Origin of the sequence: Bordetella sputigena (genome assembly GCF_965137885.1) — a bacterium.
In the GTDB taxonomy this organism is placed as follows: Bacteria; Pseudomonadota; Gammaproteobacteria; order Burkholderiales; family Burkholderiaceae_B; genus Bordetella_C; species Bordetella_C sputigena.
In genome coordinates this window covers 111,702-167,293 of record NZ_CBCSCA010000012.1, presented here as the reverse complement: position 1 = coordinate 167,293, position 55,592 = coordinate 111,702, and the positions used below count along the sequence as shown (strand labels likewise).

The 55,592-nt window shown below is 64.2% G+C and carries 57 protein-coding genes and 1 tRNA gene (2 of these 58 cut by a window edge); 43 read left to right on the top strand and 15 right to left on the bottom strand.

The genetic code is table 11. The features are described 5' to 3' along the window. The 15 genes from hflK to ACNA0R_RS21525 form a co-directional block, all read left to right on the top strand. Positions 1-610, top strand: the 3' portion of a protein-coding gene (gene hflK, locus ACNA0R_RS21595; protein WP_415828121.1) for an FtsH protease activity modulator HflK. It extends 689 nt beyond the left edge of the window; 610 of the gene's 1,299 nt are visible here — the last part of the coding sequence; its start codon lies off the left edge, out of view; it ends in the stop codon at positions 608-610. Between the two features lie 17 nt (positions 611-627). Beyond that, complete coding sequence (gene hflC, locus ACNA0R_RS21590; RefSeq protein WP_415828120.1) at positions 628-1,587, top strand: protease modulator HflC; 960 nt, start codon at positions 628-630, stop codon at positions 1,585-1,587. A gap of 197 nt (positions 1,588-1,784) precedes the next feature. Next, positions 1,785-2,942 (top strand): ATP phosphoribosyltransferase regulatory subunit, encoded by a 1,158-nt coding sequence (locus ACNA0R_RS21585; protein WP_415828119.1) that lies wholly within the window; start codon positions 1,785-1,787, stop codon positions 2,940-2,942. 67 nt (positions 2,943-3,009) lie between these two features. Beyond that, entirely contained in the window at positions 3,010-4,305 is a 1,296-nt protein-coding gene (locus ACNA0R_RS21580; RefSeq protein WP_415828118.1) for an adenylosuccinate synthase, read from the top strand. A gap of 12 nt (positions 4,306-4,317) precedes the next feature. Further along, on the top strand, positions 4,318-4,857 hold the full coding sequence (locus ACNA0R_RS21575) for a phosphoribosyltransferase (protein ID WP_415828117.1): 540 nt from the start codon (positions 4,318-4,320) through the stop codon (positions 4,855-4,857). A gap of 141 nt (positions 4,858-4,998) precedes the next feature. Further along, positions 4,999-5,211: a 30S ribosomal protein S21 gene (gene rpsU / locus ACNA0R_RS21570; RefSeq protein WP_006218592.1), complete on the top strand. Its 213-nt coding sequence runs from the start codon at positions 4,999-5,001 to the stop codon at positions 5,209-5,211. A 33-nt stretch (positions 5,212-5,244) separates the two neighbouring features. Continuing rightward, the gene (gene dnaG, locus ACNA0R_RS21565) at positions 5,245-7,266 is read left to right on the top strand and encodes a DNA primase (RefSeq protein ID WP_415828116.1); all 2,022 of its coding nucleotides are present in this window, start codon (positions 5,245-5,247) and stop codon (positions 7,264-7,266) included. Positions 7,267-7,864: 598 nt separating this feature from the next. Continuing rightward, positions 7,865-10,120 carry an RNA polymerase sigma factor RpoD gene (rpoD, locus tag ACNA0R_RS21560; protein ID WP_415828115.1) on the top strand — a complete coding sequence of 752 codons (2,256 nt, stop codon included), beginning with the start codon at positions 7,865-7,867 and terminating at the stop codon, positions 10,118-10,120. 40 nt (positions 10,121-10,160) lie between these two features. After that, positions 10,161-10,239: transfer RNA gene (locus ACNA0R_RS21555), tRNA-Ile, on the top strand. A 108-nt stretch (positions 10,240-10,347) separates the two neighbouring features. Continuing rightward, positions 10,348-11,202 (top strand): helix-turn-helix domain-containing protein, encoded by an 855-nt coding sequence (locus ACNA0R_RS21550; RefSeq protein WP_415828114.1) that lies wholly within the window; start codon positions 10,348-10,350, stop codon positions 11,200-11,202. A gap of 335 nt (positions 11,203-11,537) precedes the next feature. After that, positions 11,538-13,409: an amidohydrolase gene (locus ACNA0R_RS21545; protein WP_415828113.1), complete on the top strand. Its 1,872-nt coding sequence runs from the start codon at positions 11,538-11,540 to the stop codon at positions 13,407-13,409. 22 nt (positions 13,410-13,431) lie between these two features. Then, positions 13,432-13,863 carry a DoxX family membrane protein gene (locus tag ACNA0R_RS21540; protein ID WP_415828112.1) on the top strand — a complete coding sequence of 144 codons (432 nt, stop codon included), beginning with the start codon at positions 13,432-13,434 and terminating at the stop codon, positions 13,861-13,863. Beyond that, entirely contained in the window at positions 13,860-14,141 is a 282-nt protein-coding gene (locus ACNA0R_RS21535; protein WP_415828111.1) for a XapX domain-containing protein, read from the top strand. Before ACNA0R_RS21540 ends, ACNA0R_RS21535 begins: the two co-directional genes overlap by 4 nt. A 17-nt stretch (positions 14,142-14,158) precedes the next feature. Continuing rightward, on the top strand, positions 14,159-14,851 hold the full coding sequence (locus ACNA0R_RS21530) for a YoaK family protein (protein ID WP_415828110.1): 693 nt from the start codon (positions 14,159-14,161) through the stop codon (positions 14,849-14,851). A gap of 448 nt (positions 14,852-15,299) precedes the next feature. Further along, a complete protein-coding gene (locus tag ACNA0R_RS21525) occupies positions 15,300-17,426 on the top strand; it encodes an OPT family oligopeptide transporter (RefSeq protein WP_415828109.1) in 2,127 nt (708 codons plus the stop codon). Positions 17,427-17,512: 86 nt separating this feature from the next. Here ACNA0R_RS21525 and ACNA0R_RS21520 read toward each other — a convergent pair whose 3' ends face one another. Then, a complete protein-coding gene (locus ACNA0R_RS21520; protein WP_415828108.1) occupies positions 17,513-17,725 on the bottom strand; it encodes a hypothetical protein in 213 nt (70 codons plus the stop codon). A 294-nt stretch (positions 17,726-18,019) separates the two neighbouring features. Here ACNA0R_RS21520 and ACNA0R_RS21515 point away from each other — a divergent pair, with 294 nt between their 5' ends. Then, positions 18,020-19,273, top strand: coding sequence for a D-alanyl-D-alanine carboxypeptidase family protein (locus tag ACNA0R_RS21515; RefSeq protein ID WP_415828107.1), 1,254 nt, complete (start codon positions 18,020-18,022; stop codon positions 19,271-19,273). 146 nt (positions 19,274-19,419) lie between these two features. Then, the gene (locus ACNA0R_RS21510; protein ID WP_415828106.1) at positions 19,420-20,469 is read left to right on the top strand and encodes an ornithine cyclodeaminase; all 1,050 of its coding nucleotides are present in this window, start codon (positions 19,420-19,422) and stop codon (positions 20,467-20,469) included. Between the two features lie 3 nt (positions 20,470-20,472). Here the strand turns inward: ACNA0R_RS21510 and ACNA0R_RS21505 are convergent, their stop codons facing one another. Then, complete coding sequence (locus ACNA0R_RS21505) at positions 20,473-20,904, bottom strand: Lrp/AsnC family transcriptional regulator (RefSeq protein ID WP_415828105.1); 432 nt, start codon at positions 20,902-20,904, stop codon at positions 20,473-20,475. Between the two features lie 152 nt (positions 20,905-21,056). Here ACNA0R_RS21505 and ACNA0R_RS21500 point away from each other — a divergent pair, with 152 nt between their 5' ends. Beyond that, complete coding sequence (locus ACNA0R_RS21500) at positions 21,057-22,658, top strand: MDR family MFS transporter (RefSeq protein ID WP_415828104.1); 1,602 nt, start codon at positions 21,057-21,059, stop codon at positions 22,656-22,658. Positions 22,659-22,660: 2 nt separating this feature from the next. Next, a complete protein-coding gene (locus ACNA0R_RS21495) occupies positions 22,661-23,104 on the top strand; it encodes a MarR family winged helix-turn-helix transcriptional regulator (protein ID WP_415828103.1) in 444 nt (147 codons plus the stop codon). A gap of 144 nt (positions 23,105-23,248) precedes the next feature. On the opposite strand, the gene ACNA0R_RS21490 is transcribed toward ACNA0R_RS21495, so the two are convergent. Further along, positions 23,249-23,407 carry a DUF3309 family protein gene (locus ACNA0R_RS21490; RefSeq protein WP_086064239.1) on the bottom strand — a complete coding sequence of 53 codons (159 nt, stop codon included), beginning with the start codon at positions 23,405-23,407 and terminating at the stop codon, positions 23,249-23,251. A gap of 235 nt (positions 23,408-23,642) precedes the next feature. Between ACNA0R_RS21490 and ACNA0R_RS21485 the strand changes: the two genes are divergently transcribed. Further along, positions 23,643-23,918 (top strand): DUF1488 family protein, encoded by a 276-nt coding sequence (locus ACNA0R_RS21485; protein WP_415828102.1) that lies wholly within the window; start codon positions 23,643-23,645, stop codon positions 23,916-23,918. A gap of 22 nt (positions 23,919-23,940) precedes the next feature. Here the strand turns inward: ACNA0R_RS21485 and ACNA0R_RS21480 are convergent, their stop codons facing one another. Further along, a complete protein-coding gene (locus tag ACNA0R_RS21480) occupies positions 23,941-25,374 on the bottom strand; it encodes an aminotransferase-like domain-containing protein (RefSeq protein ID WP_415828101.1) in 1,434 nt (477 codons plus the stop codon). A gap of 177 nt (positions 25,375-25,551) precedes the next feature. Here ACNA0R_RS21480 and ACNA0R_RS21475 point away from each other — a divergent pair, with 177 nt between their 5' ends. After that, positions 25,552-25,902: a hypothetical protein gene (locus ACNA0R_RS21475; RefSeq protein WP_415828100.1), complete on the top strand. Its 351-nt coding sequence runs from the start codon at positions 25,552-25,554 to the stop codon at positions 25,900-25,902. Positions 25,903-25,908: 6 nt separating this feature from the next. Here ACNA0R_RS21475 and ACNA0R_RS21470 read toward each other — a convergent pair whose 3' ends face one another. Both ACNA0R_RS21470 and ACNA0R_RS21465 read right to left on the bottom strand, forming a co-directional pair. Next, a complete protein-coding gene (locus ACNA0R_RS21470) occupies positions 25,909-27,534 on the bottom strand; it encodes an NAD(P)/FAD-dependent oxidoreductase (RefSeq protein WP_415828099.1) in 1,626 nt (541 codons plus the stop codon). A gap of 108 nt (positions 27,535-27,642) precedes the next feature. Then, the gene (locus ACNA0R_RS21465; protein ID WP_415828098.1) at positions 27,643-27,831 is read right to left on the bottom strand and encodes a hypothetical protein; all 189 of its coding nucleotides are present in this window, start codon (positions 27,829-27,831) and stop codon (positions 27,643-27,645) included. Positions 27,832-28,019: 188 nt separating this feature from the next. Between ACNA0R_RS21465 and ACNA0R_RS21460 the strand changes: the two genes are divergently transcribed. From ACNA0R_RS21460 to ACNA0R_RS21450, 3 genes are all read left to right on the top strand, one after another. Continuing rightward, a complete protein-coding gene (locus ACNA0R_RS21460; protein WP_415828097.1) occupies positions 28,020-28,157 on the top strand; it encodes an entericidin A/B family lipoprotein in 138 nt (45 codons plus the stop codon). 84 nt (positions 28,158-28,241) lie between these two features. After that, positions 28,242-28,454, top strand: a complete 213-nt coding sequence (locus tag ACNA0R_RS21455) for a hypothetical protein (protein WP_415828096.1) — start codon at positions 28,242-28,244, stop codon at positions 28,452-28,454. A 40-nt stretch (positions 28,455-28,494) separates the two neighbouring features. Beyond that, positions 28,495-28,917: a BPTD_2524 family lipoprotein gene (locus ACNA0R_RS21450; RefSeq protein WP_415828095.1), complete on the top strand. Its 423-nt coding sequence runs from the start codon at positions 28,495-28,497 to the stop codon at positions 28,915-28,917. A gap of 76 nt (positions 28,918-28,993) precedes the next feature. Here ACNA0R_RS21450 and ACNA0R_RS21445 read toward each other — a convergent pair whose 3' ends face one another. Next, the gene (locus ACNA0R_RS21445; RefSeq protein WP_415828094.1) at positions 28,994-29,239 is read right to left on the bottom strand and encodes a hypothetical protein; all 246 of its coding nucleotides are present in this window, start codon (positions 29,237-29,239) and stop codon (positions 28,994-28,996) included. A 95-nt stretch (positions 29,240-29,334) separates the two neighbouring features. Beyond that, a complete protein-coding gene (locus tag ACNA0R_RS21440) occupies positions 29,335-29,592 on the bottom strand; it encodes a hypothetical protein (protein WP_415828093.1) in 258 nt (85 codons plus the stop codon). Between the two features lie 99 nt (positions 29,593-29,691). On the opposite strand from ACNA0R_RS21440, the gene ACNA0R_RS21435 reads away from it, so the two are divergent. Further along, positions 29,692-30,162, top strand: a complete 471-nt coding sequence (locus ACNA0R_RS21435; RefSeq protein WP_415828092.1) for a YidH family protein — start codon at positions 29,692-29,694, stop codon at positions 30,160-30,162. On the opposite strand, the gene ACNA0R_RS21430 is transcribed toward ACNA0R_RS21435, so the two are convergent. After that, positions 30,147-30,779 (bottom strand): TetR/AcrR family transcriptional regulator, encoded by a 633-nt coding sequence (locus ACNA0R_RS21430; RefSeq protein ID WP_415828091.1) that lies wholly within the window; start codon positions 30,777-30,779, stop codon positions 30,147-30,149. The two genes, ACNA0R_RS21435 and ACNA0R_RS21430, sit on opposite strands and share 16 nt — an antisense overlap. A gap of 69 nt (positions 30,780-30,848) precedes the next feature. Between ACNA0R_RS21430 and ACNA0R_RS21425 the strand changes: the two genes are divergently transcribed. Continuing rightward, positions 30,849-32,123, top strand: a complete 1,275-nt coding sequence (locus ACNA0R_RS21425) for an MFS transporter (RefSeq protein WP_415828090.1) — start codon at positions 30,849-30,851, stop codon at positions 32,121-32,123. A gap of 72 nt (positions 32,124-32,195) precedes the next feature. Continuing rightward, the gene (locus tag ACNA0R_RS21420; protein WP_415828089.1) at positions 32,196-33,485 is read left to right on the top strand and encodes an aspartate carbamoyltransferase; all 1,290 of its coding nucleotides are present in this window, start codon (positions 32,196-32,198) and stop codon (positions 33,483-33,485) included. Positions 33,486-33,584: 99 nt separating this feature from the next. On the opposite strand, the gene ACNA0R_RS21415 is transcribed toward ACNA0R_RS21420, so the two are convergent. Further along, entirely contained in the window at positions 33,585-34,484 is a 900-nt protein-coding gene (locus tag ACNA0R_RS21415) for a recombination-associated protein RdgC (RefSeq protein WP_415828088.1), read from the bottom strand. A 188-nt stretch (positions 34,485-34,672) separates the two neighbouring features. Between ACNA0R_RS21415 and ACNA0R_RS21410 the strand changes: the two genes are divergently transcribed. Both ACNA0R_RS21410 and ligD read left to right on the top strand, forming a co-directional pair. Beyond that, a complete protein-coding gene (locus ACNA0R_RS21410; RefSeq protein ID WP_415828087.1) occupies positions 34,673-34,891 on the top strand; it encodes a hypothetical protein in 219 nt (72 codons plus the stop codon). A 134-nt stretch (positions 34,892-35,025) separates the two neighbouring features. Next, complete coding sequence (ligD, locus tag ACNA0R_RS21405; RefSeq protein WP_415828086.1) at positions 35,026-36,036, top strand: non-homologous end-joining DNA ligase; 1,011 nt, start codon at positions 35,026-35,028, stop codon at positions 36,034-36,036. 247 nt (positions 36,037-36,283) lie between these two features. Here the strand turns inward: ligD and ACNA0R_RS21400 are convergent, their stop codons facing one another. Beyond that, the gene (locus ACNA0R_RS21400; protein WP_415828085.1) at positions 36,284-37,033 is read right to left on the bottom strand and encodes an SDR family oxidoreductase; all 750 of its coding nucleotides are present in this window, start codon (positions 37,031-37,033) and stop codon (positions 36,284-36,286) included. A 95-nt stretch (positions 37,034-37,128) separates the two neighbouring features. Between ACNA0R_RS21400 and ACNA0R_RS21395 the strand changes: the two genes are divergently transcribed. Continuing rightward, on the top strand, positions 37,129-38,046 hold the full coding sequence (locus tag ACNA0R_RS21395) for an AraC family transcriptional regulator (RefSeq protein ID WP_415828084.1): 918 nt from the start codon (positions 37,129-37,131) through the stop codon (positions 38,044-38,046). A 155-nt stretch (positions 38,047-38,201) separates the two neighbouring features. Here the strand turns inward: ACNA0R_RS21395 and ACNA0R_RS21390 are convergent, their stop codons facing one another. The 3 genes from ACNA0R_RS21390 to ACNA0R_RS21380 all read right to left on the bottom strand — a co-directional run bounded on the left by ACNA0R_RS21390 (position 38,202) and on the right by ACNA0R_RS21380 (position 42,197). After that, a complete protein-coding gene (locus ACNA0R_RS21390; RefSeq protein WP_415828083.1) occupies positions 38,202-39,890 on the bottom strand; it encodes an MFS transporter in 1,689 nt (562 codons plus the stop codon). Positions 39,891-40,027: 137 nt separating this feature from the next. Next, positions 40,028-41,392, bottom strand: a complete 1,365-nt coding sequence (locus ACNA0R_RS21385; RefSeq protein WP_415828163.1) for a sensor histidine kinase — start codon at positions 41,390-41,392, stop codon at positions 40,028-40,030. A 115-nt stretch (positions 41,393-41,507) separates the two neighbouring features. Beyond that, on the bottom strand, positions 41,508-42,197 hold the full coding sequence (locus ACNA0R_RS21380) for a response regulator (RefSeq protein ID WP_415828082.1): 690 nt from the start codon (positions 42,195-42,197) through the stop codon (positions 41,508-41,510). Between the two features lie 357 nt (positions 42,198-42,554). Between ACNA0R_RS21380 and recA the strand changes: the two genes are divergently transcribed. Both recA and recX read left to right on the top strand, forming a co-directional pair. Continuing rightward, positions 42,555-43,613, top strand: a complete 1,059-nt coding sequence (recA, locus tag ACNA0R_RS21375; protein WP_415828081.1) for a recombinase RecA — start codon at positions 42,555-42,557, stop codon at positions 43,611-43,613. Positions 43,614-43,619: 6 nt separating this feature from the next. Beyond that, complete coding sequence (gene recX, locus ACNA0R_RS21370) at positions 43,620-44,168, top strand: recombination regulator RecX (protein ID WP_415828080.1); 549 nt, start codon at positions 43,620-43,622, stop codon at positions 44,166-44,168. A gap of 5 nt (positions 44,169-44,173) precedes the next feature. On the opposite strand, the gene ACNA0R_RS21365 is transcribed toward recX, so the two are convergent. Next, positions 44,174-45,109, bottom strand: a complete 936-nt coding sequence (locus tag ACNA0R_RS21365; RefSeq protein WP_415828079.1) for a LysR family transcriptional regulator — start codon at positions 45,107-45,109, stop codon at positions 44,174-44,176. Between the two features lie 206 nt (positions 45,110-45,315). Between ACNA0R_RS21365 and metE the strand changes: the two genes are divergently transcribed. The 11 genes from metE to ACNA0R_RS21310 all read left to right on the top strand — a co-directional run. Beyond that, positions 45,316-47,607 (top strand): 5-methyltetrahydropteroyltriglutamate--homocysteine S-methyltransferase, encoded by a 2,292-nt coding sequence (metE, locus tag ACNA0R_RS21360; protein ID WP_415828078.1) that lies wholly within the window; start codon positions 45,316-45,318, stop codon positions 47,605-47,607. A gap of 137 nt (positions 47,608-47,744) precedes the next feature. Then, a complete protein-coding gene (locus tag ACNA0R_RS21355; protein ID WP_415828077.1) occupies positions 47,745-48,341 on the top strand; it encodes a DUF2889 domain-containing protein in 597 nt (198 codons plus the stop codon). 10 nt (positions 48,342-48,351) lie between these two features. After that, on the top strand, positions 48,352-49,512 hold the full coding sequence (gene sucC / locus ACNA0R_RS21350) for an ADP-forming succinate--CoA ligase subunit beta (protein ID WP_415828076.1): 1,161 nt from the start codon (positions 48,352-48,354) through the stop codon (positions 49,510-49,512). Between the two features lie 23 nt (positions 49,513-49,535). After that, a complete protein-coding gene (sucD, locus tag ACNA0R_RS21345; RefSeq protein ID WP_415828075.1) occupies positions 49,536-50,417 on the top strand; it encodes a succinate--CoA ligase subunit alpha in 882 nt (293 codons plus the stop codon). A 477-nt stretch (positions 50,418-50,894) separates the two neighbouring features. Continuing rightward, entirely contained in the window at positions 50,895-51,620 is a 726-nt protein-coding gene (locus tag ACNA0R_RS21340; protein ID WP_415828074.1) for a TerC family protein, read from the top strand. Between the two features lie 122 nt (positions 51,621-51,742). Beyond that, the gene (locus ACNA0R_RS21335; protein ID WP_415828073.1) at positions 51,743-52,462 is read left to right on the top strand and encodes a TerC family protein; all 720 of its coding nucleotides are present in this window, start codon (positions 51,743-51,745) and stop codon (positions 52,460-52,462) included. Next, complete coding sequence (locus tag ACNA0R_RS21330) at positions 52,449-52,571, top strand: hypothetical protein (RefSeq protein WP_415828072.1); 123 nt, start codon at positions 52,449-52,451, stop codon at positions 52,569-52,571. The genes ACNA0R_RS21335 and ACNA0R_RS21330 overlap by 14 nt, the downstream gene beginning before the upstream one ends. A 10-nt stretch (positions 52,572-52,581) precedes the next feature. Next, positions 52,582-53,517, top strand: coding sequence for a hydroxymethylbilane synthase (gene hemC, locus ACNA0R_RS21325; protein WP_415828071.1), 936 nt, complete (start codon positions 52,582-52,584; stop codon positions 53,515-53,517). A gap of 16 nt (positions 53,518-53,533) precedes the next feature. Continuing rightward, positions 53,534-54,328 (top strand): uroporphyrinogen-III synthase, encoded by a 795-nt coding sequence (locus ACNA0R_RS21320; RefSeq protein ID WP_415828070.1) that lies wholly within the window; start codon positions 53,534-53,536, stop codon positions 54,326-54,328. A gap of 37 nt (positions 54,329-54,365) precedes the next feature. After that, positions 54,366-55,586: a uroporphyrinogen-III C-methyltransferase gene (locus ACNA0R_RS21315; RefSeq protein ID WP_415828069.1), complete on the top strand. Its 1,221-nt coding sequence runs from the start codon at positions 54,366-54,368 to the stop codon at positions 55,584-55,586. A gap of 3 nt (positions 55,587-55,589) precedes the next feature. After that, positions 55,590-55,592, top strand: partial view of a heme biosynthesis HemY N-terminal domain-containing protein gene (locus ACNA0R_RS21310; RefSeq protein WP_415828068.1) — the beginning only. Its footprint extends 1,626 nt past the window's final position; only the first 3 of its 1,629 coding nucleotides appear in the window; the start codon lies at positions 55,590-55,592; the stop codon falls past the right edge of the window.

Below are 55,592 nucleotides of genomic sequence, written 5' to 3'. Positions count from 1 at the left end.
GACGCAGGTGCAGGCGTTGATGCAGCAGATCCTGGACCGCTACGACACCGGCATCCAGGTCAGCACCGTGGCCATCCAGAACGTTCAGCCGCCCGAACAGGTGCAGGCCGCTTTCGACGACGCCGTCAAGGCCGGCCAGGATCGCGAACGCCAGATCAACGAAGGCGAAGCCTATGCCAACCAGGTCGTGCCGCTGGCCGCCGGCCAGGCATCGCGCATGATCCAGGAGGCCGAAGGCTACAAGGCCAAGGTCGTGGGTGACGCCACGGGTAATACCGCGCGCTTCAACAGCGTGGTCAGCGAATACCGCAAGTCGCCCGCCGTCATGCGCGAGCGCATGTACCTGGAAACGATGGAGGAAATCTTCTCGCGCGCCAGCAAGGTCATGATCGACACCCGCGGCGGCAACAATGTCGTCTACCTGCCGATCGACAAGATCATCCAGCAGGCCGCGCAGGAGGCCGGCAAGCAGTCGCCTCCGTCCGGGTCCCTGAGCCTGCCCGGCGCCAGCCAGCCGACCATTCCGCCATCGCCCCGCCCCATACCTGGGACATCATCCGGCAACCCCGGCAGCGGCAACACGCTGACCCGCGATCGCTTGTCGCGCTAACCGGAGGAGCCCCGAACATGCAACGTCTACTGCCCATATTGGTCGGCCTGCTCATTATCCTGGCCGCGCTTTCCTCCTGCGTCTTCATTGTCCGCGAACGCGACTACGCCCTGGTGTTCTCCCTGGGCGAGGTGCGCAAGGTCATCAGCGAGCCCGGTCTTTACTTCAAGGCTCCGCCGCCGTTCCAGAACGTCGTTACGCTGGACAAGCGCATCCTCACCATCGAGTCCACCGATGCCGAACGCATCCAGACGGCCGAAAAGAAGAACCTGCTGATCGACTCCTACGTCAAGTGGCGCATTGCCGATCCGCGCCTGTACTACGTTACCTTCGGCGGCAACGAGCGCGCCGCCCAGGAGCGGCTGCAGGCCCAGATTCGCGATGCGTTGAACGCCGCGGTCAACATCCGCACCGTCAAGGACGTGGTGTCGGCCGAGCGCGAAAAGGTCATGGCGGAAATCCTGTCCAACGTCGCCAAGCGCGCCGCTCCGCTGGGCGTGCAGATCGTCGACGTCCGCCTGCGCCGCATCGAATTCGCGCCGGAAATCTCCGAGTCGGTCTATCGCCGCATGGAAGCCGAACGCAAGCGCGTGGCCAATGAGCTGCGTTCCATCGGTGCCGCGGAAGGCGAAAAAATCCGCGCCGAAGCCGATCGCAAGCGCGAGGAAATCCTGGCCGATGCCTACGCCAAGTCGCAGGCCATCATGGGCGAGGGCGATGCCCGCGCCAGCAGCATCTATGCCGAATCCTATGGCAAGGATCCGGTCTTCTACACCTTCTACAAGAGCCTGGAAGCCTATCGTTCGTCCTTCTCCAAGCTGGGCGACCTGCTGGTCGTGGACCCGACGTCCGAATTCTTCCAGTTCTTCAAGTCATCCGTGGGCGTGCCGGGCGCGCCCAGCGGCACCCTGGGCGGCATTCCGGGCAGCACGACGCCCGCCACGCCGCCGGCTGCCTCGCCGGACAGCAGGAAATAGCGGGAGCCGGGGCAGGGTACACGGGCTGGCGCGAGCCTCCGAACCATGTACAATACCCCGTAAGCTTTAAAACATTCCGCAGCGGCTGAGCGGGCTTACGCCCCTCAGCCGCTTTTTCGTTTGGGCGTTGCCTACGCGATGCCGGCTATCGGTGCCGCGGCCGCGTCCTCATCTTCAGGCAGGATCAGGTAATTAACATGGGTAACTGGTTGCTCCCGGAGCGTCTGGCGGACATTCTGCCCGCTGAGGCCCGGCGCATCGAGGAACTGCGTCGCGAACTGCTGGATCTGTACCGCACCTACGGTTTCGAGCTGGTCGCCCCGCCCCTGGTGGAATACATCGATTCCCTACTGTCCGGCACCGGCACCGACCTGGACTTGCGCACCAGCAAGCTGGTCGACCAGCTTTCCGGCCGGACGCTGGGCGTGCGGGCGGACATGACGCCGCAGGTGTCGCGCATCGATGCGCACCTGCTGAATCGCGCCGGCGTGACGCGCTTGTGCTATTGCGGCACGGTCCTGCATGCGCGGCCGGCGGATCTGCTGTCCAATCGCGAATTGCTGCAGATCGGCGCGGAAATCTACGGCCACGCGGGCGTGGAGGCGGATATCGAAATCCTGCGGCTGGTGCTCGATACGGTGACGATCGCCGGGGTGCGCCAGCCGCGGCTGGATCTCTGCCATCCCGGCGTGGTGCGGGCCATCATCGACGCCGATCCCGCGGCGCGGCCCCATGGCGCGCAAATCCATGCCTTGCTGCGCGACAAGGACGTGCCGGGCCTGCTGGACCTGGGCCTTCGTCCCGACGGTCCGGGCGCGCAGACGATCCAGGCCCTGCGCGCGCTGACCGGGCTCTACGGCGATATCGGCACCTTGGCGCGCGCGCGCGCTGAATTGCCGCCCTTGCCGGGCATCGCCCAGGCGCTGGACGCGCTGGAAGCGCTGCTGCGCGCCTTGCCGGAACTGCACGCCAGCATAGACCTGGCCGACGTGCGCGGCTATGGCTACCACTCCGGCGTGACCTTCGCCCTGTATGCCGAAGGCTGGCACGACGCGCTGGTCAGCGGCGGGCGCTATGACGACGTCAGCCGCGTATTCGGCCGCGCCCGGCCCGCTACCGGTTTCAGCCTGGATCTGCGCAAGCTGGCCGCCGGCTTGCCACCGGCGGAACGCTCGCGCGCGGTGCGGGCGCCCTGGGGCCAGGATGCCGCGCTGGTGGCGGCGGTGCGCGCCTTGCGCCAGGCCGGTGAAATCGTGGTGCAGGTCCTGCCGGGCCATGAGCACGACCAGGACGAATTCATCTGCGACCGCGAACTGGCGCTGCAGGACGGCGCCTGGAAGATTCGCAACCTTTGACTCATCCCTCTTCAGAGGGCCCGACGGATCCGCGGTTTGCCGCGAAACTCGATATTCATTTTCGATCATGAGCAAGAACGTAGTCATCATCGGCACCCAGTGGGGTGACGAAGGCAAAGGAAAAATCGTCGACTGGCTGGCGGAGTCCGTCCACGGCGTCGTGCGTTTCCAGGGCGGCCACAATGCCGGCCATACGTTGTGGATCAACGGCAAGAAGACCATCCTGCGCCTGATTCCCTCCGGCATCATGCATGCCGGCGTAACGTGCTACATCGGCAATGGCGTGGTGCTGTCCCCGGAAGCCCTGCTCAAGGAAATCGAAGAGCTGGAGGCCGCCGGCCTGGACGTCCGTTCGCGCCTGCAGATTTCCGAAATCTGCCCGCTGATCCTGCCGTATCACGTCGCTATCGACCAGGCCCGCGAAAAGCGCAAGGGCGAGGGCAAGATCGGCACGACCGGACGCGGCATCGGCCCGGCGTACGAGGACAAGATCGCCCGGCGCGCGCTGCGGGTGCAGGACCTGTTCGAGCCCGCGCTTTTCGACCAGAAGCTGGAAGAGCTGCTGGACTACCATAACTTCGTGCTGACCCAATATCTGGGCGGGGAAGCCGTGTCCGCCAGCCAGGTTCGCGACCAGGCCATGGCCCTGGCGCCGGCTATCGCGCCCATGGTGCGCGACGTGTCCAGCAATCTGTTCGCCGCGCAAAAGGCCGGCCAGCGCCTGTTGTTCGAAGGCGCCCAGGGTGCGCTGCTGGACGTCGATCACGGCACCTATCCCTACGTCACCAGCAGCAACTGCATCGCCGGCGCGGCCGCGGCCGGCGCCGGCGTCGGTCCGCAATCGCTGGACTACGTATTGGGCATCACCAAGGCATACACCACGCGTGTCGGCTCGGGACCGTTTCCGACCGAACTGCTGGACGAAGTCGGTGCCCGGCTGGCCAACATCGGCAAGGAATTCGGTTCGGTGACCGGCCGTCCGCGCCGTTGCGGCTGGTTCGACGGCGCCGCCCTGAAACGCTCGGTGCGCCTGAATGGCATCAGCGGTCTTTGCATCACCAAGCTGGATGTGCTGGACGGGCTGGAAACGATACGCCTGGGCGTGGGCTATCGGGTCAACGGCGAGTTCCGCGATGTGCTGCCTTACGGCGCCGTGCAGGTGGCCCAGGCGGAACCGGTATTCGAAGAGCTGCCGGGCTGGTCCGAGTCGACCGTCGGTATCACCGAATACGAAAAACTGCCCGCCGCCGCGCGCGCCTATCTGGAGCGCGTCGCGCAGGTATGCGAAGTGCCGATCGACCTGGTATCCACCGGTCCCGACCGCACCGAGACCATCGTCCTGCGTCACCCGCTGAAAGGCTAGGAGCGTACCGCCATGGCTCTACCCAGTACCGACAAAGATCTCTGGGTCAGTTGGGACGAGTATCACCGCCTGATCGAACAACTGGCCCTGAAGGTCTATCAGTCCGGCTGGAAGTTCGACCAGATCCTGTGCCTGGCGCGGGGCGGCGTACGGGTGGGGGACGTGCTGTCGCGCATTTTCGACGTGCCGCTGGGCATCCTGGCCACCAGCAGCTACCGCGAAGCCGCCGGCACCAAGCAGGGGGCCCTGGATATCGCCCAGTTCATCACGATCACCCGCGGCACCTTGGCCGGCCGGGTTCTGCTGGTGGACGATATGGTCGATACCGGGCTGACCTTCAATCGGGTGCTGGATCATCTGCGCCAGCAGTTTCCCGCCATCACGGAGCTGCGCAGCGCCGTCCTGTGGTGGAAAGGCCACTCCCAGGCTGTCCCCGATTACTACATGGAAAAGCTGATGACCAACCCCTGGATACATCAGCCTTTCGAGGAATACGACAGCCTGCGCCCGCACCAATTGGAAGCCTGGAGCAGGAAGGGCTCGACGTCCTGATCCCTGGCGTGCTAGAATCTCCTGTTACCGAGTGGACTTTTAGTTCGCTACAGGCGTGTACTGCCGACTCGTCTGCGGATCAGTACTACGGACTGTAGTCCGGACTGGGTCGCTCCTTTTGTCCAACTCTCGTTCAAACCTATGCCTATTGTCCGTCTGAAGGAAAACGAACCGTTCGAAGCTGCCCTGCGCCGCTTCAAGCGCACCATCGAAAAAACGGGTCTTCTGACCGAACTGCGTTCGCGCGAGTTCTACGAGAAGCCCACGGCGGAACGCAAGCGCAAGCACGCCGCCGCGGTGAAGCGCCACTACAAGCGGATTCGTAGCCAACAGCTGCCCCCGCGCCTGTATTGATTTTCCGGATCGATCTGAATCGATCCTAATCGGTTGATTCCGGACTCATTCATACAGGAACTTCTCGCCCGAGTCGACGTTGTCGATGTGGTCGGGCGTTATGTGCAGTTGCGTAAGGGCGGGGCCAACCTGCTGGGCCTGTGCCCCTTTCACAACGAGAAAAGTCCTTCCTTCACGGTAAGCCCTGCCAAGCAGTTCTATCACTGCTTTGGTTGCGGCGCGCATGGCAGCGCCATCACTTTCCTGATGGAGCACACCGGCGCCAGCTTTCCGGAAGCCGTGCGCACGCTGGCGGGCTCCGCCGGCATGGCCGTACCGGAAGAAGATCGCAGCCCGCGGCAGCGCGCTGAATCGGCGCGGCGCAAAGAAGAAGTCTCGCGTCATACCCAGGTGCTGGAAGCCGCCCAGGCTTTCTACCTGAAGCAGTTGCGCACGTCCGCGCCGGCGATCCGGTATCTGAAACAACGGGGCCTGACGGGGGAAATCGCCCGTCACTTCGGCCTGGGCTGGTCCGGCACCGATCGCCAGGGGCTGGCGCAGGTGTTCAGCCGCTACGACGATCCCGTGCTGGTCGAGTCCGGCCTGGTCATCGAGTCCGAGGACGGTCGGCGTTACGATCGCTTCCGCGAACGGGTCATGTTCCCTATCCGGAATGCGCGCGGCGTATTGATTGGTTTCGGCGGGCGCATTATCGGCAAGGGCGAGCCCAAGTATCTGAATTCGCCGGAAACTCCCATTTTTTCCAAAGGCCAGGAGCTGTACGGCCTGTGGGAGGCGCGGCAAGCCATACGCACGGAAGGCCAGGTCATCGTGGTCGAAGGCTATATGGACGTGGTCGGCCTGGCGCAACTGGGCCTGGGTAATGCGGTAGCCACGCTGGGCACCTCCACTACGCCGGACCACGTCAAAAAGCTGTTACGGGCCAGTGATCGAGTGGTCTTCAGCTTCGACGGCGACAAGGCCGGGCGCCGTGCCGCATGGCGCGCGCTACAGGCCTGCCTGCCGGTGCTGCGCGACGATATTAATCTGCGCTTCCTGTTTCTGCCGGCCGAGCATGACCCGGACTCCTATGTCAGGGAATTCGGCGCCGAAGCCTTCCGCGCCAGTTTGGGCGAAGCGACAGCCTTGTCGCGTTTCCTGCTGGATGAGCTGGCATCGCGTCACAATCTGGCGGAAGCGGAAGGGCGCGCCGCCTGCATGCACGAAGCCAAGCCGCTGCTGGCCGCGATTCCGGCTTGTGGGCTGAAAACCCAGATCGAGCGCGAACTGGGCAAGCTGGTGCAATTGACGCCGGAAGAGGTCGCGCAGGCGCTGGCCCAGCCCGTCGGGCCGCCAGCGGCGCAGCCGGCGGCCGGGCATGGCGCTGGCGGGGCGCCGTCCAGGACTGAAGCCGATGCGCCGTTTGACGTCGGCATGGACGGCCATGCGCCGCCCGATTTTGCCTATGAACCCATCGTCGACGGCATGGAAGAGCCGGCATGGGAACCAGGCGGTGGCGAAGGTAAACGCCGTTTCGGCGGTCGAGGGTTCAATGCCGGCGGCCGAGGCGGCGGGCAGGGCGGTAAATGGTCCCGTCGTGACGACAAGGACCGGGTAGGCGGCGTGATCGAGCCGCGCCGACCTGTCCCGACGATGGCGAAGCGCCTGCTGCGGCTGTTGTTATCGCATCCCGAACTGGTCGATTCCATGGGCGACCAGCAGCTTGAAGTATTGGATCACGGGCCCCATCTGGGTATGGTGCGCGATCTGGTTGTCCTGGCGCAGCGCAGTGGCGCGCGCCACCTGGGCGCGTTACTGGAGGCGGCGGAACCGGAATCGGATATTCAGCTGGTGCTGCGCAGCATGAGCGCGGACCTCGTGGGGGAGGAGGAACTTCCGAACCCGCAGGCCGAATGGGACGACGCCTTGCACCGCATCGAATTCGGCGCCATTCGGGCTGAAATCGACGAATTGGCGCGGTCAGGACTGCAAACTGAAGAGGATAGGCAGCGTTATCAGGAGCTTTCGAGGCGTTTGGCGGCAATTAAGCATGCCGGCAGCAGCTCAATAGGGTAAAATCAAGGGTTTTCCTGACGTGCCAGAGCTTCGCCACGGCGAGCAGCCAGAACCAGACGGTTCCGGCCTTGTCTAATAGTGGTGCCTGCGAGGCGGTGTTGTCGGGTGGTGTTGCCGGCCGGTGTGTCGGGTGATGTTGCCCGGTGCTGCCCGTATACGCCAGCCGTTATAGGCCATATTGGATGCGTTGTCTCGCCAGGGTGATGTCGTAGACGACTGCGTCCATTCTACCGAAGGCAACGTAACAAAGCATTGACACGACATTACCCAAGGTACCAGAAATCAGGAAAGGCAGGGCCCAATTGATCGGGTGGCGCGGGACGGAAATTCTTGCGTGCCCGATCGGGGATGGGGCGGAAGCCGCGGCACATGTGCCGGAAGACTGCAAGACAAGGTGCCGCACCATGCCAATATTCGGCTCGCAGCCTCGCCCCTAGAGGGCTTTCTGCAATCTTCGCGCATGGGTCGTGACGTACGGCCGATTCCCAAGCACTGTTGTTAGTTTTAAAAGTACGCGTCTTGACCCGGCCAGGGCTTAGCCCGGGCCGTCGATAGCGGTGCGGTAGGCTTTTCGCCTGCAACGACCACGGAAGCGACTATGACCAAATCCATCGGCAAAACCTCCTCTGCAGTTGAAATGGCCGAAGAAGCCAAAACGGCCAGGCGCGCTGCCAGCAAGGCGGCGGAAAAGACATCGGCCAAAGCGGCCGTCAAGGTTGCGCCCAAGTCCGCTGCCGTGAAGACTCCCGCCGCGAAGAAGGCCGCCAAGGCGGACTCGCCGGACAAGGCCGCCAAGGCGAAAAAAGCCGAAGACAAGCTGGCCGAGCTGGTCGGCCGTCCTGCGTCCGTGCCCAGCGGCCGCCGTCCCGGCCGGCCCGCCAAGAACCAGAACAACGACGACGCCGATTTCGGTGACGCCGGCGACGGCGAAGGCGAAGTGCTGCCCGAACTCAAGCCCGTCAAGCGTGGCGGCAAGCGGGGCAAGGGCGATCCCAAGGATCTGATCGCTCGCGGTCCCGTCAGCGCCGAAGAATACGAAGCGCGCCGCAACCGCCTCAAGCAGCTCATCAAGCTGGGCAAGGACCGCGGCTATCTGACGTATGGCGAAATCAACGACCATCTGCCTGACGATCTGGTCGACGCCGAAGCCATTGACGGCATCATCAGCACCTTCAGCGACATGGGGATCGCGGTCTACGACCAGGCGCCCGATGCCGAGACCCTGCTGATGAGCGAAAACGCGCCGGTGGCGTCCAACGACGACGACGTCGAGGACGAAGCCGAAGCCGCGCTGACCACGGTGGATTCCGACTTCGGCCGCACCACCGATCCTGTCCGCATGTATATGCGTGAAATGGGTTCGGTCGAGCTGCTGACGCGTGAAGGCGAAATCGAAATCGCCAAGCGGATCGAAGATGGCCTGAAGCACATGGTCATGGCGATCTCCGCCTGCCCGACCACGATCAACGAAATCCTGGCCCATGTCACCCGTGTGCGTGAAGGCCAGGCGCAGATCGACGAAGTGGTCGACGGCCTGGTCGATCCGGAAGACGGCGAGGAATACGCCGGCGCCGGCGTCACGGCCGAAGAGGACGAAAACGACGACGGCCCGGCCGGCGGCATGAGCAGCAAGCAGCTGGAAGACCTGCGCGTCAAGGCGCTGGCCAAGTTCGATGAAGTGGCCAAGCAGTTCGAAAAAATGCGCGGCGCCTACGAACAGGACGGCTATCGTTCCGACGCCTACCTGAAGGCGCAGGAAGCGATCCAGAACGAGCTCATGGGCATCCGCTTCACCGCCAAGATGGTGGAGCGCCTGGCCGACACCCTGCGCAACCAGGTCGAGGAAGTGCGCCAGCTGGAACGCGCCGTCCTGCACACCTGCGTGGACCGCGCCGGCATGCCGCGCTCGCATTTCATCAAGGTGTTCCCCGGCAACGAGACCAACCTGCAGTGGGTGGTGGACGAAGTCGCCGCGGGCCATCCATACGCCGAAACCCTGGAACGCCAGGTGCCGGCCGTGCAGGAACTGCAGCAGAAGTTGATCGACCTGCAGGCGCGCGTCGTCCTGCCGTTGAAGGACCTGAAGGAAGTCAACAAGCGCATGGCCACTGGCGAAGCCAAGGCCCGCAAGGCCAAGCGCGAGATGACCGAGGCCAACCTGCGTCTGGTGATTTCCATCGCCAAGAAGTACACCAACCGTGGCTTGCAATTCCTGGATCTGATCCAGGAAGGCAACATCGGCTTGATGAAGGCGGTGGACAAGTTCGAATACCGGCGCGGCTACAAGTTCTCCACGTACGCCACGTGGTGGATCCGCCAGGCCATCACGCGTTCGATCGCCGACCAGGCCAGGACCATCCGTATTCCGGTTCACATGATCGAAACGATCAACAAGATGAACCGGATCAGCCGCCAGATCCTGCAGGAAACGGGCGCCGAGCCCGATCCCGCGACGCTGGCGCAGAAGATGGACATGCCGGAAGACAAGATCCGCAAGATCCTGAAGATCGCCAAGGAACCGATCTCCATGGAGACGCCCATCGGCGACGACGATGATTCGCACCTGGGCGATTTCATTGAAGATACGGCGACGCTGGCGCCTTCGGATGCCGCTTTGCACGGTTCCATGCGCGATGTGGTCAAGGAAGTGCTAGACTCTCTGACTCCGCGCGAGGCCAAGGTCTTGCGCATGCGCTTCGGCATCGAAATGAGCACCGATCAGACGCTGGAAGAAGTCGGCAAGCAGTTCGACGTCACCCGCGAACGGATCCGCCAAATAGAAGCCAAGGCCTTGCGCAAGCTGCGTCATCCCAGCCGTGCCGACAAGCTCAAGAGCTTCCTGGAAGGCCAGTAAGGATAAGGGCGCGCCCGCGAGCAGGATAAAAGATCAATAAGGGCCTCTAGCTCATGCCTGGTTAGAGCAGCGGACTCATAATCCGTTGGTGCCGAGTTCGACTCTCGGGGGGCCTACCAGCAAATCCGGGGCTTGCAACGTTCGCGTTGCAAGCCCTTTTTCTTTTTCCGATGCCGCCAGACCTGCTTAAATAAGCACTTCTTGTCTTACCCAGGCATTGAACACGCATGGCATCAGCGGATACCCCCGGATCGGTGGCGCGCAGGTTATGGAAACTGGAAGCGGGCCTCTTCCAGGTCGAGCGAGCACAGTCGCTCGGACCACTGTCCCAGCCTATCGAAGTGCCGGTCGCCCGGCGCACGTCCATCATCGTGCAGGCCCGGCCTTTTCGTTCGCATAAGCTTTGGCGGTCGGGCAAGCTGGTGTACCAGGGCGCGCATCACGCCGGCGGCCTGGCCATCACCAACCTGGAAGAAGAGTGGAAATGCCACCACTTGTCCGCCTTCGACAACTTCCGCATCCAGATCAGCCATGATGACCTGCGCGAGTTCGCCGCGCGGCACGGGGCCGGCCGCGGCTTTGTGCTGCGCAATCCCGCCGGCGTGATCGATCGCACCATGCAGGCGCTGGTCAGCGCTATTGCGCCGGCGCTGCACTCTGAGGAAAAATTCAGCCGTCTTTTCGTCGCCCATATCACCAGCGGCATGATGGCCCACCTCATCGCCACGTACGGTCGCGATGTGGGGCGCGGCGCGAAGGCGCCGGCGCTGACGCCGTCGCAGCAGCGACAAGTTCTCGACTATATGCGGCATCACGTCGCGAGCAATATTTCCGTTGAAGAGGTCGCCGCGCAGTGCGGGATTTCGGCAGGACATTTCACCAAGGCTTTCCATAACTCCGTGGGGCTGACGCCGCATCAATGGATCCTGCAGGCTCGCGTGGATATGGCCAAGGCGCTATTGCGCAAGGATGTCCATATCGCCGCGGTCGCGAGCAGCTGCGGCTTCACGGATCAGAGTCATTTCAGCCGCGTGTTCAAGAAGTTCACGGGCTATTCGCCAGCCAGATGGCGAGTGAAATAGCGGCGCGCGGCCAGCGGCGCGCGGCTAGCGGCGCGCGGCCAGCGGCACGTGGGACAGCAGCAGCGGCGCCAGGCGCGCCGCCCGCGTTGCCAGCGCCTGATCGGGCGTGTCCGTTTCGTACATATTCGCGCGTTTTCGTCCAATACCGCCCTCGATGCCCACGGTATCTTGCGCGGCAGTATTCGTTCGTAAGCAGCGCGACAGCTCCCGTACTTCCGTAAGGGGCATGCCGCCGCAATTTTCAGGGGCCCAGTACCATGTCTCCCGTCAATCGCCGCCAGTTTCTCGCCGGCGCGGCCGCCGCGCCGGCCGCCATCAGCTCCAGGAGTTTCGCCATGACCGCGCCATCCGTGCCGGATCTGATTCTCGTCAACGGAAAGTTCAGCACGCTCGATCGCGCCAATCCACAGGCCGACGCTGTCGCGATGCAGGACGGCCGCTTCACCAGCGTGGGTGCCCGCGACGATGTGATGAAGCTTGCCGGCCCCAAGACCCAGGTAATCGACCTGAACGGCCGGCGTGTTATTCCGGGCCTGATCGACAGCCATATGCACATCATCCGTGGCGGGCTGAACTACAACATGGAGCTGCGCTGGGACGGTGTGCGTTCGCTGGCGGACGCCATGCGCATGTTGAAGGAGCAGGTGGCGCGTACACCGGCGCCGCAGTGGGTGCGCGTGGTCGGCGGATTCACCGAGCATCAGTTCGCCGAGAAGCGCCTGCCGACGCTGGACGAGTTGAACGCCGCCGCGCCGGATACGCCGGTCTTCATCCTGCATCTTTATGACCGCGCGATTCTGAACGGCGCGGCCTTGCGCGCGGTCGGCTACGGCAAGGACACGCCCAACCCTCCGGGGGGCGAGATCGTGCGCGATGCGCAGGGCAATCCCACCGGCTTGCTGCTGGCCAAGCCCAACGCCACGATCCTGTACGCGACGCTGGCCAAGGGGCCCAAGCTGCCGCTGGAGTATCAGCTGAATTCCACCCGCCATTTCATGCGGGAAGTGAATCGCCTGGGCGTGACGGGCGTCATCGATGCGGGCGGCGGCTATCAGAATTATCCGGACGACTATGCCGTCATCGAACAGCTCCACGCCGCCAATCAGCTGACGGTGCGCCTGGCCTATAACCTGTTTACGCAGAAGCCGCGCGAAGAACTCAACGATTTCCGCACCTGGACCGCCGCGGTGAAGCCGGGCCAGGGCGACGATCTCTACCGCCATAACGGCGCGGGCGAGATGCTGGTCTACACGGCCGCGGACTTCGAGGATTTCCGCGTGGAACGGCCCGACATGCCGCCATCCATGGAGGCCGATCTCGAGCCCGTGATCCGCCTGCTGGCCGAGAAGCGCTGGCCTTGGCGCTTGCATGCCACCTACGACGAAACGATTTCGCGTGCGCTGGACGTCTATGAGAAGGTCGCGCGCGATGTGCCCTTCGATGGCTTGAACTGGTTTTTCGATCATGCCGAGACGATTTCCGACCGCAACATCGATCGCATCGCCGCGCTGGGCGGCGGCATTGCCGTGCAGCACCGTATGGCCTATCAGGGCGAATACTTCGTCGAGCGCTACGGCGCCAGGGCGGCCGAAGCCACGCCGCCCGTCAAGAAAATGCTGGAGAAGGGCGTGAAGGTAGGCGCCGGCACCGACGCGACGCGCGTGGCTTCGTACAACCCGTGGGTGTCGCTGTACTGGCTGACCACTGGCAAGACGGTGGGCGGCCTGGCGATGTATCCGCAGGCCAATGTGCTGGATCGCGAAACCGCGCTGCGCCTATGGACGGAGTCCAATACCTGGTTCTCGTCCGAAGTGGGCAAGAAAGGCCAGATCAAGGTGGGGCAGTTGGCCGACCTGGCGGTGCTGTCGGCCGACTACTTTGCCGTCCCGGGCGATGAGATCCAGGACATTACGTCGGTGATGACCGTGCTGGGTGGCAAAGTCGTCTACGGCGACAAGGAGTTCGGCAAGCATTCGCCGGACATCCCGCCCGCCATGCCGGATTGGTCGCCCGTCCGCCACCAGGGCGGCTACCAGCCCAGGCCGCCGCGGGCGCGCGCCCAGGCGGCACTGAAAACCATGTGCGGTTGCGCGAACAGCTGCGGGGTGCATGGCCATGCGCACGCGCGGTCGTGGTTGACGAGTACGCCGACGTCCGAGGCGTCGACGTTCTGGGGGGCGCTGGGCTGCTCCTGCTGGGCCTTCTGACGGCATCGTGGAGACATCGGCGATGGAACGATCACAGGCGTCCGCGGCACGGCGAGGCGAGGGCGGCCGCGCGCTGCCACGATCCCTGCGGTGGCTGGCCTTGCTGCTGCTCTGCTCCGCCTATCTGCAGGGCGGCCTGGTGAAGCTGTTCGACTTCGCCGGCGCGGTGGCGGAGATGCAGCACTTCGGGATGGCGCCCGCCGGACCGATGGCCGCGGCGGTCATTGCGCTGGAGTTGGGCGCATCGGCGATGATACTGTCGGGTTGGCGGCGCTGGCTGGGCGCGCTGGCGCTGGCGGCGTTCACGCTTGCGGCCACCTTCCTGGCGTTGCGATTCTGGAGCGCGCCGCCCGAGGCCAGGTTCATGATGGCGAACGCGTTCTTCGAGCACCTGGGACTGGTGGGCGCGTTCCTGCTGGTGGCCTGGCACGATATCACTGGAGCAAATCCATGAAGGTTTATCTGATCTCGCTGGCCGTAGGCATACTCGTGGGCATTATTTACTCGCTCTTGGGCGTGCGCTCTCCCGCGCCTCCGGCCATCGCGCTGATCGGCCTGCTGGGCATGCTGATAGGGGAGCAGGTGCTGCCGCCCGTCAAGCGCATGATGGCCGGCGAAGCGGTGACGACGGCGTGGTTCCGCCAGGAATGCATGCCCAAGATCACCGGCGCCGCGCCGAAGGAGCCTGCCCGTGTCGAGGCGGGCTGCGATACCGGGAACGGGAGCCACTGATGGCGGCGGCTACCGGAATGCCTGCCGCCGGAACGGCCACCGCTGGAGACACGCCGGCGTGGCTGCTTTCGTTCACCGCGGGCTATGTGGACGTCGTGGGCTTCGCGGCGCTGTTCGGGCTGTTCACCGCCCATGTAACGGGCAACTTCGTCATGATCGGCGTGCAACTCATCGGCGCGTCGGATGGCTTGCTGGCCAAGCTGCTGGCACTGCCCGTCTTCATCGTCGCGGTGGGCGGCACGCGGCTGCTGGAAGCAGCCTTGCGCCGCCGCGCAATGCCGGTCGTGCCGATATTGTTTGCCGTCGAATGCGTACTGCTGGCGCTGTTCATGGCGGCCGGCCTTGCGGCTGAACCGGTGACCGATCCCGGGGCGCCAAGTATCGTGATTTGCGGCATGCTGGGCGTCGCGGCCATGGGCATACAGAACGCGATGTCCCGTACGGTGCTTTCCGAAGCCGGTCCCACCACCATCATGACCGGCAACACGACGCAGATCGTTATCGATGCCGTCGACCTGCGGAGCGCCTCGCCGGAGGCGCGTGCCGCCATACGGCGCCGGCTCGGCAAGATGCTGCCGGCCGTGGCGGGCTTCGCCGCCGGCGCCATCATCGGCGCCCTGGCATTCAAGCAATTTTCCTTCTGGTGCGGGCTGGTTCCCACGGCCATTCTGCTGGGCCTCGCGATACGGCGTCCACGCAGCGCTGCCTAAAAAGGGAAACCCCCACGCCGCGCCGATAAACCGACTTGCCGCCCCAAGGCAAAAAAAACGCCACGGCCGAAGCCGTGGCGGAATTGCGCTACGTTCGCTCATACGGATGCTGCGTTACCGTCATTAAAGCGACGCGCAACAGTACCAAAGCACTCTTCCGTACAAAGGGCGCCGACCCTCTGCCGCTGTAACCTAATGCACCTTGTATTTTTGTATGCAGCGAGATGCAAACCGTTGATATGTCTGGCTTGACGCCAATACTGACGAAAAGTTGACAGCTGGCTTTTATACGGGTCGATACAACCTTGCAACTGGTTGGACCTCTTAAGGGGCGCCGGTGCAGCGATAAATAATCATGATATGGGCCATCCCGGCCCGGGGGCGCGCGGTCTGCTCGCTGCCGGCGCGCGGATAAAATCGCCCGTTTCCTATACAGCCCCTGACAGACATGACAGATAACTCCCGCGTTCCCGACCAGGTGTCGTTACCCGAACTGACCCTGCGCGGCGTCATCCTCGGCGCCTTGATCACGGTGGTGTTCACGGCGTCGAACGTCTATCTGGGTCTGAAAGTGGGCCTGACGTTCTCCTCGGCCATTCCGGCGGCGGTGATTTCCATGTCGGTATTGCGGCTGTTCCGCGATGCCAACATCCTGGAAAACAATATGGTCCAGACCCAGGCGTCGGCGGCCGGCACTTTATCGTCGGTGATCTTCATCCTGCCCGCGCTGGTGATGATGGGGCACTGGCAAGGCTTTCCCTTCGGGCTGACGTTGGCCGTATGCGCCGCCGGCGGCATGCTGGGCGTAATGTTCACGATCCCCCTGCGCCGCGTGATGGTGGTGCAGAGCGATCTGCCTTATCCGGAGGGCGTCGCGGCGGCGGAGATCCTGCGCGTGGGGGCGGCGTCGGCCGTCGGCGACGCGGCCGGCCAGGCGCCCGGAGCCGCGGCCGCGGGCGGCACGGTTTCTTCCAACCCGGCGGCCGGCGGCACCAGCCGCGGCAGGGCGGCGCGTGGCGCGCAAGGGACCGGCCTGGCGGATATCGCCACCGGCGGCGTGGTCGCGGCGGCGGTCAGCTTCGCCAGCAGCGGGCTGCGGGTGCTGGGCGACGGCGTCAGCATCTGGTTTTCCGCCGGGGCTGCGATCTTCCGCATTCCCATGGGTTTCTCCCTGGCCTTGTTGGGAGCGGGCTACCTGATCGGCATCGTGGCCGGCCTGGCGATGTTGACCGGGCTGGTAATCGCATGGGGCGTATCCGTACCCGTGCTGACGGCGCTCCATCCCATGCCGGCGGGGACCTCGGTGGCGAGCTATGCCACGGGCCTTTGGTCTTCGCAGGTACGCTTCATCGGCGCCGGGGTGATCGGCGTCGGGGCCATCTGGACGCTTGCCACATTGGCCGCGCCCATGGCCCGCGGGCTGAAGACCACGTTTTCCGCCATGGGCTCGCAGGCCGCGCGCGGCGGCCACGGCGTGCCGCGTACGGATCGCGACCTGCCGGGCTTCTGGATCGCGGTGATCAGCCTGGTCATGGTGGTCGTGCTGGTATTGACCTTCCACGCCTTCCTGTCCGGCGCCCCGCTGGCCGCGGCCTTGACGTGGCGGCTGGTGGCGGCGGCGGTGGTCTTCGCCTTCGTGTTCGGCCTGCTGGTGGCGGCGGCCTGCGGTTACATGGCTGGCCTGGTGGGTTCGTCGACCAGTCCGATCTCCGGCGTCGGCATCGTCGCCATCGTGCTTGTATCGTTGCTGATATTGGCGATTACCAGTCACGATGGTTTGCTGGCCACCGACTCGGGGCGGCAGCTCGCCATCGCGGTGGCGATCTTCACGACGTCCGCGGTGATCGCCGTGGCGTCGATCTCGAACGACAATCTGCAGGACCTGAAAACCGGCTGGCTGGTGGGCGCCACGCCGTGGCGCCAGCAGGTCGCGCTGTTGATAGGCTGCGTGGCGGGCGCCGTGGTCATCTCGCCTATCCTGGAACTGCTGTACAACGCCTATGGTTTCGCGGATGCCTTGCCACGCCCCGGCATGGACCCCTCGCAGGTCCTGTCGGCCCCACAGGCCACGTTGATGCTCGCCATCGTGCGCGGCATCTTCAAGCATCAATTGAATTGGGCCATGATCCTGATCGGCATGGCCGTCGGCGTCGCCTTGATCGTGGTCGACCAGATCCTCAAGCGCACCTGCAGGATCGCCCGCATGCCGGTGCTGGCGGTCGGTATCGGCATCTATCTGCCGCCCACCGTAAGCGCGCCCCTGGTGCTGGGCGCGGTGCTGGCGTGGCTGGTGTCCCGCGCGTTGCGCCGCCGTATCGCCGCGGGGCAGGCGGATGCCGCGGTGGCCGATGCCGCTGATCGCCGCGGTACCTTGATCGCCTCCGGCCTGATCGTGGGCGAGAGCCTGGTCGGCGTGGTCATGGCCGCGGTGATCGGCGCCAGCGGCAAGGAAGCACCCCTGGCGATCGCGGGTCCGGGATTCGCAACCATCGCTTCATGGCTGGGCCTGGCCGTTTTCCTGATGGTTGCCTGGCTGTTTGCCCGGCGTGTGCTGGCGGTCGTCGCCGGACGCTGAGTACACGTTGGCAAGGGACTGGGCGCCATGGCGATCCGCGTCGTTGCGTCGCGCGGCGTCATGATGCGTGCGCACGGCCTGACACATCAATCGTGATACGCCAGGCGCAGCGGCAGGTCTTCGCGATCGGCGAGCCTGCGGCTGGCTTCTTCGACGAGTTCATCCTCGGCCGCGCGCAGCGCGGCGACTCCGCTCAGGCCGGTGTTGCGCTCGACCCGGCGCAGTACGTCCGTGGTGCAACGGCAGGCCACGTATCGATGCCCCGTTTCCAGCCAGAACACGGCTCCGTCCTCGACCATCGCTATTTCCCAGATCCCCGCCATCGCATCCTCCCTAAGTCCAGGGGTTAACATTGCGCCCGCGCAGCGTGGCCCGGGCAAATGGGTCATTCGTTAGTCAGTCTCAAGTCTAGGCAGCCTCATCCCTGTCGGGTATCAGATTGACGTACTACGGCACCCGCACGACCGGCCCATGCCGTACGTCGGACGATGCATGCCACGCCGGCCCGCGTGCGCGCGACTGAACCTTATCCCCGGCGTTTGGACTAAGGCTCACGGTTCTTACGCCCCCAATCCGTGGAATTTTTGTAAAGCATGTCTAAGAAGCTACTTGTCGTTTTGTGGTCCGCCGCGGCCCTATGCACGACGGATGCCGTCCTGGCCGCCGCTCCCGCCACTACGCCGTCCTCGACACAAGCTGCCGCGCCCGCGCAAGCTCCGTCCGCTACGCCGCCGGCGCCCGATGCGCCCACGCCGGACGCGAAAGCGTGGCTGCTGCTGGATGCGACCAGTGGTCAGGTCATCGCGTCCAATAATGCCGACGAGCGGGTCGAGCCGGCCTCGCTGACGAAGATCATGACTTCTTATCTGATCTTCCAGGCCCTGCGTGACAAGACGCTGGAGCTAGACCAGAAGGTGACGATATCGGCCAATGCATGGAAGGTGGCGCCCGGCAGCTCCAAGATGTTCCTGGAGCCGGGCATGCGCGTCAGCATCGACGATCTGCTGTCAGGCTTGCTCATTCAATCCGGCAATGACGCCGCGGTCGCGCTCGCCGAAGCCGCCGCCGGTTCCGAGGCGGCCTTTGTGCAACGCATGAACGAGACCGCCGAACGTCTCGGGCTGAAGTCCACGCATTTCAATAGCCCGCACGGGCTGCCGGACCCGCAGACTTATTCCACCGCGCGCGATCTGGCGACGCTGACCTCGCGCGTGATTCGCGACTTTCCCGACCTTTACGTGCGCTACGACCACGTCAAGTCATTCCGCTTCAACAACATCACGCAGCCCAACCGCAACCGGCTGTTGTGGAGCGACCCTTCGGTCGACGGCGGCAAAACGGGCCATACCGAGGCGGCGGGATATTGCATGGTGGCTTCCGCGTTGCGTCCCGGCGCGGCGGGCCCGCGTCGCCTTATCGCGGTGGTAATGGGCACCCCGTCGGACAAGGTGCGAACCGCCGCCACCGGCATGCTGTTGAACTGGGGCTTCCAGAACTACGAAACCGTGAAGCTCTACGCCAAGGGCCAGTCCTTGGGCAACTCCACCGTGTGGAAGGGCCAGCAGGCGCAGGTGCAGGTCGGTTTCGATCGTGACATTTATGCCACCGTCCCGCGCGCATGGGTGCCCAAGCTGCAGAAAGTCATCAATCGCCAGAGCCCCTTGATCGCCCCATTGGCATTGGACAGCCAGGTGGGGACAGCGGATCTGCAGATCGATGGCCGCACGATCCAGAGCTATCCTATCGTCGCCTTGCAGCCCGTGGAGCAGGGCGGGATGTTGTCGCGCGGCTGGGACGGCATGCGGCTGTGGGTCTACGGCCTGATGAACGAAAAGCCGCCGGCGTGATCGCATAGACTTCGCGGGAGCTTGACGTTATGTCAAAAAGAACTGACAGAACGTCAGCTTCTTGCACACTTGTAGGCATCTTGCTGACTTTTCGTTAGTCCACGTCCCGATCATGATTCTCTTCTGTCCAGACAACAGAGCGAATCATGACGAGATTGATCGATGTACCGGCAATGGCGGCGTTGGTCCGACAGGTGGGCCTCGCCTCTTTCATGCGCCAGCTCGCGCAGCGGATACGCGCCGATTATCAACGCTGGCCCGAATTCGAAAAGTCCGCGCGGCTGGCCTCCCACTCCGCGGTCGGCGTCATTGAGTTGATGCCGGTGTCCGACGCGGCGCGCTACGCCTTCAAGTATGTCAACGGCCATCCGGGCAACACGACCTTGGGCTTGCCGACCGTCATGGCCTTTGGCGTGCTGGCCGACGTCGCCACGGGCTATCCGCGCCTGCTGTCCGAGCTGACCCTGACGACCGCGATGCGCACCGCGGCCACGTCGGTCGTCGTCGCCGCGGCCCTGGCGCGGCCCGGTTCGCGCACCATGGCCTTGATCGGCAATGGCGCCCAGAGCGAATTCCAGGCCACCGCCTTCCATGACATGCTGGGTATCGATGAAATCCGCTTATTCGATATCGACGAGCAGGCCACGATCAAGTTGCGGCGCAATCTGGCGGCGGCCGCGCCCGCGCTGCGCGTCGTCGTGGCCGCCGATACCGCCGCGGCGGTGCGCGGCGCCGATATCGTCACCACGGTGACGGCGGACAAAGCCTACGCCACCATCCTGACACCGGACATGATGGAGCCTGGCATGCATATCAATGCGGTAGGCGGGGACTGTCCGGGGAAGACCGAAATCCATCCGGACATCTTGCGCCAGGCGCGCGTCATCGTCGAATACGAGCCGCAGTCGCGCATTGAAGGTGACATCCAGCAATTGCCACCGGAGTTTCCCGTGGTGGAGTTGTGGCAGGTGCTGAGCGGGCGGCGGCCAGGGCGCGAGTCGCCGCTGCAAGTCACGGTGTTCGATTCGGTGGGGTTTGCGCTGGAAGATTATTCGGCGCTGTGCCTGATCGCCGATCTGGCGGAAAAGCACGGCATCGGCATGGAACTGCCCTTGATCGCGGCCGGCGACGATCCCAAGGATTTATATGGGTTTGCCCTGGCGGGGGACGGAAGCGTGTTGCGCGTTGCGGCGTAGCTGCTATTTGTACACGGCCAACAGCAGATTGGTTTCCGAATTCGCGATTCCCTTGATGCGGCGCAGGTCGCGCAGCACGCGGTCGAATGTCGCCAGATCCTGGACCCGGATCTCCGCCACCAAATCCCAGCGCCCGCTGGTCGAATGAACCTGCACGATCTCCGGCAAACGACGTAGCGCAGACAGCACCGCATCGGTTTCGTTGCCTCGCACCTCGATCAAGGTCATCGCTCGTACGCCTTCATCCTCGGTTTCGCTGCGCAGGCGTATCGTGAATCCAAGGATCGTACCCGCGCGCAACAGGCGGTCTATGCGGTTATGGACGGTGCCGCGCGACACCGACAATTTCTTCGCCAGCGTCGCGGTGCTCAGGCGGCCGTTGTCGCGCAACAGGGCGATAAGACGGCGATCCAGATCGTCTAGGGCTTCTTGCATGGGAGCTGCGGTGTTGCCTGGGAGTGCCGGGTGGGCGCCATAGGGCGCTGCGCTACTGTAGCACCGGGCAAACGCCGGCATCCCGGGTATTCGACGTTTGGGCAGCCTTGCGCTAGAATCTTTGATAGATCAATTATTGATGCATCCATAAAATGGCTCCCCGCGCTCCCGCCACGCCGCACTCCGCCGGCCAGGTACTGCCGTTCCGCCAGTCGCTGATGGCGATGCTGGGCATGTGCTTCGTGGTCATGATGGTGGCCATCGATCAGACGGTGGTCGGCACCGCGCTGCCCACCGTCGTCGCCGAATTGAAAGGCTTCGACCTGTATGCCTGGGTGGCGACCTCTTATCTGCTCACCTCGGTCATCACCGTGCCCATCTTCGGGCGCCTGGGTGATTACTATGGCCGCAAGCCCTTCGTGGTATTGGCCATCGTGGTCTTCACCGCGGCCTCGGCCCTGTGCGGCGCGGCGGACAGCATGCTATTCCTGGTCATTGCCCGCGCGCTGCAGGGCATAGGCGGCGGCATGCTGGTCGGTACCGCGTTCGCTTGCATACCGGACCTGTTCCCGGATTCCTATGTGCGCCTGCGCTGGCAGGTCATGTTCAGTTCCGCCTTCGGCATCGCCAATGCCATCGGACCCTCGCTCGGCGGTTTCCTTACGGAGTACTACGGCTGGCGTTCGGTGTTCTACGTCAACATCCCGGTCGGCCTGCTGGGTTTGTGGTTCGTTTCCCGTCACCTGCCGCATCTGCGTCACAGCGATCCCAGCAAGAAAATCCGTTTGGACTGGCCGGGCGCCTTGCTGATCGCGCTGGCGCTGGGCGGGCTGCAACTGGTGGTGGAACTGCTGCCCGCCAAAGGCTTCGACAGCCTGACGCTGTCGCTGGCCGCGGCCAGCGTGGTGGCCTTCGGGCTCCTGTACTGGTGGGAGCGGCGGTGCGAGCAGCCGCTGCTGCCTTTCGACATGTTCCGCAACGCCAGCCTGGCGCCCTTGTTCATGCTGGCCTTGCTGGTCGGCGTGTCAATGTTCTCTTTGCTTTTCTATGCGCCTTTGCTGCTGCAGGGCGGCTTCGGCTTGTCGCCCAAGGATGCCGGCTTGTTGATCACCCCCATGGTGGTGTGCATCACCATCGGCAGTATTGCCAACGGCCGCATCGTGACCCGCATCAAGAACCCGAACAACATGCTTTACGTCGGCTTCCTTTTGATGTGCCTGGCGACGGCGGGGATCATTTCCACCCATAACTACACGCCAAGCTGGCTGATCGCTACCTATATGCTGGCCGCCGGGCTCGGCCTGGGTTTCATCATGCCCAATCTGACCGTTTTCGCGCAGGAAACGGCAGGCCGCGCGCACCTGGGCATCGCCACCGCCTTGCTGCAGTCGCTGCGCATGGTGGGCGGCATGGTCGGTACCGCCGTCGTGGGGACCATGGTCAACCACAGCTATGTCAGCGGCGTGCGCGCGTCGCTGGACAGCAGCCAGGCGATGCGGTGGCTCGATACGCTGGACGATCCGCAGATACTGGTGAATCCCGCCGCGCAGACGGAGTTCCTGCAGCGGGTGGCGGCCTTGGGCCATGACGGCGCCACTTACCTGGAAGCGGCGCGCGTGTCGCTGGTCGGTGCCATTCACGATGGGCAGATCATCGTGCTGGCGATCGGCATTTTGTCGCTGTGGTTCGTGCGCCGGGTCCCGCCCGTGCGTCTTACCCGCCGCAGCAAAGTCGCCAGCGCCCCCGCGGAGTGATCATGCCGAAGGAGCAACAAGGTCTGCATACGGTGCAGATGCTGGGCCAGGCCTATCGCGCCATGATGGCGGCTTTCGAAGCCAACGTCGGCCATGCCTTGCCGCGCTGGCGCATTCTGCTTGCCTTGCACGAGGCGGGCGCGCTGTCGCAGAAGATCTTGGCCGAGCGCTGCCGCCTGGATCCCGCATCGTTGACGCGGCAGCTGCAGGCGATGGAAGGCATGGGCTGGATCAGCCGCGCCATCGATGAACATGACAATCGCGTCATCAATGCCGTGCTGACTTCGCAGGGCGAGCGTGTCGTTGCCGAGGCGCTGCCGCGCCGCGCGGCGTTTTTCGACCATGCCATGCAGGGATTGTCCGCCGAGCAGATCCGGATCTGCCACGAAGTCCTGGCAACGCTGGAAGACAACTTCAAGGCCGCCCAGCAACGCCTGGCTGGCTGACCGCCGGCCATCGTCGGCTGGCGCGGCGCAACGCCGCACGGTGGTACGCAGTGCACCGCGGTTGCGCGGTTCGCAATGAATACTCCAAAAAAACGCCGGCTCCCGCGTGGGGAGCCGGCGTTCATTCCCCGTGCGGACGGGACGCTATATGGCGCCCACCAGCAACAGCACAATGACGATGACCAATACCAGCCCCAGACCGCCGCTGGGGTAGTAGCCCCAGCTGCGGCTGTGCGGCCATGTGGGCAGCGCGCCGACCAAGAGCAGAATCAGAATAATCAACAAGATGGTTCCGAGAGTCATGTCATTCTCCTTATGCCGGTTGAAGAGCCGTGCAACCGATAGGCGATGCGCGTTTCGCATCACACCTGACGATGAGCAAAAATCGGACCCGACTTAATCGTGCAGCACCATCCCGCCAAAAAAGCAAATCGTCCTTAGGAAGGATGTTGCCCAAATACGTCGTTACGCCTTAAGCGTTACACACTGACATATGCCGCTTCGATACGATAAGTCGACCATCGCACGGAGATCGGACATGACCTACGATAACAATGCTATTAACGATCGCGCCGCGCATGTGATCTGGTTCGAGACCTCGGCCGGCGCCAGGACGATCAAGGCAGGCGTGTCCTGGGAAGTCCTGCGGGACCGCTTCGGCGCCCGCATGGAGGAAGAAGACCTGCTGACGGCGTATCGCGGCAACAGCCGCATGCTGCATGCGCTGGCGCAGCGCAAATTCCTCGAAAGCCATCCCGTGCCGGTGATGCTGGGCCAGGCGGATTTCGCCGGTGAAGGCCGGCACGGATGGTAGTGTCTGCGGTGAGCGGCGAGGCTCAGTGCCTGCCGCCCACAATACGTCCCAGCGCCTTGATCGCCGCCTGCAGGTCGCTACTCATCGGATGCGCGCAGCTGATACGCAGGAAGTGCTCGTAGCGATCCGAATTGGAAAACATGCGGCCGGGCGCGACGCGTATGCCGTCTTCCAGCGCCAGTTCGAAAACATCCTTGGACGACCGTCCGTCAGGCATCTCCACCCATAGCAGCATGCCGCCGCTGGGCACGCTCAGGCGCGTTCCGCGCGGGAAGTGTTCCGCAATGGCGCGAGCCATGCCCTCGCGCTGCATCTTCAGGCGCCGCCGCAGGCGCATCAGGTGGCGATCATAGCCTTTGGATTGCAGGACCTCCGCAATCGCGATCTGGGGCGTCGCGCCGTTCGGACGGCTTTGCACGAACTTCAGCATGGCCAGCCGGGCCTTCCAGCGCCCGCCTATCATCCATCCCAGGCGCGACCCGGGCGCCAGCGTCTTTTGCATGGAGGCGCAGTAGATGACATTGCCGTCGCGATCCCATGCCTTGGCCGCGCGCAGCGGCTCATCGCCGTCGGCCAGCGCGCCATAGGTATCGTCCTCTATCAGAGGGATGGCCTGCCGCTCGCAAAGCGCCACCAGCCGTGCCTTGTCTTCATCGGGCATGATGCTGCCCAGCGGATTGTGCAGGTTCGGCACCACCACCACCGCCTTGATATCCGCGTGCGTCTGGAACGCCAGGTCCAGGGCTTCGATGGACAGCCCGCGCTGCGGGCTGGTGGGAATTTCCAGCGCGCGCATGCCCAGGCTGCCGATGACCTGCAACAGGCCGAAGTAGGCGGGCGATTCAACGGCAATCGTATCGCCCGGGCCGGCGACCGCGCGCAGCGCGATGTTCAGCGCTTCTATGCACCCATGGGTAACGATGATGTCGTCAGGGCTGGCGCTGATGCCCGCGTCCAGCGCGCGTCTTGCCAGCGTTGCCCGCAACTGCGGATGGCCTTGATGCGGTGCCGGCCGCGCCAGTGTTTCGGGATAGCGGCGCACGGCCCGCAACATGGCCTGCTTCAAGGCATCGACCGGATAGGCGTCGGGTGGCGCGACGGAATTGGCCAGGTCAACGCGCGGCGGATGCATCGCGCTTTTGGCGATGAAGTCGGATACGCGGTCGTGGATACCCACATAGGACGCCGCGTCCAGGACCTGGCGCGTGTCCGGCTCGTCCACGGGCAATAGCTTGGCGCGCTGCGTCTTCAGGACAAAGTAGCCGGAGCGCGGCCGCGCTTCGATCAAGCCGTCGTCTTCCAGGCTACGACATGCTTGCAGCGCGGTGCTTATGCTGACTTGATGGAGCCGGACCAGGGTGCGCACCGACGGCATGCGCGAAGCTGGGGCGAGGACTCCAGAATAAATTGCTTGCCGGTAATGTTCGGCCAAACGCTGATACAGAGGCTGTTCCATTGCGCAATCATGCGTATGCCAGCAGAGACGGAATAGGCACAGTTAATGAGGAATCCGACGGTAACAGAAATCCTAAGTATCAATTGCTCCTGTGCACAAATCCGGACGCTGTGCCTGGGACGCCGCGTTGCGGGCGCATAAGCTGCACAACGTCTCGCAACAACCTTGGAGGTGACCGTGAAAAGGGACCGCTCGGCCTGGGATATTTCGCTTTCATGCGGTGAAACACGCGTGGTTTATATGCCACCGCGTGCGCTTATCCTGGGCGTCAAAGGGCACGTTACCGTCGTCGAACGCGTGGATGGCCTTGGTGATGCCGGCTTCAGCCTGTGCATCCCGGTGCGCAGCGGCGAGACGCACGTACTGGCCTATGGCGGACAGGTGCTGGTGCGCGCCACGCAGATTTCGCATCTGCGTATCGTGCCGCCGCAGCCTTACTTCGCCAATTGGCGCGCCTGGTGCGCGCGCATGCTGAAAAGTCTGCAGCACACGGCTTCCGCCGTCAGCCGCCATATACATGGCGTATAGCGGGCGTCAGGCGGCTTGCGTTCCGTGGCGCGCGACAATGTCCCGGGCGACGGCTTCAGCGACTTCAATGCCGTCGATGGCCGCGGAATAGATGCCGCCCGCATAGCCGGCGCCTTCTCCAGCGGGGTATAGCCCCACCGTGTTGATGCTTTGGCAGTCGTCGTCCCGGCGCTTGATGCGCAGGGGAGAGGAAGTGCGGGTTTCGACGCCGGTCAATACCGCGTCGCCCATCGCATAACCCTTGATCTTGCGGTCGAACGCCGGCAGGGCTTCCCGTATGGCCTCGATGGCATAGTCAGGCAGCGCGGTCGACAGATCCGTGGGCGTTACGCCAGGCGTATAAGAGGGCTGCACCGCGCCCAGCGTGGTGGAGGGCCGCCGCGCCAGGAAGTCTTCCACGCGCTGGCCGGGCGCCAGATAGCCGCCGCCGCCCAATTCAAAGGCGCGCGATTCCCAATATCGCTGGAAATCGATGCCCGCCAGCGGACCGCCGGGGTAATCGTCCGGCGTGATGCCCACCACAATTCCCGCGTTGGCATTGCGCTCGGCGCGCGAGTATTGGCTCATGCCATTGGTGACCACGCGGTTCGGTTCGGACGTGGCCGCGACCACGGTACCCCCGGGGCACATGCAGAAGCTGTACACCGACCTGCCGTTGCCGCAGTGATGAACGAGCTTGTAGTCGGCGGCGCCCAGCACGGGATGGCGGACATGCTTGCCGAAGCGGGCGCGGTCGATCAGGCTTTGCGGATGTTCGATGCGAAAGCCGATCGAAAACGGTTTGGCTTCCAGGTAGACGCCGCGGTCGTGCAGCATCTGGAAGGTATCGCGCGCGCTGTGGCCGACCGCCAGCACCAGATGGGTGCAGGGCAGATATTCGCCGCCCGCCAGCTTCAGGCCGCGTACGCGGCCGCCATCCAGGTCCAGGTCCTCCACCCGGCTTTGAAAGCGGACTTCTCCGCCCAACGCCTCTATGGAAGCGCGCATTTTCTCCACCATGCTGACCAGGCGGAAGGTGCCGATGTGGGGTTTGCTGACGTACAGAATTTCTTCCGGAGCGCCGGCCAGGACGAACTCTTCCAGCACCTTGCGGCCCAGGTGGCGGGGATCCTTGATCTGGCTATAGAGCTTGCCGTCCGAGAACGTTCCCGCGCCGCCCTCGCCGAACTGGACGTTGGATTCGGGATTCAGCACGCGCTTGCGCCAAAGGCCGAATGTGTCCTTCGTTCTTTCCCGTACAGTTTTGCCGCGCTCCAAAATTATGGGCCGAAAACCCATCTGGGCGAGAATCAGTCCTGCAAACAGACCACAGGGCCCCATGCCAACCACCACAGGGCGTGGAGCATGTGGCGCCATACTGGCGTTCGCGACGAATCTGTACTGCATATCAGGCGTGTCGCCGACATGCGGATCGCCCGCACAGTTCGCGCGCACGGCCGCTTCGTCGCGCAGCTGTACATCGACGGTATAGACCAGTTGAATGTGATCCCGCTTACGCGCGTCGTAGCCGCGGCGATGAACATGCAGGGACAGCAGTTCGGTGGGCGGGATCCCGAGGCGCTCGGCGACGGCTTGCGAAAGCGCTGGCTCGGGATGGTCCAGCGGAAGCTTGACTTCGGAAATACGTAGCATGATCTGGGAATCCGGCGCCGCTTATGGCGCATAGGCGCGGATGCCCGGCGGGCCCGCAGGCTGCAGTGTAGCAAGCAGCCGGGGCCCGGTCCGACCTTATCCCCGTCGCTATCCGCCCCCTTGGGGAGACGGAGGGGAATCCGGCGGATCGCCCGGGGTCGGCGGGTCGCCCGGGATGGGCGGTTCGCCGGGGGCGGGTTCCCTGTGCGGTGCGTCGTCCGCCAGCTCGATGAGCTCTTCGGCGATATTCGCCGAGCTGGGCGTACGGGGATTCAGAGTGTTGGGTGCGATGGACATGACGATCCCCCAGTGTGGAAGAGGCCATGCAGAGGCAAGCGTCGTACCTGTTCCGTAGGCCGGCGTCCAGCGGAAGCAGTCCGGAATTGCTGGGCACGACGCTTGCTGAATGCGGCGCGACTGGACGGCGGGTAAAACCGTCCAGGACCCGGCAACTTCCATCCATTCGACTCTAAAAGGAAAGACCGATGAAAAGCAAAGCCATTCTCGCCGTTCTGCTCGCCATTGCCGCCCTGTCGGCCGGCTGCAATACCGTTTCCGGCGCCGGTAAGGATATCGAGCGCGGCGGCGAAAAGATCCAGGGCGCGGCCGATCGAAATAAGTGACGTTTCGGGGCGCTGGCGGTCCCGCCTAGGGCGGAGCCGCCGGCTTGGCTTGAGGTTGGTTGAAATCCGCTGGAGGCGATAACAATGTTTAGAACCCTGCCCTCGCTCACGCCGGACCAATTCCGCTGGCTGAAGGAATTGCGGTCTCGCGCGTCGCTTGTGGGATTCGAGGTACCCCAACCCGTGCGGGGACAATTGGAGGCCTTGAACTACATCGAAGACCGTGACGGCAAGTCGACGGTCACGCGGCCGGGCGCGGCCGCGCTGGGCTCGTACCGGGAGCCGCTGCGCCCCTGATGCATAATCCACGGTTGATCTAGCAACGTGGAGCAGGGTGATGCCCGGATGCCGTCCGTTATTGTTTGCCGCGCTGGTATTGCTGGGCGGCTGCGCCTCGGGTATCGAACCCGGCGGCAACTTTCCCAGTGTGACTTTCGACGTCGCGACGCCGTATGACGCGGCCTACCGCCGTGGCGGCGAGTTCGCGCGTACGTGCCATACCGCGCCGGAACACCCCTACGGCGTGGAATATCGCGACGTCGGCACACTGGACGAGAAGTTCGCCGTCGGCCGTATCGTGGTGTTCAAGGTGCCCGAGCCTGCCGTGCATCTGGAGGTGATGGAGTTCAAGCCCAAAGGCAAGACGGACTCCACCGTGACGGTCACCGTCGTAGGGCGGGATGGCTGGGACGCGCGGGAGCTCGAAGCGGCCCAGCGGTCCATTCAGACCGCCACCCCGGTGTGCCGGGCAGCCGGCTGAATAGACCTGCTTCCATTCGCCAGAATGGCCGGGGGATGAGATCCATACCCCTCCTATCCGGTAGGCCGGATGCCGCTTATCGCTGCGTGTCCTTGGGCTTGGTGTCCGACAGGTCCGCAGGATCATTGGCGTAAACGTCGTCTTCCGGACGGGGAATGCCGGGGTCGCCCGGGTCGGACAAGGCTCGGCCGTCGCGCGGCATGCCGGCTACCGTGGGCGATTTGTCGGGCTCCGGCAGGATGCGAGTGCCGCGGCGCGTGTCTTCATCGGCGTCGCGCATGGAAGTGTGGGGATCCGGACGGTTTTCAGTGATTTCGGGCATGGATGCTCCTGCGTAGATGGGCGCCTCGCCGGTGTCTCGGCGGGGCGCCTGGCGGCGGCCGATCTTCTTGCCAGGCAAGCATGGCCGCCGCGGGTTCAGAAAATATTCGAGTCGCGTACGTGCTTTTTGTACGGGGCCGGCTTGGTGTTGTCCGCCCAGCTGCCGTCGCCACGGGTTTCCTCTTCCGGCTGACCGGCATTGCGGGCTTCGTCGGGCGTCCCCGCCGTCGGCGCTTGTGGCAGGTTGGGGACGTCGACTGGGGAGTCCGGTGGGAATACTCTGCCTTGTTCGCCGGCTTCCGCCCGCCGGGATGTCTTGCCCGCGGCGTTATCGCGTGGTGTTGGCTTGCTCATGATGGGCTCCTGTGATGCGGGTCATCGGCTGCAAGGCGCGTTCCCGTCGCGGGCAATCCCCGCTATGCTTGCGTCTGCCGCCGTTCTAGCCATGGAACCATGGATTACACAGATCACCCTCGCTCTTCCAACGCCTATCAAGCGCTGACTTCCCACGCGCTGTCGGGTTTCCGTTTCCTGGGATGGATCAATGGCATCGCCGCGCTGATGCTGCTGGCGTTTTCACTCGGGGTGGTGGGGGGCGACGTAGATCCGCCGGATCTGCGGCAGCCGATCGCCGCCTACGCGCTGGGCCTGGCTGCCTGCGCCGTCGGCGTCCTGTTTTCCTATCTGGCGCATTTCAGCGTCTTCCGGCAAATTGCCGCGGGAAGGGCCGGCAAGGGCCATTGGCTGCCCTTGATATTGGCCGCGCTGGCGTACTTCGCCAGCGTCGCGGCATTTGTGATGGGGTGTTGGGGCGCCGCCGGCGCGGCGGCCAATGCGCCGCAAAACGATGTGTCCTATCGCACGGATGCGGCGCTGGCCGTCCCATCACTGCGACTAGGGGGCGAGTTTCACCCCGCCAGGTAGGCCGATATCAATTTGTCCGCCGCGTCCGCGACGCTACGCGCCGGGCCGCCGTCGGATTGCTTGAAGATCTGGGCCGAGACAAAGCAGCCTTCAAGCAGCAGTAGCAGGGCATCGCCCAATGCGTCGGCATCGGTGGCCCCCGCGGCGGCGGCCAGTTCGCGCAGACGGGCGCGCAGGGCGTGTTTGTTCGCTTCCGCGACGGCCCGGCCTGGATGGACGTCGTGGTCTCCAGGGTATTCGACAACGGCGTTGGTCAGGGCGCAGCCCCGGTAGCCGGGGCTGGCGACACGCTGGACGACGTGCCGGAAGTACGCCAGCAGTTGCGCCCGCGGATCGCCCGCGTAAGGTCGTATGGCTTCATCGAAGCGTTGGAAAAAAGCAGCGTCGTAGTCCTTGAGGTACGAGGCGGCCAATTCGTCCTTGGAGCCGAAACTGCGGTAAAGCGTCGGCTTGGTCGCGCCCGCCCGGGTGACGATTTCATCGACCCCGACGGCGCGTATGCCGTCCCGGTAGAAAAGCTCGTGCGCGGTGCGGCGTATACGCTCGGCCGCGCGGGGCTGCTTGGGCGAAGCGGTATGGCTGCCGGCCGGGGTGGTAGGGGGTAAGGCTTGGGTCATAGGTATCGCTTGACAATGTTACCGATCGGTACGTAAGATTCGCGACTCAGAAACGTACCGGTAAGTAACATGACTATAGCCCGTTCCAGGCCATTTGGACAGAAGTATGCCTTCGTCGTCGTTGCGATGGCGTTTATCGCGCTATTGGTGGGCGCCGGCCAGCGCGCCGCGCCGGGCGTACTGATCGTGCCGCTGGAACAGGCATTCGGCTGGGGCCGGGATGTGACGTCCTTATCGGCCGCCATCGGCATTTTCCTGTACGGGCTGGTCGGTCCTTTCGCCGCCGCGCTGATGCAAAGTTTCGGCGTGCGCCGTACGTTGATCTGCGCCCTGTCGCTGATGGCGGTGGCCAGCGGCGCCAGCCTGTGGATGACCCAGCCGTGGCACTTGATCCTGTCCTGGGGCGTGCTCTCGGGGTTGGCGACGGGCTGTGTGGCGGTGGTATTCGGCGCGACGGTGATCAATCGCTGGTTCGTCAAGCATCGGGGCTTGATGATGGGCATCCTGACGGCGAGTACGGCGACGGGCACGTTGATTTTCCTGCCTGGCATGGCGGCCTTGACCGAAGCCGGCGGTTGGCGCCCCGTGGTTATCGCGGTGTCGCTCGTCTGCCTGGCGCTGGTACCGCTGGCCTGGTGGCTGATGCCCGAACGCCCTTCCGATATCGGGTTGGTGCCCTATGGCGCGGAACCCGATCACGTGCCCCCGGCGCCGGTTCATGCCAATCCCTTAAAGGCCGCGTTCGGCGCCCTGAAGCGCGCCATCGGCACGCGCAATTTCTGGTTCTTGTTCGCGACCTTTTTCGTTTGCGGCTTTACCACCAACGGCCTGATCGGTACGCACTTCATTGCGCTGTGCAGCGATCAGGGCATTGCCGAAGTGCGCGCCGCCGGCCTGCTGGCCATGATGGGCTTGTTCGACCTGGTGGGGACGACCGCGTCCGGCTGGCTGACTGATCGCTACGATCCCCGCAAGTTGCTGTTCATGTACTACGGGCTGCGCGGGGCGTCGCTGATCTTTCTTCCGTTCTCCGATTTCTCGATCTACAGCCTGGGGATTTTTGCGGTGTTCTATGGGCTGGACTGGATCGCGACGGTGCCGCCCACGCTGAAGCTGGCGGTGGAAAGCTTTGGCGAGCGGGATGCTCCCATCGTTTTCGGCTGGATCGTGGCGGGGCACCAGGTGGGAGCGGCCAGCGCCGCCTTCATGGCGGGCGCCGTGCGGCAGGCCCAGGGCAGCTATTTCATGGCGTTCATTATTTCCGGGGCGACCGGCATCATCGCCGCCGTCATCGCGTTGCAGATCCGGAAGGCCAAGACACGTGTGGGGGCGGTGGTCGCCTGATATACGCAAAATCCATTGGACGTTCGTGGGTGGCCTGGTTAATATACGCAGAGCGTATACATCGAGGCTGCCATGTCCATTTCCCAGCAAGCTTTCCTGCGCGATGCGATGCGTCGCCTGAACCTGACGCGCGACGTTTTCGCCGCCCGCATCGGCGTCAAGCGCCGTGCCCTGGATACCTGGCTGTTACCGGAAGGCTCGCAGGAATTTCGCGCGATGCCCGAGGTGGTGGAACGTTTCGTCACCGAGATCGTGCAGAACGGCGATCTGCGGGAAAAGTATGCGCAGAACGGGCAGGATGGCCCGCTGCGCGACCGCATCGCCGTGGAAGGGAAGCACCAGCTATTGTCGGTGGACCAGTTTTCGCGGGAATCGGTGGAAGACCTGTTCCGCGTGGCGGACATGATGCAGCCGATAGCGCGGCGGCAGAAGGTCTCGCGCGTGCTGGAAGGCGCCGTCCTGGGCAACCTGTTCTTCGAAGCGAGCACCCGCACGCGAGTCAGTTTCGGCGCCGCCTTCTGCCGCCTGGGCGGGTCGGTGTGCGACACCACCGGCTTCACCTTTTCGTCCATGGCCAAGGGCGAGTCGATCTATGACACCAGCCGCGTGATGAGCGGCTACGTCGACGCCATGGTGATCCGCCATCCCGAAAAGGGCTCGGTCGCGGAGTTCGCGCGCGCCACCAATATTCCCGTGGTGAACGGCGGCGATGGTCCCGGCGAACATCCCAGCCAGGCGCTGCTGGACCTGTACACCATCCTTACCGAGTTCTCCCGCCTGGGTAAGCTGCTGGACGGTGCCCACATCGCGATGGTCGGCGACCTGAAATACGGCCGTACCGTGCATTCGCTGATCAAGCTGCTGGCGCTATATCGCGGCGTGAAGTTCACGTTGATTTCGCCCCCTGGACTGGAAATGCCCGGGTACATCATCGAGCAGGCCGCCAAGCACGACAATGTGATCGAGCAGAAGCAGTCGCTGGACGGCTTGCAGGGCGCGGACGTCATTTATGCGACGCGCGTGCAGAAGGAACGTTTCGCCGACGAAGCGCAGGAGGGCTATACCCCGGACTTCCAGATCAATCGCGCGATCATCGATACCTATTGCGGTCCGGAGACCATCGTCATGCATCCGCTGCCGCGCGACAGCCGGCCGGGCGCCAACGACCTGAGCGTGGACCTGAACCATGATCCGCGCCTGGCGATATTCCGCCAGACGGATAACGGTATTCCCATCCGCATGGCGATCTTCGCGGTGCTGCTGGGCGTGGAAGGCCTGGTGCAGCATTCGATGCGCGATGTGACGTGGCGGCATCCCTCGCACGTGGGGCCGGACGACTCGGCCTTCCACGGCCTGGATTGATCGCGCGGGCAGCCGCGGACGCGGCTGCCTACCGGGTTGGCGACCGGGTCGTCCGTTGCGCTGTCGATTGCACTTGCAATCGCGACGCTAAACGCCCCATCAACCGCGTTTCTCGCCGCCCAGGGCTTCGACCAGTTCGGCCATCAGCTTTGCCAGCTCGCCCGTCATCAGCGCCATGTCGCTGTCGAACTTTTCATCGTCGTTCTGCGCCATGCTGTCGGTGTTTTCCTTCAGCACGTCCAGTGGCGCCACGCGTTTGACGTCCAGCGACTCGGTCAGTACGAAGGAAACGCGATCGGCCCAGGTCATCGCCAGCCGCGTGCACTGCTTGCCGGATTGGATGTGGCGACGCACGTCGTCGGCGTCTATGGTGTGCTTGACGTAGCGGATGGCCGCCCGGCTTTCGCCGGAAGCCCGCAGTTCCGTGTCCTGGTCGATGCTGAAATTGGCGGGCGCTTCGTCTTCCGCCAGCCAGCCCGTCATCGCGGCGGCGGGCGATTGCGCGACATACAGGCTTTCCAGCGGGAAGGGGTCGATGGACTTCGCCAGCAGGCCCAGGACCTCGTCGGCCTTGGCCGACGCCGCGGCATCCACGACCAGCCAGCGGTTGACGGGGTCGATCCAGACGCGTGTATCGCGGTAGATGCTGAAGGCCTTGGGGAGCAGTTCATCCGTGACCCGTTCCTTGATTTCCTTCATCTGTTTGCGGCCCGGCTTGTAGCCTTGCTGCTCCTCGATTTCCTGCGCGCGCGCCTTGGCGACCTGGTTGACCACGGTGGCCGGCAGCAGTTTCTTTTCCGCCCGCAGCGTCAGCAGCATCTGTCCGTTGACGGTATGGACCAGTCCGCGGTTTTCCCGGGAGGGTATCCAGCCCAGGCTCTGCATTTCCAGGGTGTTGCCGCCCTGATAGGCGAATTTGGCCAGCGCCTCTTCCAGCTGTTCGTCCTTCATCGCCCAGGACGGGGAAAGGCGGTAAATCTTCAGATTCTTGAACCACATAAGCGTCGGGCAAAAGCGTGGATTCTATACGACCCTTCCGATCCGCCGCTTGGCGTCCCTGTCCCAAGCGTCCACGGCGCCGGCGAGGGCCGACACGTTCTGTCACGGACAGCCGTTCTGCTCTGGGGTATCGTCCGCCGCAGCGCCGACCTGCGGCCGCGAAACAACAACAGAACCGGGAGGCTTTTATGAAACCTGTCACCTTCATTGGCGCGATCTTGATCGTTCTTGGGGTCGTTGCGCTGGTCTATCAGGGCTTCAGCTACAAGTCCGAGGACACCATTGTGCAGATCGGATCGGTCAAGGCCACCGCGGAAACCACGAAGTCGGTACCTATCCCGCAATGGGCCGGCATTGCCGCGATCGTGGTCGGTGTGGTGGCGATCGGCGTCGGCATGCGCCGCTGATAGCGGACCGCCCGTATCGCGACGCGGCCGGGCGCCCGCGGCGGCCGGCCGCCGGGGTAAGTGGATGCCAGGGCGGTGGTGGCCGGGCATGTGGATTGCCTTCGCGGCGCGTTGGTATTGCAAGGAGTCGCCCCATGGCACAGACCGGATCTGCAAGCACGTCCAAGGGTGTACGCCCTGCGAAGCGTGCCGCCCGCGCGCCCGATCACGCGGCCGCGGAAACTTCGACGGCGGTCAACGCCGCTGACTCGCGCGTGCTCGGGGTCGCGATCACGCATCCCGACCGCCAGTTGTTCACCGACCCCGCCATCACCAAGCTGGATCTGGCGCGGTACTACGAATCGGTGGCGGCTTTCATCATGCCGCATCTGGCCAACCGCCGCGTGGCCTTGCTGCGCTGTCCGGAAGGGATAGCCGGCGAGTGTTTTTTCCAGAAGCATATGCACGACCACTTGCCCGCGGGCGTGGAGGTCGACGGCGATATGCTGGTGATCCGCGATATCGCCGGCGTCATCGGCCTGGTGCAGCGTGGCGTGATCGAATTCCATACCTGGGGCGCGAAGCTCCCGGGTTCCGACAAGCCGGACCGACTGACCTTCGATCTGGACCCCGATCCGAGCACAGCGTGGCGGTCCGTGGCGCAGGCGACCCGTACGGTGCGCGATAGGCTGGTCGCATTGGGATTAACGCCCTTCCTGAAAACCACGGGTGGCAAGGGCTTGCATGTGGTGGTGCCCATACGCGCAACGCTGGGCTGGGACGAGGTTCGCGGCTTCTGCAAAGCCATCGCGCAGCAGTTGGAGCATGAGCAGCCGGATGTCTTTGTCGCGAATATGGCGAAGGCCAAACGGCAGGGACATATCTTTATCGACTACCTGCGCAATAGCGATGGCGCTACCGCCGTCGCGGCGTTCTCGGTGCGTGCGCGCGGCGGCGCGCCGGTTGCCATGCCGATCTCCTGGGACGTTCTGGATAGCGATGAGGATCCACGCGGCCCGGCGTTCAATGTACGTAATGTCGTCGAACGGATACATGCGTGGCGGGACGATCCCTGGGCGGGGTACGCCGGCGCGCGTAAGGCGCTGACGGCCGCCATGCGCCGCGCGGCGGCCGCGCATGACGACGGCGAGAAAGCCCAGGCATAGCGGCGCGCCACGAACCGCGAAAAAAAAACGGCCCGACTGTGGAAGTCGGGCCGGTACGGGAGCACACGATGTCGCGCTGTTTAAGGCTCGCGGGGAGCGCGGCATCGGTGTCAGAGTGCGGCCCTGCAATCGCCGGACAGGGGGATCGATCGTCCGGAGATCATGCGCAAGGCCGTGATCTGAGTCTTGAGTCTATTCGCCACGCTCTGACATCGTCCTGAATCGGATCAGCACGGGCAAGGTCCGTTCATGTTGCTTCAGCGAACCACTGTCTGGCGTCGTCGCCGGCGGGAATGCGCGCGGGGGCCGCCGGATCGGTTGCGGCTCGCCAGACCGCCGCAGCCACATCCGCGGGCTGCGTGACGGGGCCGGTATCTTGTATCACGCTGGCGATGAAGCCCTGGATCATTGGCGCATACTGCGGGTGGTCCAGCCCGCGCATATGAGCGCGAGCGTTTTCTCCAAAGCGGGTTTCCGGAGAACGGCCCGGCAGCACCAGATGGACGCGCACGCCAAACGGCGCCATCTCCACGGCCAGCGATTCTGTCAGCGCATTCACCGCCGCCTTGCTGGCCCGGTATATCCCCACCACCGGGAGCGCCTTGAGGGTGACGGTCGAGGAAACGTTGATCACTACTCCGGCCCGCCGTTGACGGAATCGCGGCAGCACCGCCTGGATCACGCTCAACGTACCCAGGGTATTGGTTTCGAACAGCGAACGGGCTGTCTCCAGCGAGGTCAATTCGATAGGCGACGGCGCACCGAAACCGGCATTGTTGACGAGTACATCGATCTCGCCAGCCTGCGCGATGGCGCGGGCCACGCTGTCCGGGTCCGTGACGTCCAACGGCAACACGCGCAGGCGGTCCGATTCTGCAAGGACGTCCGGACGGGGAGTGCGCATGGTGGCGACGACATTCCAGCCGCGGTCGAGGAACAGGCGGGCGGTGTCAAGCCCGAATCCCGACGAACAACCTGTGATGAAAACAGTGGGCATGTGTTGCTCCTGGTGTGCTTGGATGGGGCATGATAGGCGCGTGTCACAGGACCAAATACAATCCGCAGTCGTCTTTTTGTTTGCAAGAGTCCTGATTGAGCGATCCGCTTGCTGAAATAGTCGCGTTGTTGCAGCCCTCGGCGCGCGGCTCCAAATTGGTGGAAGGCGCTGGCGCCTGGCGCGTGGTACCGCCTCGCACGCGCGAGCCGTTTTATTGCGCCGTGCTTGAGGGGCAGTGCTGCCTGGCGGTGGACGACCATGCTCCGATGGTGCTGAAGGCAGGGGATTTCGTGCTGGTGCCCGCGATGCGCAAATTGGTCAATACCAATGTGAGCGGCCGGAAAAGCGCGGCTGAAACGTCCCCGGTGCGGATCGGCGATGGGCATTTCCGAGTCGGACGGCAAGACGGACCCGCCGATGTGCGGATGCGCATTGGTCATTGCGGCTTCAGTCCCGCCGATGCCGCATTGCTGGTGCCGCTTTTGCCTCAGGTGATGCTGGTGCGGGGCGAGCCACGGCTGGCGGCGCTTGTGCAATGGGTCGGCGACGAAACGCGCGCGCAGCGTCCGGCTCGTGAGCCCGTGCTGGATCGTTTGCTGGAGCTGCTGCTGATAGAAGCGTTGCGCGGCGGCGCGAGCTTGACGACAGCGCCCGGCCTGGCGAGAGGCCTGGCCGACCAGCGCGTGGGCGTTGCCTTGCGTGCGCTGCATGCCGACCCGGGACTGCCGTGGACCGTGGAAAAGCTGGCCGCACAGGCTGCCCTGTCGCGCTCGGCTTTCTTTGCCCGCTTCGAGCGTGTCGTCGGGATGAAACCGATGGCGTATTTGCTTGCCTGGAGAATGGCCTTGGCCAAGCGCTGGCTGCGTGAGCAGGCGCTGAGTCTCGATCGCATTGCGGAGCGGGTGGGCTACAGCTCGGCCAGTACTTTCAGTGTTGCCTTCGCGCGCCATGTGGGGCAGTCGCCGATACGCTATGGCCGGGGCACGGATGAAATCCCCGCCGGCACCGTGTGAAGTAGAAAATCACCCACGCCGCGCCGCTAAAGCGCTTGCCGGCCTCCAGGAGGGTATTGTTGCCGTCGGCCGCCCGGCGAAAAAAAAGCCCCCGACAGGGAGCTTTGTAAAAGGCCGGTCGGGTGCAGCGTCCCGGCCGGCAGGGGCCGGGTGGACTAGTAGTCCTTGTTGAGGTCGACGTCCTTGGTCTCGCGCACGAAGAGGACACCGATGATCAGCGTCATCACCGCGATGATGATCGGATACCACAGGCCATCGTAGATGTTGCCCGTGGCCGCCACGATCGCGAATGCGAGTGGCGGCAGGAATCCGCCGAACCAGCCGTTGCCGATGTGATACGGAAGGCTCATCGAGGTGTAGCGGATACGGGTCGGGAACATCTCCACCAGCATCGCCGCGATGGGGCCGTAGACCATGGTGACGTAGATCACCAGTATGGTCAGCAGCACTACCACCATGACGTTGTTCGATTGCGCGGGATCCGCCTTGGCGGGGTAGCCATGGCCGCGGATCGCGGCGGTCAGCGACTTGTCCAGTTCGGCCGAGCGGGTCTTGAAGTCCGCCGGCGCGAGCGACTTGCCGTCGAAGGACTGGAACTCGTCCGTGCCGATGCGCACCTTGGCCACCGAACCCGCCGGGGCGGCCTCGTTCTTGTAGTTCACGGAGTTGCGGGCCAGGAACGATTTGACGATATCGCAACTGCTGGTGAACGACGAGGTGCCGACCGGATTGAACTGGAAGGAGCAGGTCGCCGGGTCCGCGATAACGGTTACGGGCGCGGAGGCCTGGGCTTTTTCCAGCGCGGGGTTGGCGAAGTGCGTCAGGCCCTGGAAGATCGGAAAGTATGTCACCGCGGCGATCAGGCAGCCGGCCATGATAATGGGTTTGCGGCCGATACGATCGGACAGGGCGCCGAAGATGACGAAGAAGGGCGTGCCTATCAGCAGCGCCACGGCGATCATGATGTTGGCCGTGTTGGCGTCTACCTTCAGCGTTTGCGTCAGGAAGAACAGCGCATAGAACTGGCCGGTGTACCAGACCACCGCCTGGCCCGCCGTCAGCCCCAGCAGCGCCAGGATCACGATCTTCAGGTTCTTCCATTCTCCGAACGATTCGCTGATGGGCGCCTTGGAGCCCTTGCCTTCTTCCTTCATGCGCTGGAAGGTGGGCGATTCGCTGAGCTGCAGCCGGATCCATACGGAGATGGCCAGCAGCACGAAGGACAGCAGGAAGGGCGCGCGCCACCAGCCCCAGGACTCGCGGAAGGCCTCTTCGCCCGCGTAGGACCGCACGCCCAGGATGACCAGCAGCGACAGGAACAGGCCCAGAGTTGCCGTGGTCTGGATCCAGCTGGTGTAGAAGCCGCGGCGCCCCATGGGCGCATGTTCGGCCACATAGGTCGCGGCGCCGCCGTACTCGCCGCCCAGTGCCAGGCCTTGCAGCAGCCGCAGCACGATCAGCAGCGCCGGCGCGGCGATGCCGATCGAGCTATAGGTGGGCAGGACGCCGACCAGGAAGGTGGACAGGCCCATGATCACGATGGTGACCAGGAATGTGTACTTGCGCCCCACCAGGTCGCCCAGGCGGCCGAACACCAAGGCGCCAAAGGGCCGCACCGCGAAACCGGCGGCGAAGGCGAGCAGGGCGAAAATGAAGCCGGCGGTTGGATTGACACCGGAGAAAAAGTGCAGGGCTATGATGGGCGCCAGCGAGCCGTAGAGATAAAAGTCGTACCACTCGAAAACGGTGCCCAGCGAAGACGCGAAGATGACTTTGCGTTCATTGCGGGTCATGGGAGTCGGGGCCGCAACGGCTCCCGGGCGCGGCATGGATGCTGTGCTCATGATGTCTCCTCAAGGATGGCCGGCGCTGTCCGCCGTGCTCGGTATGTGCAGACTCGCCCGCGAAGCGGGGAGGCTGACCGCCACGGTAGGCAAGAAGTCTGACGAGGGTCTGACGTTTGCCTGACGCGGTCCGCTATTTATGTGTCTGTTTGTAAATTAAGCGGAAAGCGTATGGCGATTTTCAGTCCGCGCTGCGTGCTGCCCGGTGTCGGGTGATCCATCAGTTGCACCGTGGCGCCATGCTTTTGCGCGATTTCGCGCACAATGGCCAGCCCCAGCCCGCTGCCCTCCGCCGCCGTTCCCAGCACGCGGTAGAAGCGGTCGAATACGCGCTCCCGTTCTTCGGGCGGTATGCCCGGGCCGGAGTCCTCGACTTCCAGCAATGCGGCACCGGGCAGGGCGCATACACGCACGGTGACGCGACCGCCGCCGGGCGTGTAGCGCAGCGCGTTGTCGATCAGATTATTGAGCAGTTCCGCCAGCAGAATGGCATTGCCGGCAATCGTGACGGAGTGACCGGCTTCCTCGAATCCGAGGTCGATGCCGATGTTCAGGGCCTGTGGCGCCCACTGCGTAGTTTGTTCGTATGCCAATACATTCAGGTCCACCGACGCCATGCCGACGGTCGCCGGATTTTCCGCGCGCGCCAGCAGCAGCAGTTGATTGACCAGCCGCGTGGCGCGTTCCGATCCGGCGACCAGTTGCCTCAAGCTGGTCTGCATTTCGTCCGCGCTGGCATCGCGCAAGGCAAGTTCCGCCTGGGTACGCAGGCCCGCCAGCGGCGTCTTCAATTGATGCGCCGCGTCGGCCACGAAGCGGCGCTGTGTCTGTACCGTGGCCGACAGCCGTTCCAGCAGATCGTTGATCGCCGCGACCAGCGGCGCGATCTCGCTGGGCGTGGCCCGTTCGTCGATGGGCGACAGATCGTCCGGCCGGCGCGCCCGCAAACGCTGCTGCAGGGCGTTCAAGGGCGCGACGCCGCGCGTCAGGCCGAACCACACCAGCAGTACCGCGATGGGAAGCACGACGAACTGCGGGATGATCACGCCTTTGATGATGTCGTTGGCCAGCTGCGCGCGCCGTTCCGCCGTTTCCGCCACGATGACCAGCGCCGGGGCAGCGTGTGGCGCGCCGGCGTCCACGCGCGTATAGGCCAGGCGAATGGCGAAGCCGCGCAGCGTGCTGTCTTCGTAGCGTATGGTCCCTGGCGCGACCACGTCCGCGCCCTTGGGCAGGGGTAGTTCGCGGTCGCCTCCAAGATACTGGCCGTGTCCGCCCAGCACCAGCCAGAACACGCTGTCGGTTTCGTTCGCGCGCAGCATGCCGCGCAAGGGTTCGGTCATGTCCAGCGCGGGCTTGCCGTCGACCGTCTGGACGTTGCGCGCCAGCACGCGCAAATGGCTGGCGAGCGCGCGGTCGTACGGCACGTCGGCGATATTCTGCGCGACGACATAGGTGATGGCCACGCTCATGGGCCACAGCAGAAACAGCGGCGCCAGCATCCAGTCCAGGATTTCACCCAGCAGGGAGCGCCGGGGCAGGGCGACGGAGGGGCCGCGCGTCCCGTTGCGCAGAATGTCCAGCGCTTCCTGGTTCAGCGGCGCGACGCGGTGTGTTTCAGTGCGCCAGCTCGGCGGTGCCATGGTCCCGTTCCAAGCAGTAGCCCAGGCCTCGTACGGTCATGATGCGGACGCCGGTCGGTTCCAGTTTCTTGCGCAGGCGATGGACGTAGACTTCGATGGCATTGGTGCTGACTTCATCGCCCCATTCGCACAGATGGTCCACCAACTGGTTCTTGCTGACCATGCGGCCGCTGCGCATCAACAGGATTTCGAGCAGGCTGATTTCGCGCGCGGACAGGTCCAGCGGTTGGTCGTCCGCCGACGCCACGCGGCCCGCCTGGTCGAACACCAGACGGCCGTGGCGGATCAGGCTGGCGCCGCCGCCGGCGCCGCGCCGGGTCAGCGCCCGCACGCGGGCTTCCAGTTCGGACAGGGCGAAAGGCTTGGCCATATAGTCGTCCGCGCCCAGGTCCAGGCCCTTGACGCGCTGCTCTATGCTGTCCGCGGCGGTTAAAATCAGCACCGGCAATTGGGTGTTGCGGGCGCGCAGCCGCCGCAGGACTTCCAATCCCGTCAACTGCGGGAGCCCCAGGTCCAGGATCAGCAGATCGAAAGCCTGGGCAGTCAGCGCCAGGTCGGCCGCCATGCCGTCGCGGACGGCGTCGACGGCGTAGCCGCTGTGCCGCAATGAGCGGGACAGACCGTCGGCCAGGATGCTGTCGTCTTCGGCGATGAGTATGCGCATGGACCCGCTCTCCCGTGGATTCTTATGGTGCCGGATGGTCTCCGGGCTGTTTGGTCTCCTGGCGCGGATTCTGTCATGTCCCTTGGGCCTTGCCCAGACGGGATAACGCGGGAGGGCGCCGGCACGGGCGGGCACATCGCGGCGGGGCGCGGAAGAATTTGTCATACTGTTTTTTTGTACAGTATAATCAGGTGCCATAATCCCGGCCAGGGACGTGATCCTCGGTTGTCCCTTCGCGGACATGGCGCCGCCAGGCCGCGGGGCAGGTCACCCGATCATCACGCCGGACGATCGCTATACCCGTTCGCTATACCCATTCGCCAGAACCAATCGCTAGAACGTCAGACAGGACATTTCATGGACGATAAAACCAGCAAGGCAGCCGCCTCGGAAAAAGCCAAGGCGCTCGCCGCCGCGCTATCGCAGATCGAAAAGCAGTTCGGCAAGGGATCGATCATGCGGTATGGCGACAACGAGGTCGAGCATGACATCCAGGTGGTGTCCACGGGCTCGCTGGGCCTGGACATCGCCCTGGGCGTCGGCGGCCTGCCGCGCGGTCGGGTAATCGAAATCTACGGCCCGGAATCCTCGGGCAAGACCACGCTGACGCTGCAAGTCATCGCCGAAATGCAGAAGATCGGCGGCACGTGCGCCTTCGTCGACGCGGAACATGCCCTGGACGTGCAGTATGCCGCCAAGCTCGGCGTCAACCTGACCGATCTGCTCATTTCGCAGCCCGACACCGGCGAACAGGCACTGGAAATCACCGACGCCCTGGTGCGCTCGGGTTCGGTGGACCTGATCGTCATCGACTCGGTCGCCGCGCTGGTGCCCAAGGCCGAAATCGAAGGGGAAATGGGCGATTCCCTGCCGGGCCTGCAGGCCCGCCTGATGAGCCAGGCACTGCGCAAGCTGACCGCCACCATCAAGCGCACCAATTGCATGGTGATCTTCATCAACCAGATCCGGATGAAGATCGGCGTCATGTTCGGCAATCCGGAAACCACCACCGGTGGCAACGCGCTCAAGTTCTATTCCTCCGTCCGGCTGGATATCCGCCGCATCGGCTCCATCAAGAAGGGCGAGGAAGTCATCGGCAACGAAACGCGTGTCAAGGTCGTCAAGAACAAGGTGTCGCCGCCTTTCAAGCAGGCGGAATTCGACATCATGTACGGCAGCGGCATCTCGCGCGAAGGCGAAATCATCGACCTGGGCGTGCAGGCGGGCATCGTCGACAAGTCGGGTGCCTGGTACAGCTACAACGGCGACCGTATCGGACAAGGCAAGGACAACGTGCGCGAGTACCTGAAGGAACATCGCGACATGGCGCTCGAAATCGAAAACCGCATCCGCGAAAACCAGGGCATCGTCAGCCGCGCCAACACGTTCGCCGCCAGCGAAGCCGAAGAGGACTAAACCGCCATGGTGGCCGGTCGCCGCGGCGCATGGCGTCCGGACCATGCGCCGGATGGCTCGGACGACGATCCGTTTGCGCTCGGCGATCGAGACCGCGACCGTGCTCCGGAAAAGCGCGGGCCCTCGCTCAAGGCGCGCGCGGTCGCTTATCTGTCACGCCGCGAATACGCCCGGGTGGAACTCGCGCGCAAGCTCGGTGCGTACACCGAGGATCAGGCGGCGTTGGATGCGCTGCTCGATGACCTGGAACGGGAAGGCTGGCTATCCACCCGTCGCTTTGCCGAAAGCCTGGTCCACCGCCGCGCCGAACGCCAGGGGGCGGCGCGCATCGTGCAGGAACTGCGCCAGCATGGCGTGGATGAGGCGCAGATCGGGGAATTGCGTGATGGCCTGAAAGCCACCGAATACGATCGCGCGCTCGCGGTGTGGAATAAGCGCTTTGGCGCTCGGCCGGCCGATCGTGCCGCCTATGCCAAGCAGGCGCGTTTTCTGGCGGCGCGTGGATTCGCCCACGACGTCATCCGTCGGGTCCTGGGCGACGACGGGGAAGATTGACGCGCCTACCGGCCCGCCGACCCGTGCCCGGCTGATTTGATCCCGGCCAGGGTGCGGAAACACACATCCCTGGCGATGGTCAGGAAGTCCTTGATGAAGGGCGCATCGGCATCCTCGTTGCGGATCGCAGCGTACAGCGTGCGCCATACCCCCTGCGGTCCCAGATGGCACACCTTCAGCCATCCCTGTCCCAGGTATTCGGTCAGCGCCCAATTCGGCAGTGCCGCCACGCCACGATTGCTGGCGACCAGCTGCGCGATGATGGGTGTCAGTTCCGCCTTGCGTACGGTGGCGGGTTCCACGTCGGCGGGGTCCAGGAAGGCCGTGAAAACATCGAGGCGTTGCCGGTCGACCGGATAGGTGATCAGCGTCTGGTCGGCCAGTTGCTCGGGCTGGACATAGCGCTGGTTGGCCAGGGGGTTGGATTCGGACACCGCCAGCACCAGCTCATATCCGAACAGCGGCACGTATTCGATGGCTTCCAGCGTTTGCGGATCCGACGTGATCACCAGGTCCAGGTCGCCGCGCAGCAGAGCGGGGAAGGGCGCGAAGGAAAATGCCGCGGACAGATCCAGCGCGACTTCAGGCCACTGCACGCGGAACGCGTCCATGGCCGGCATGAGCCACTGGAAGCAGGAATGGCATTCGATCGCCAGATGCAGCCGGCCCGTGCGCCCGGCTGCCAGCCGCTGCAGTTCGCGTTCGGTCGCCCGCAGTCTGGGGAGAATGTCGTCGGCCAGCGCCAGCACGCGCAGCCCGGCGGTGGTCAGGCGCGCCGGCCGCGTCCTGCGGTTCAGCAGCGGCGTGCCCAGGCGGGATTCCAGCTCGCGCAATTGATGCGACAGCGCGGACTGCGTCAAGTGCAGTCGTTCGGCGGCTTCCTGCAGGCTACCTCCGTCGCGGATGGCTGCCAGCGTTTCCAGGTGGCGAATTTCGAGCATAGGGGTATGGGGCGGTATATCCGGGGAAAGGCCTGCGGGCCGGCGCTGCAGTGGAGCGAAGGAGCGGCGCCATCTCCCTGCCAGCCAGGTTTGCAATTCTATATGAGAATATCTCAAGTAATCGTTGCAAACATTGATTTTGATTCAAGCACGAACGCGCGCAAAATGCCCGGACTTGAACAATTTTTGTTGGATCTTCGATTTCTATGACCACGATTCATAATCTGGGTTTTCCGCGCATAGGGGCGCAGCGCGAGCTGAAGCGCGCCGTGGAAGCGTACTGGGCCGGCAAATCGTCGCTGGCCGAACTCGAGGAAACAGGCCGGCAATTGCGCGCGCGGCATTGGAAGGTCCAGGCCGACGCGGGCATGGACTTGATCCCGGTCGGCGACTTTGCCTGGTATGACCATGTGCTGGAATGGAGCACGCTGCTGGGCGCCGTGCCGGCCCGTTTCGGCCAGCCTGACGATATCCCCGTCAGCCTGGATACCCTGTTCCGCATGGGGCGTGGTCGCGCGCCCACCGGCACGCCGGCCGCCGCCTGCGAGATGACCAAGTGGTTCGATACCAATTACCACTACATCGTGCCCGAGCTGACGCCGGCACAGACCTTCCGCATCGCGCGCGAGTCGCTGTTCGACCAGATCCGCGAAGCGCGCCAGGCCGGCCATCGCGTGAAGCCCGTCATCCCCGGCCCGCTGACCTGGCTGTGGCTGGGCAAGGGCGATGCCTACAAGAGCGCGGGCGATGCCGCCAAACTGGACCTTCTGGCCGGACTGATCCCCGTCTATATCGAAGTGCTGCGGCGGATCGCCGAGCTGGGCGTCGAATGGGTGCAGATCGATGAGCCGATCCTGGCGCTGGATCTGCCAGCCGCCTGGCGCGAAGCCTACGCCACCAGCTACGCTCGCCTGGCCGGCGGTTCGTTGAAGCTGCTGGTGGCGACCTACTTCGATGGCTTGCAGGACAATCTGGCGACCGCCGCCGCCTTGCCGGTCGCCGGCCTGCATGTCGATCTGGTACGCGCGCCGGAACAACTGACGCCGCTGCTGCAGGTCATCGGCTCCAAGGTCCTATCGGCCGGTGTCGTGAACGGCCGCAATATCTGGCGCACGGATCTGGATGGCGCGCTGGAGACCCTGGCGCCGGCCAAGGCCGCCTTGGGCGACCGTCTCTGGCTGGCGCCGTCCTGCTCGCTGCTGCACGTGCCGGTGGACCTGGCCTATGAAACGGAACTGGATGACGAGCTCAAGAGCTGGCTCTCTTTCGCCGTGCAAAAGCTGGACGAAGTCCGTACGCTGGCGCGCGCGCTGGATGGCAGCCAGGAGGCGCCGGTGGAGGATGTATTGCGCGTACAACGTGCCGCGCTCGCCGACCGGGCGCGCTCGCCGCGCATCCACAATGCGGCGGTCGCCAAGCGCATGGCCGATGCCGCGCAAGTGCGGCGCGACCGCGCTCCCTTCGCGCAACGCATCGTCCATCAACAGGAAAAGCTGCGTTTGCCGGCATTTCCCACCACGACCATAGGCTCCTTCCCGCAAACCGCGGAAATCCGCGCGTTGCGGCGCGACTGGAAGGCCGGGGCGTTGGGCGACTCGGCCTACGAGGCGGCGATACGCAAGGAAATCGAATCCGTCATCCGCTTCCAGGAGAAAGTCGGCCTGGACGTACTGGTGCACGGCGAGCCCGAGCGCAACGACATGGTGGAGTACTTCGGCGAGCTGCTGGCCGGCTTCGCCTTCACCCGCAATGGCTGGGTGCAGAGCTACGGCTCGCGCTGCGTCAAGCCGCCCGTCATTTTCGGCGACGTCGCCCGTCCGGCGCCCATGACGGTGGCTTGGTCGTCCTATGCGCAGTCGCTGACGGACAAGCCGGTCAAGGGCATGCTCACCGGTCCGGTGACCATCCTGCAGTGGTCTTTCGTGCGCGACGACCAGCCGCGCGAACAGACCTGCCGGCAGCTGGCGCTGGCCTTGCGCGATGAGGTCGTCGACCTGGAAAAGGCCGGCATCCGGGTCATCCAGATCGACGAGCCCGCGATTCGGGAAGGGCTGCCGCTGCGGCGCGCCGATTGGCAGGCCTACCTGGACTGGGCGGTGGATTGCTTCCGGCTATCCACCGGCGGCGTGCAGGAGGATACGCAGATCCATACGCACATGTGCTATGCGGAGTTCAACGACATCATCGAATCCATCGCGGCGATGGACGCTGACGTCATCACCATCGAGACCTCGCGCTCGAATATGGAGCTGCTCAAGGCTTTCGAGGATTTCCGCTATCCGAACGATATCGGTCCGGGCGTTTATGACATTCACTCGCCGAATGTGCCGGACGTCGACTGGATGGTCGGCCTGATGCGCAAGGCGTCCGGCAGCCTGCCCAAGGAACGGCTGTGGGTGAATCCGGACTGCGGCCTTAAAACCCGTGCCTGGCCTGAAACCGAAGCCGCCCTGGTCAGCATGGTTGACGCCGCGCGGCAATTGCGCGCCCAGGCCTGATACCGTTCTGTCCCCATCCTGGGGCCGGTCTTCCCCGCGAAGACCGGCCCCGGTTTTTTGAAGAAGGACCGTGCGCTATACTTTGAAGGTTTTGTTGCCTTGCAGCAACCGTCTTGCAGCAACCTCATCGGATAAGCATGCCTTTGCCCCCGCCGCAAGTTCCCCGCAAGCCCTTGCACACGCGTTCGATACGCGTGCAGGGCTATGCGCGCGAAGACGGCCTATGGGACATCGAAGCCGAGCTCATCGACGTCAAGGCGTATGACTTCGTCAAGCACGAAGGCGATACCCTGCACGCCGGAGAGCCCGTGCACCATATGCACCTGCGGATCACCATCGACGACAGCTATACGATCGTTGCCGCGCAGGCGGCTTACGACGCGGCGCCCTATGGCGATCACTGCACCGTCATCGATGACGCCTATCGGGATCTGGTGGGCATGAATCTGGTCAAGGGGTTTCGCCAGCAAGTCAAGACGCGTTTCGGGCGCGTGGCGGGCTGTACGCACATGAGCGAGCTGGCGCTGGTCCTGCCGACCGCGGCGGTTCAGACCATGGCGGGCAGGCGGCGCGAAAGTCCCGATCCGGGCAAGCGGCCATTCCAGCTGGACGGCTGCCATGCCCTCAGTACCGACGGGCCGGTGGTCCTCAAGTACTACCCCAAGTGGTATACCGGCGAAGTCACGGCCGAGGATGCCGCTTCTGATTCTTCTCTTTTTTCTCATACGACCTGACAGGTAACACATGAAAATCCACGAGTATCAAGGCAAGGAACTGCTGAAGAAATTTGGCGTGCCCGTGCCGCGCGGTATTCCCGCCTTCTCCGTCGAAGAGGCCGTTAGCGCGGCGGAAAAACTGGGCGGACCTGTCTGGGTCGTGAAGGCGCAAATCCATGCCGGCGGCCGCGGCAAGGGCGGCGGCGTCAAGCTGGCTCGTTCCATCGACGAAGTGCGCAAGCTGTCCGGCGAAATCCTCGGCATGCAGCTGAAGACGCACCAGACCGGTCCGGAAGGCCAGAAGGTCAATCGCCTGTACATCGAAGAAGGCGCGGATATCCAGAAGGAATACTACGTGTCGCTGGTCACCGACCGCGCCACGCAGAAGGTCGCCCTGATCGCGTCCAGCGAAGGCGGCATGGACATCGAGGAAGTGGCTCACTCCTCGCCGGACAAGATCATCACGGAATACATCGATCCGCTGGTTGGCGTGACCGCCGAGCAGGCCAAGAAGGTGGCTGATGCCATCGGCATGCCGGCCGGTTCCACCGCCCAGACCGTGGATCTGTTCCAGAAGCTGTACAAGTGCTACATGGAAACGGATGCCTCGCTGGTCGAGATCAATCCCCTGAACCGCGACAGCAAGGGCAATATCATCGCCCTGGACGCCAAGTTCAACTTCGATTCCAACGCGCTGTTCCGCCACCCGGAAATCGTCGCCTACCGCGACCTGGACGAAGAAGATCCCGCTGAAATCGAAGCCAGCAAGTTCGACCTGGCCTACATTCAGCTGGACGGCAACATCGGCTGCCTGGTGAATGGCGCCGGCCTGGCCATGGCCACGATGGACACCATCAAGCTGTTCGGCGGCGAGCCGGCCAACTTCCTGGACGTCGGTGGCGGCGCCACCGCGGAAAAAGTGACGGAAGCCTTCAAGATCATGCTCAAGAACAAGAGCGTGAAGGCCATCCTGGTCAATATCTTCGGCGGCATCATGCGCTGCGACGTGATCGCCGAAGGCGTCATCACCGCGTGCAAGGCCGTCAACCTGAACGTTCCGCTGGTCGTCCGCATGAAGGGCACCAACGAAGAACTCGGCAAGAAGATGCTGGCCGAGTCCGGATTGCCCATTATCAGCGCCGACACCATGGCCGAAGCGGCCACCAAAGTCGTTGCCGCCGTCAAATAAGAGTTATTGCCAAGGATTCATAAATGTCGATCTTGATCAACAAGGACACTAAAGTCATCACCCAGGGCATCACGGGCAAGACGGGGCAATTCCATACCCGCATGTGCCGTGACTACGCCAACGGCAAGGCCGCCTTCGTGGCCGGCGTGAACCCCAAGAAGGCGGGTGAAGACTTCGAAGGCATTCCCATCTACGCTTCGGTCAAGGAAGCCAAGGCCGACACCGGCGCGACCGTGTCGGTCATCTACGTGCCGCCCGCCGGCGCCGCCGCGGCGATCTGGGAAGCCGTGGAAGCCGAGCTGGACCTGACCATCTGCATTACCGAAGGCATCCCGGTGCGCGACATGCTGGAAGTGCGCAACCGCATGAAGCAGAAGGGCAGCAAGACGCTGCTGCTGGGGCCGAACTGCCCCGGCCTGATCACGCCCGATGAAATCAAGATCGGGATCATGCCCGGCCACATCCATCGCAAGGGCCGCGTCGGCATCGTCAGCCGTTCCGGCACGCTGACCTACGAAGCCGTTGCGCAGGTGACCGAACTGGGCCTGGGCCAGTCCAGCGCCGTCGGTATCGGTGGCGACCCCATCAACGGCCTGAAGCACATCGACGTGCTGAAGCTGTTCAATGACGATCCCGAAACCGATGCCGTCATCATGATCGGCGAAATCGGTGGTCCGGACGAAGTCGCCGCCGCCCAGTGGGCCAAGGACAACATGAAGAAGCCGGTGGTCGGCTTCATCGCCGGCGTCACGGCGCCTCCCGGAAAGCGCATGGGCCACGCCGGCGCGCTGATCTCCGGCGGCGCCGATACCGCGGACGCCAAGCTGGAAGTCATGGAAGCCTGCGGCATCCGCACCACGCGCAATCCGTCGGAAATGGGCAAGCTGCTGAAGTCGGTCCTCTGATCGTCGCTCGTCCGGCAACGGGATGATCCGATTCCTGGATTATCCCGCGCTGAAAAACCCGCCACTGGCGGGTTTTTTTTACGCTCGAGGCTAACTGAGTCCCCTGTCTATGTTCAGTTTATAGTCAGTTATCATTCAGAATTTATTCAATTTCTTTTCAGTTTAAATTCAGACTTAATGAGTATCGCGAATCGTCGGGCGCGGTGATGTGTTGATGTTTATTCAGTTTTTATTCAGCTATAAGAAAGATGTTTGAAAGAATATGGGAAGCAGCTCGGCCATAACGCCCGAATCTGCCAAAAAACCTCCGAAATTCCGTCAGAAATCCGACAATCAGCTGAATGTTTTGTTATCGCCTCGATATAATGTCGAGCGTTCCCCACGATAAATAAACACGTGCGTAAAGCGGCCCTTGCGATCGCGGCGCCGGGATGGGGTTCGGCTTTTCAAACCACTGAGGGATCGAGGACGAGGGGTATGGAATTAACACAAGCCGCTTTCTGGCTCGCGCTTCTGCAAATCATCTGGGTCAATATTCTTCTGTCCGGCGATAACGCCGTGGTGATCGCGCTGGCGGCCCGCTCGTTGCCGCCAGCCCAGCAGAAGAAAGCCATCGTCATCGGTTCGGCCGCGGCGATCATCATGCGTATCGTGCTGACGCTGGTCGCCGCCAAATTGCTGCTGCTGCCGTGGCTGAAGCTGATCGGCGCGGTGCTGCTGGTGTATATCGGCGTGTCCTTGCTGAAGCCGGAAGACGACGACGAGGGCGATGCCAAGTCGCACGGCAACCTGCTGTCGGCCATACGCACCATCATGATCGCCGACCTGGTCATGAGCCTGGACAACGTCGTGGCCGTCGCGGCGGCCGCAATGGGCGACACCACGCTGCTGGTCGTGGGCCTGGCCATCAGCATTCCGCTGGTTATCTTCGGCAGCACGCTGCTCCTGAAGGTCATCGAGCGTTTCCCGCTGATCGTCTGGGTGGGCGCCGCGCTCTTGGGCTTTATCGCCGGCGAGCTGCTGGTGGGCGATCCCGCCTTGCATGATTCGGTCGTGCGCATCGATACCGCGCTGGGGACGACGGAGCACAACCTGGCCCTGATGGCCGGCGCCTGCGGCGCCATCCTGGTGCTCATCCTGGGCAAGCTGATGTCATCCCGTCATCAAGCTGACAAAAATCTTAATAGGCCGGAGCGAATCTGACTTAAAGCTGAATTACAATCCCTGCTTAGGGCCGTGGCCCGCCGCCGTGCACACCGCTGGCGCGCGGGCAGAGCTTTTGCTCCAATCGGCTTGGATCAAAATCATGTTGTGGGGGTTGTGACGTGCTTGAATTCTTCCAGACGCTCAGTTGGGCGGCCGTTTTCCAGATCATCCTGATCGACATCCTGCTGGGCGGGGATAACGCGGTGGTCATCGCGCTGGCCTGCCGCAACCTGGCGCCCAAGCAACGGATGCAAGGCATTCTTTGGGGCACCGCCGGCGCCATCCTGTTGCGCGTGGTGCTGATCGCCTTTGCGCTCACCCTGCTCAACATCCCCTTCCTGAAGGTCGCCGGCGGTCTGCTGCTGGTGTGGATAGGCGTCAAGTTGCTGATGCCGGAAGACGAAGGGCACGACAAGATCAAGGGCGGTTCGTCGGTCGTGGCGGCCATCAAGACCATCATCGTCGCCGACTTCGTCATGAGCCTGGACAACGTCATCGCGATCGCGGGCGCCGCGCAGAACGCGGATCCCGGTCACCAGATCGGCCTGGTCGTCTTCGGCCTGCTGGTCAGCGTGCCCATCATCATCTGGGGTTCGACCCTGGTGCTCAAGCTGATCGACCGTTACCCGCTGGTGGTCACCTTCGGCGCGGGCCTGCTGGGCTGGATCGCGGGCGGCATGATCGTCACCGATGTAGTTGTCGAAAGTCAATTCGGGCCGCAACCGGCTATGGTTAAATTGGGCGCTGAAATCATCGGCGCGCTGCTCGTCGTTCTCTTGGGACGCTGGCTGGCAAGCCGGAAAGTCGTCTCCAAGGAATCGCTTCATGAGTCTGCGTAAAACCGGTAAATCCCAGGAATCCGAAACGGGCCTGAGCCTGCTCCAAGGCCTGTTCATCCTTGCCGTGATCGGCGTCATCGTCACCGTGGCCGCTGCCCATTTTGCTTGAACGCGCCACTGTGTCGGACCCCAGCCGTTTGATCATCGCCACCCGGGCCAGCCGGTTGGCAGTCTGGCAGGCCGAGCATGTGCGCGGCCGCCTTTCCACCCTGTACCCGGCTTGTACGGTCGAGCTCCTGGAGCTCACCACGCGGGGCGACCAGATCCTCGACCGCACGCTTTCCAAGGTGGGCGGCAAGGGCCTGTTCGTCAAAGAGCTGGAAAACGCCTTGCTGGACGGCCGGGCCGACCTGGCGGTGCACTCCCTGAAGGACGTACCGATCGACCTGCAGGCGCCGTTCGATCTCTGCGCGATTCTGGAACGCGGCGATCCTCGCGACGCGCTCGTATCGAACCGCTATGCCTCCCTGGCTGAACTGCCCGATGGCGCCGTGGTCGGGACGTCCAGCCTTCGCCGGGAGTCGCAGATCCGCGCACGCTATCCGAATCTGGTCGTGCAGCCCTTGCGCGGCAATCTGGATACGCGCCTGGCCAAGCTGGATGCCGGCGGCTATGACGCCATCGTCCTGGCCGCCGCGGGCTTGGAGCGCCTGGGCCTGGCGGGCCGCATCCGCGCCATGCTGGAAGTGGAAGAAAGCCTGCCGGCGGCGGGGCAGGGGGCATTGGGCATCGAGATCCGCGAGGACCGCAAGGACCTGCGGGACTGGCTTGCGCCCTTGGCGTCCGCGAATACCACGGCTTGCGCGACCGCCGAAAGAGCGGTCTCGCGTGTTCTGGGCGGTTCCTGCCAGGTGCCGCTGGCCGCCTACGCTACGGTGGATGGCGATGCCCTGCGTCTGCGCGCGATGGTGGCCTCGGTCGATGGGCGGCGCATGCTGCGCGCCGAAGCCTCGGGGCCGGCGGCGCAGGCGGAAAGCATCGGTTCCACGGCGGCGCGCGAGCTGCTGGATAAGGGCGCCGGTGCCATTCTGGCCGACCTGTCCGCATCCGGCTGAGGCCGGCGGAGCATCCGTGCACGCCAGCGAAACCCGCACTGCCATATTGACGCGCCCTCCGGGGCGCAACGAAAGCCTGGCGACGCGTTTGCGGACGGCGGGCTGGCAGGTGTGCATCTGGCCGGCGCTGGACATAGAGCCGCTGCCGGCCGGGTCTGCCGGTATTCCCCTGCCGCGGGACTTCGACCTGGCGGTATTCGTCAGCGGCAATGCCGCCACGCAATATCTGAGTCAATTGCGCGCGCTGGGCATGGCCGCCTGGCCTCCGTCCTGCGTCATAGGGGCGGTCGGGCCCGCCACCGCCGCCCGCGTGCGCGAATCCGGCAGCCTGGACGAGCTATGCACCATCGTGCATCCCGCCCTGGATGCGCCGCGCCATGACTCCGAAGCATTGTGGGATCTGCTGGCCGCGCGGGGGCCCATCCCGCGTCGCGTGCTGCTGGTACGCGGCACGGCCGGCCGGGACTGGCTGGCCGAGCAGTTGCGCGGCCATGGCGCCGAAGTCCATGCCCATGCCGTCTACCGGCGCGTGTCCGTGCGCTGGGACGGCGATGCGCTGGCGCAGCTCCGGCGCTGGGCCGATGCCGACTGTCATCCCACCTGGCTCTTGACCAGCGGCGCCAGCGTCGAGGCCGTGCGGGCGAATGTGGACGGGGTCGCGTCGCAGGACTGGTGGCAGGGCTGCCGCTTTGTCCTTACCCATCCGCGGCTGGTCGAGCTGCTCGGCGTGCCGGCGGCCCGGGCCGCCGCGTCGGTCCGCTTGTGCGCGCCGGCGGATGATGCCATCTTTAATGCTTTTGTTTCCGGTTGAGTCATCGTTTCGCATTCGTACCGAATACAATCGCCTCATGACAGAAAAGATTCCTGCCACTGGTCCGGCCGCGATGCCGGCTGCTTCCAGCGACCCGGCATCGCCCGATATGCATACAACCGCCTCGAAAGCCGCTGCGTCGGTCGAACGGCCGCAGCGGGCGCGCAAGGGCGGTGCTTCGCCCCTGGTCGCCACCCTGGTCGTCGTGAGTCTGCTGGCGCTGGTCCTGGTGGCCGCGCTGTGGATGCAACGACAGCAATTCCTGGCCGCGGGGCGTGAAGTCGCCACCCGATTGGACAACTTGAACGCCACGCTCGCGCAGACCCGGTCGGATACCCGCCAGGCACTCTCGCTGGCGCAACAGCAGAGCGACAAAGTGGCCGCCCTGGAGTCCACGCTGCAGGAAACACAGAGCCAGTACACCGCGCTGCAGCAGGCATGGCAGGACTTCAACGACAACGTCAGCGACGACGTGCTGATCAACGACGTCGAACGCCTGCTGACCATCGCCGACCAGCAACTGCGTCTGGGCGGCAGCGTCAGCAATGCCATCGTCGCAATGGAAACGGCGCAATCGCGCCTGGCGCGCGCGGCGCGTCCTCGCTACGCCAGCCTGCAACAGACGATCAACGGTGATCTGGACCGCCTGCGCGCGGTCAAGACCATCGATGTCCCGGTCCAGGCCGGGCGCATCGAACGGCTGGTCAATCTGGTCGGCAAGGCGCCCTTGCTGGTGCCGGATACCGCCACGGCGAGCGGCGCCGCGCCTGCCGCGCCGGCATCTCCCGATAGCACTCCGGCGCCCGCGGCCGCGCCGCCGGATGTGCCGGCCGACGCGGCGTGGTGGCAGCGCTGGCGCGCGGAAATCGCGTCCTGGCCGGGGCGCGCCGGCAGCGCCTTGACGCGCGAGCTGGGCGATCTGGTTCGCGTCCAGCGCGTCGATGAACCGGCGGCCTTGCTGCTGTCCACCGAACAGGCGGAGCAGCTGCGCGCGACGCTGCGCCAGCGCCTGCTGACCGTGCAGCTGGCCCTGCTGATGCGCCAGCCTGCCATCTGGAAGAGCGAACTCGACACGATCACACGCACGCTGGACACCTACTACGATCGCCGTTCGCCCGATACGCTGGCCGCTCTGGGATTGACGCGCGAGCTTTCGCAGCTGCAGATCGCGACGCCCATGCCCGACCTGTCGGACAGCCTGGGCGCCATCGCCGCGCTGCGCGCGGATGGCGCCGGCACCGTCAAAGGACGGGACTGACCCATG

Coding starts and splice junctions, on each gene's coding strand:
- hflC (WP_415828120.1), top strand. CDS start 628: ATGCAACGTCTACTGCCCATATTGGTCGGCCTGCTCATTATCCTGGCC.
- ACNA0R_RS21585 (WP_415828119.1), top strand. CDS start 1,785: ATGGGTAACTGGTTGCTCCCGGAGCGTCTGGCGGACATTCTGCCCGCT.
- ACNA0R_RS21580 (WP_415828118.1), top strand. CDS start 3,010: ATGAGCAAGAACGTAGTCATCATCGGCACCCAGTGGGGTGACGAAGGC.
- ACNA0R_RS21575 (WP_415828117.1), top strand. CDS start 4,318: ATGGCTCTACCCAGTACCGACAAAGATCTCTGGGTCAGTTGGGACGAG.
- rpsU (WP_006218592.1), top strand. CDS start 4,999: ATGCCTATTGTCCGTCTGAAGGAAAACGAACCGTTCGAAGCTGCCCTG.
- rpoD (WP_415828115.1), top strand. CDS start 7,865: ATGACCAAATCCATCGGCAAAACCTCCTCTGCAGTTGAAATGGCCGAA.
- ACNA0R_RS21550 (WP_415828114.1), top strand. CDS start 10,348: ATGGCATCAGCGGATACCCCCGGATCGGTGGCGCGCAGGTTATGGAAA.
- ACNA0R_RS21545 (WP_415828113.1), top strand. CDS start 11,538: ATGACCGCGCCATCCGTGCCGGATCTGATTCTCGTCAACGGAAAGTTC.
- ACNA0R_RS21540 (WP_415828112.1), top strand. CDS start 13,432: ATGGAACGATCACAGGCGTCCGCGGCACGGCGAGGCGAGGGCGGCCGC.
- ACNA0R_RS21535 (WP_415828111.1), top strand. CDS start 13,860: ATGAAGGTTTATCTGATCTCGCTGGCCGTAGGCATACTCGTGGGCATT.
- ACNA0R_RS21530 (WP_415828110.1), top strand. CDS start 14,159: ATGCCTGCCGCCGGAACGGCCACCGCTGGAGACACGCCGGCGTGGCTG.
- ACNA0R_RS21525 (WP_415828109.1), top strand. CDS start 15,300: ATGACAGATAACTCCCGCGTTCCCGACCAGGTGTCGTTACCCGAACTG.
- ACNA0R_RS21520 (WP_415828108.1), bottom strand. CDS start 17,725: ATGGTCGAGGACGGAGCCGTGTTCTGGCTGGAAACGGGGCATCGATAC.
- ACNA0R_RS21515 (WP_415828107.1), top strand. CDS start 18,020: ATGTCTAAGAAGCTACTTGTCGTTTTGTGGTCCGCCGCGGCCCTATGC.
- ACNA0R_RS21510 (WP_415828106.1), top strand. CDS start 19,420: ATGACGAGATTGATCGATGTACCGGCAATGGCGGCGTTGGTCCGACAG.
- ACNA0R_RS21505 (WP_415828105.1), bottom strand. CDS start 20,904: ATGCAAGAAGCCCTAGACGATCTGGATCGCCGTCTTATCGCCCTGTTG.
- ACNA0R_RS21500 (WP_415828104.1), top strand. CDS start 21,057: ATGGCTCCCCGCGCTCCCGCCACGCCGCACTCCGCCGGCCAGGTACTG.
- ACNA0R_RS21495 (WP_415828103.1), top strand. CDS start 22,661: ATGCCGAAGGAGCAACAAGGTCTGCATACGGTGCAGATGCTGGGCCAG.
- ACNA0R_RS21490 (WP_086064239.1), bottom strand. CDS start 23,407: ATGACTCTCGGAACCATCTTGTTGATTATTCTGATTCTGCTCTTGGTC.
- ACNA0R_RS21485 (WP_415828102.1), top strand. CDS start 23,643: ATGACCTACGATAACAATGCTATTAACGATCGCGCCGCGCATGTGATC.
- ACNA0R_RS21480 (WP_415828101.1), bottom strand. CDS start 25,374: ATGGAACAGCCTCTGTATCAGCGTTTGGCCGAACATTACCGGCAAGCA.
- ACNA0R_RS21470 (WP_415828099.1), bottom strand. CDS start 27,534: ATGCTACGTATTTCCGAAGTCAAGCTTCCGCTGGACCATCCCGAGCCA.
- ACNA0R_RS21465 (WP_415828098.1), bottom strand. CDS start 27,831: ATGTCCATCGCACCCAACACTCTGAATCCCCGTACGCCCAGCTCGGCG.
- ACNA0R_RS21460 (WP_415828097.1), top strand. CDS start 28,020: ATGAAAAGCAAAGCCATTCTCGCCGTTCTGCTCGCCATTGCCGCCCTG.
- ACNA0R_RS21455 (WP_415828096.1), top strand. CDS start 28,242: ATGTTTAGAACCCTGCCCTCGCTCACGCCGGACCAATTCCGCTGGCTG.
- ACNA0R_RS21450 (WP_415828095.1), top strand. CDS start 28,495: ATGCCCGGATGCCGTCCGTTATTGTTTGCCGCGCTGGTATTGCTGGGC.
- ACNA0R_RS21445 (WP_415828094.1), bottom strand. CDS start 29,239: ATGCCCGAAATCACTGAAAACCGTCCGGATCCCCACACTTCCATGCGC.
- ACNA0R_RS21440 (WP_415828093.1), bottom strand. CDS start 29,592: ATGAGCAAGCCAACACCACGCGATAACGCCGCGGGCAAGACATCCCGG.
- ACNA0R_RS21435 (WP_415828092.1), top strand. CDS start 29,692: ATGGATTACACAGATCACCCTCGCTCTTCCAACGCCTATCAAGCGCTG.
- ACNA0R_RS21430 (WP_415828091.1), bottom strand. CDS start 30,779: ATGACCCAAGCCTTACCCCCTACCACCCCGGCCGGCAGCCATACCGCT.
- ACNA0R_RS21425 (WP_415828090.1), top strand. CDS start 30,849: ATGACTATAGCCCGTTCCAGGCCATTTGGACAGAAGTATGCCTTCGTC.
- ACNA0R_RS21420 (WP_415828089.1), top strand. CDS start 32,196: ATGTCCATTTCCCAGCAAGCTTTCCTGCGCGATGCGATGCGTCGCCTG.
- ACNA0R_RS21415 (WP_415828088.1), bottom strand. CDS start 34,484: ATGTGGTTCAAGAATCTGAAGATTTACCGCCTTTCCCCGTCCTGGGCG.
- ACNA0R_RS21410 (WP_415828087.1), top strand. CDS start 34,673: ATGAAACCTGTCACCTTCATTGGCGCGATCTTGATCGTTCTTGGGGTC.
- ligD (WP_415828086.1), top strand. CDS start 35,026: ATGGCACAGACCGGATCTGCAAGCACGTCCAAGGGTGTACGCCCTGCG.
- ACNA0R_RS21400 (WP_415828085.1), bottom strand. CDS start 37,033: ATGCCCACTGTTTTCATCACAGGTTGTTCGTCGGGATTCGGGCTTGAC.
- ACNA0R_RS21390 (WP_415828083.1), bottom strand. CDS start 39,890: ATGAGCACAGCATCCATGCCGCGCCCGGGAGCCGTTGCGGCCCCGACT.
- ACNA0R_RS21385 (WP_415828163.1), bottom strand. CDS start 41,392: ATGCTGGCGCCGCTGTTTCTGCTGTGGCCCATGAGCGTGGCCATCACC.
- ACNA0R_RS21380 (WP_415828082.1), bottom strand. CDS start 42,197: ATGCGCATACTCATCGCCGAAGACGACAGCATCCTGGCCGACGGTCTG.
- recA (WP_415828081.1), top strand. CDS start 42,555: ATGGACGATAAAACCAGCAAGGCAGCCGCCTCGGAAAAAGCCAAGGCG.
- recX (WP_415828080.1), top strand. CDS start 43,620: ATGGTGGCCGGTCGCCGCGGCGCATGGCGTCCGGACCATGCGCCGGAT.
- ACNA0R_RS21365 (WP_415828079.1), bottom strand. CDS start 45,109: ATGCTCGAAATTCGCCACCTGGAAACGCTGGCAGCCATCCGCGACGGA.
- metE (WP_415828078.1), top strand. CDS start 45,316: ATGACCACGATTCATAATCTGGGTTTTCCGCGCATAGGGGCGCAGCGC.
- ACNA0R_RS21355 (WP_415828077.1), top strand. CDS start 47,745: ATGCCTTTGCCCCCGCCGCAAGTTCCCCGCAAGCCCTTGCACACGCGT.
- sucC (WP_415828076.1), top strand. CDS start 48,352: ATGAAAATCCACGAGTATCAAGGCAAGGAACTGCTGAAGAAATTTGGC.
- sucD (WP_415828075.1), top strand. CDS start 49,536: ATGTCGATCTTGATCAACAAGGACACTAAAGTCATCACCCAGGGCATC.
- ACNA0R_RS21340 (WP_415828074.1), top strand. CDS start 50,895: ATGGAATTAACACAAGCCGCTTTCTGGCTCGCGCTTCTGCAAATCATC.
- ACNA0R_RS21330 (WP_415828072.1), top strand. CDS start 52,449: ATGAGTCTGCGTAAAACCGGTAAATCCCAGGAATCCGAAACGGGCCTG.
- ACNA0R_RS21315 (WP_415828069.1), top strand. CDS start 54,366: ATGACAGAAAAGATTCCTGCCACTGGTCCGGCCGCGATGCCGGCTGCT.